The sequence below is a fragment of the Nonomuraea sp. NPDC050310 genome, assembly GCF_040655795.1.
Classification (GTDB): domain Bacteria; phylum Actinomycetota; class Actinomycetes; order Streptosporangiales; family Streptosporangiaceae; genus Nonomuraea.
This window is the reverse complement of sequence record NZ_JBFAKP010000019.1, coordinates 56,562-112,673: the sequence shown is the minus strand read 5'-3', so window position 1 is coordinate 112,673 and position 56,112 is coordinate 56,562. Positions and strand designations below refer to the sequence as shown.

Sequence of the window (56,112 nt, the reverse complement as noted above, 5' to 3'; positions counted from 1 at the left end):
TCGCCACCGTGGTCGTCATCTTCTGGCATCCGCACGTCGCCCGGGTCCTGCCCGCGATCATGGTTTTGGACGCGGCGGGCCTGGGCGTGTTCTGCGCGCTGGGCACCGAGAAGGCCCTCGCGCTCGGGCTGTCGCCGCTGCACGCCGCGCTGCTCGGGGTGACCACCGCGGTCGGCGGGGGCATCCTGCGCGACATCCTGGCCGGGGAGATCCCGACGCTGCTGTACGACCGGCAGCTCTACGCCGTCCCGGCCATGCTCGGCTCGGGGCTGCGCGCGGTGCTGTTCGAGGCGCACCTGCAGGGCTGGGTGGCCACGCTGGCCGCCGCGCTGATCGCCTTCGTGCTCCGGATCAGCGCCATGCGGTACGGCTGGCGCGCCCCGCTGGCCCGGGGCGTCACACCATCGGACTGACCGCCGCCACCTCCCGCCGCCCGGCGCCCTGCCGGGCCGCGGCCAGCCGGGTGACCGCGTCGAGCAGCAGCGGGGGCGCCTGCGTGTACGGCAGGCGCACGTACCCCTCCAGCGTCCCCTCGACCCCGAACCACGGCCCCGGGGCCAGCCGTACGCCATGGGTGGCCGCGGCCTCGGCCAGCTCGGTGGCGCCCTCCCCCGCGGCCAGCCGTACCCACAACGAGCCCCCGCCGGACGGCAGGACGAAGGTCCAGCCGGGCAGGTGCTCGCGCACCGCGGCGGCGAGGGTGTCGCGGGCGGCGCGCAGGGTGCGGCGGCGTTCGGCGCGCGTCTCGGCGAGCCGGTCGAAGAGCTGGGCGACGATGAGCTGCTCCAGCACGGGCGCGCTCAGGTCGGCCGAGGAGCGGTGCAGCGCCAGCCGGCGCACGTGCGCCGCGGTGGTGCGGATCCAGCCGATGCGCAGCCCGCCCCACCACAGCTTGCTGGCCGAGCCGATGGTGACCACCCGGTTGTCGGTGTCGAAAGCGGCCATCGGGGTGGCCCTGGCCTGCTCCGACAGCGCCAGTTCGGCCCAGGTCTCGTCCACCAGGATCGTGGTGCCGGTGCGGCGCGCGGCGGCGACGATCTCGGCGCGCTCGGCGTCGGGCATGAGCGCGCCGGTCGGGTTCTGGAAGTCGGGGATCAGGTAGGCCAGCCGGGCGGCGGACTGCCGCATGGCGCTGGTGACCAGGTCGGGCTGCCAGCCGTCGGAGCCGACGCCGACCGGGGCCAGCCGGGCGCCCCGGCCGCGGGCCGCCTCGACGGCGTGCGGATAGGTGGGCGACTCGAACAGAAAGGTGTCGCCGGGGCCGACCAGCAGGCTGATCACCAGGTGCTGGGCGGACTGGTTGCCGGTGGTGACCAGGATCTGCTCGGGCCGGGTGGCCAGGCCGCGCTCGGTGTAGCGGGCGGCGATGCGTTCGCGCAGCTCGGGCAGGCCGACGGGGTCGTAGCCGGAGCCCATCGCGTGCCGGGGCAGCTCGCGCACGGCCGCCTCGACGGCGGCCTGGAACTGGCCGGGCGCGGCGGGGGCGGCGTTCTGGAGCTGGATGAGGCCGTCGCCGCCGAAGCCGCTCCAGGCGGTCTCGGCGGGGTCGGGCAGCACGGTCCAGCTTCCGGAGCCCTGGCGGCTGTCCACGTAGCCCTGGCCGCGCAGCAGGTCGTAGGCGGCGGTCACGGTGGTGCGGCTGACGCCGAGCGTCTCGGCCAGGTGGCGTTCGGCGGGCAGCCGGACCTGCACCGGGATGCGGCCGTCCATGACCAGGCCGCGCAGGGCGTCAGCGAGTGCCCGGTAGTAGGGCCGCGCGGTGCGGTCGAGGTCGAGCAGCCGGGCCACCTGGGTGGCGGAGAGAAAGCGCACCAGGCCATTTTCGGTGATTGGCCCTGTTATGGGAAGCCGGTTGCCCGCCATTATGGGTCCATCATGCGCGAGAAACTGACACCAACCCGGCTCGCCAAGCTCTACGGCGGGCTGGCCCTCTACGGCCTGGGCATGGCCCTGCAGATCGAGTCGGCGCTCGGCGGCTCCCCCTGGGACGTCTTCCACCAGGGCCTGGCGGTCCACTTCGGGCTGTCGGTCGGCACCTGGGTGATCATCGTGGGCGCGGTGGTGATGCTGGCCTGGATCCCGCTGCGCCAGCGGCCCGGCCTGGGCACCATCAGCAACGTCCTGTTCCTGGGCCTGTTCGCCGACCTGTTCCTGTGGCTGCTGCCGGGCCCCGAGCACGTCGTGCCGCGGTCCGCCTACCTGCTGGCCGGCGTCTTCCTGGTCGCCCTGGCCACGGTGCTCTACATCGGCGCCGGGCTCGGCCCCGGCCCGCGCGACGGCATCATGACCGGGCTGGTCCGGCTCGGGCTGTCGATCCGGCTGGCCCGCACGCTCATCGAGGTCAGCGTGCTGGCGATCGGCTGGATCCTGGGCGGCACCGCGGGCGTCGGCACGTTGTTGTTCGCGCTGGCGATCGGTCCGCTCACCCAGATCCTGTCGCGCTGGTTCCCGCTGGAGGCGGCACCGCCCCGGCCGGTACCCCTGCCTGCGGATTAGCCGTCCTGGAACGCTCCACAATTCTGCACATCCTGCGAGGTCAATGAGCGAAGTTGCTTGATCGAGCCTTGAATCGCTTGACATTGATCACCGTCATCACGAGCATTTATGCAGCTCTCCTGCGAAAGGCCGTGTGATGACTTCTCGGGCTGCTGAGCTCTGGCGGCGGACGGTCCCCTGGCGCTGGCTCGCGCCCAGCACGGTCCTGATCGCCTGCGTGGTCGGCTTCCCCGCCCTGTACATGGTCCTGATGTCCTTCCAGGACATCAGCCGGATCGGGCTGGTCAAGGGTTTCGCGGGACTGGACAACTACGCCCGGTTACTCCAGGAGGACGCGCTCGGCCAGGTCGTCGGCAACACGCTGCTGTGGCTGGTCGTGGTCGTCGGCCTGACGATGCTGCTGTCGCTGGCGCTGGCGCAGTTCCTGTCCAAGGAGTTCTTCGGCCGCCGGTTCGTGCGGCTCTCACTGGTGGTGCCGTGGGCCACCTCGCTGGTGATGACCGCGACCGTGTGGCGCTTCATCTACGAGGGCGGCAACGGGCTGCTCAACCGGCTGCTGATGGACCTGGGGCTCCTGTCGGCCCCGGTCGACTGGTACAAGGACCCGGCCACCGCCCTCTACTCGGTGATGGCGGTCGGCATCGTCACCTCGATGCCCTTCACCACCTACGTGCTGCTGTCCGGGCTGCAGACCGTGCCGCACGACGTGCTGGAGGCGGCCAGGATCGATGGGGCGAGCGCGTGGTCGACCTGGCGGCGGGTGACGCTGCCGATCCTGCGGCCCTCGCTGATGATCGCGCTCGTCCTGAACATGCTGCACGTCTTCAACGCCTTCACCGTGATCTGGGTGATCATGGGGAAGACCGCGGGCAACCACGCCGACACCACGGTGACCTGGCTGTACAAGATCGCCTTCACCGCGCAGCTCGACTCCGGCGAGGCCGCGGCGCTCGGCGTGCTCAACGTCGTCTTCCTGCTGCTGCTCATCACCGCCTTCGTGGTGATCCTGCGGCCCTACCAGAACCCCTCGGCGGCCGAAGAGAGGCCGTCGGCCGCCGAGGCACCCGCCGGCGAGGTCCGGCCCGCGCCGCCGTACCAGCCGGAGCCCGTCCAGCCGGAGCCCGACCAGCCGAAGCCGGTCCAGCCAAAGCCGGTCCGGCAGCGGCCGGTGCTGATGCGGGCGGGCCGGGGCTGGCGGCGGGTCCGGCCGGCGGCGCTACCGGTGATCGGCTTCGCCATCGCGTTGTTCTTCCTGGCTCCCTACGCGGCGATGCTGTTCGGCTCGCTGAAGACCGACGCGGAGCTGTACGCGGTGCCGGCCGACTACTTCCCGCGGACGTGGGCGTGGTCGAACTACGCCGACGTGTGGCAGCGCATCCCGCTGGCCGACTACTTCCGGGTCAGCCTGACCGTCGCCCTGGTCTCGACCGCGCTCGTCCTGGTCGTCGGGGCGCCGGCCGCCTACGTCCTGGCGCGCTCCAGGTTCCGGGGGCGCGGGGCCTTCCTCGGCGTGATCCTGGTGACGCAGATGTTCCCGGCGGTCGCGCTGCTGATCGGGCTCTACCGGCAGGCGCTGTACGTGGACGGGATCAACAGCTACGCGGTGATCATCGCCATCAACGCCGCCTTCAACCTCGCCTTCGGCGTCTGGATCATGCACGCGCACTTCAGCGCCATCCCGGTGGAGATCGACGAGGCGGCGATGATGGACGGCCTGGGCCGCTTCCGCATCATGCTGCGGATGATCCTCCCGCTGGCCGCGCCGGGCCTCGTCACCGTGATGATCTTCACCTTCATCCAGGTGTGGAACGAGTTCGTGATCGCGCTGACCCTCTTCAACGACCCGGCCTCCGGGCGCGTGCCGCTCACCGTCGGGGTGCAGCAGTTCGTCGGCCTCTACGAGACCAACTACCAGTACCTGTTCGCGGCGGCGCTGATGGCGATCGTGCCGGCCGTGATCCTGTTCGCGCTTATCGAGAAGCATCTGGTGAGCGGCCTCACCGCAGGCAGCACCAAGTGACCAAGGACAAGGACCGGTGTGAGATGACCTCTCGGACAAGACCTCGGCTGGCCGCGATCGCCGCCCTCGCGCTGGCGCTGACCGCCTGCGGCGGCGGGGGTGGGGGCGGCGACGGGGAGCAGTCCATCAAGCTCGTCGTGGCCCAGTACACCGAGGGCACCCGCCCCTACTGGGAAGAGCTGATCAAGTCCTTCGAGACCGCCAACCCGGGCAAGAACGTCGACCTGCAGGTCATCGACTGGGGCAACATCTCCGCCCAGGTCGCCACCATGATCCAGACCAAGCAGTTCCCCGACGTGCTCAACCTCAACGTCTTCGCCGACTACGCCGAGGCCGGGCTGCTCTACCGCGCCGAGGAGGTGGTCTCCAAGGAGGTGCTCGGCGACTTCCTGCCCTCCTTCGCCGCCAACGCCGCCTACGAGCAGACCCAGTACGGCCTGCCGTTCGTGGCGACGGTCAACGGCCTGTACTACAACAAGAAGATCCTGAAGGAGGCCGGCCTCGACAAGCCCCCGGCCACCTGGGACGAGTTCAAGGCCGCGGCCAAGGCGATCAAGGCCCTGCCCGGCGGCTACGTCCCCTACGCGCTGGCCATGGGTGCCGAGGGCGGCGACTACGAGTTCGGCACCTGGCTGCGCGCCAACAACGGCGACTGGCGCGTCAACGGCAAGTGGGCCGTCAACGGCGAGCGCAGCCTGGAGACGCTGCAGTTCCTCAAGACGCTCACCCAGGAGGGCCACACCCAGCCCAACCCGGGCCAGACCAACCGCGCCGACGGCACCTGGCCGCTGTTCGCCCAGGGCAAGGCGGCCATGGTCTACGCCTCCTTCGGCACCCGAGCCTTCCTCGACCCGGTGGAGAAGGCCGGCATCGAGTACGGCACCGCCCCGCACCCGGTCAACAACGGCGCGACCCCGGCCACGCACGGCATCCAGGACTACCTGATGGCCTTCAAGAAGGACGGCAACCAGGAGCTGGTCCGCCAGTTCCTGACCTACTTCTACCAGGCCGGCAACTACGCGAAGTACCTGAAGGTGGAGGGCCTGCTGCCGACCACGCAGTCGGCCTCCGACGTGCTGCGCCAGGACGCCAAGGTGGCCCCGATCGTCGACATGGTGGCCCGGGCCCGCTTCGACCCGACCTCAGAGCCGGTCTGGTCGGAGCTGCGCGGCACCATCGCCGCCGAGCTGGGCACCGGCCTGGCCGCCGACAGCGACCCGGCCGCGCTGCTGGGCAAGTTCCAGCAGATCGCCGAGCGTCCGTAGCCAACACACTGGCCGGGTCTCCCCAAATCGGGCGACCCGGCTAGTAGCGTCACAGGTATGCGGATCGAGGACTACGCACTCATCGGGGACATGCAGTCGGCCGCGCTCGTCGGCCGCGACGGCTCCATCGACTGGCTCTGCCTGCCCCGGTTCGACTCCCCCTCCTGCTTCGGCGCGTTGCTCGGCGACGGCCGGCACGGCCACTGGTCGCTCGGCCCCACCGGGCGCAGGCCCGCCGACCGGCGCCGCTACCGGCCGGACACGCTGATCTTGGAGAGCGAGTGGGACACCCCCACCGGCACCGTCCGGGTGATCGACTTCATGCCGCCGCGCGACCGCAACCCCGACGTGGTGCGCATCGTCGAGGGCGTCTCCGGCTCGGTGGAACTCACCACCGAGCTGCGCATCCGCTTCGACTACGGGCGGATCGTGCCGTGGGTGCGCCGCGACGGCGAGCACCTGCAGGCGGTCGGCGGGCCCGACTCGGTCTGGCTGCACTCGCCGGTGCCGCTGATCGGCGGCGACTACGCCCACCGCGCCACCTTCACCGTCGAGGCCGGGCAGCGCCTGCCGTTCCTGTTCACCTGGCACCCCTCGCACGAGCCGATGCCCAAGCTGATCGACCCCGAGACGCATCTGGCCGAGACCGAGGCGATGTGGACCGAGTGGGTGGCCCAGTGCACCTACAAGGGGCCGTGGCGCGAGGCGGTGGTGCGCTCGCTGATCACCCTCAAGGCGCTCACCTACGAGCCGACCGGCGGCATCGTCGCCGCGCCGACCACCTCCATCCCCGAGGACCTCGGCGGCGTGCGCAACTGGGACTACCGCTTCTGCTGGCTGCGCGACGCCACCATGACGCTGGAGGCGCTGATCGACTCCGGCTACTCCGACGAGGCCCTGGCCTGGCGCTCCTGGCTGCTGCGCGCCATCGCCGGCCGCCCCCAGGACCTCCAGATCATGTACGGCGTCGCCGGCGAGCGCCGCCTGCCGGAGAGCCAGCTCGACTGGCTGCCCGGCTACGAGAACTCCCGCCCGGTCCGCATCGGCAACGCCGCGGTCAACCAGCTCCAGCTCGACGTCTACGGCGAGGTGATGAGCTGCCTCTACCTCTCGCGCACCTCGGGCCTGGCCGCCGACGACCGCGCGTGGGCGATCCAGCGCCAGCTCATCGCCTACGTCGAGGAGCACTGGGACGAGCCCGACGAGGGCCTGTGGGAGGTGCGCGGGCCGCGCCGGCACTTCACCCACTCCAAGGTGATGTGCTGGGTGGCGCTCGACCGGGCCATCCGCCAGGTGGAGAACTTCGGCCGCACCGGCCCGGTGGAACGCTGGCGCCGGGTGCGCGACGAGATCCACGCCGAGATCTGCGACAAGGGCTTCGACGCCACCCGCAACACCTTCACCCAGTCGTACGGCTCGCCCGAGGTGGACGCGGCGTTGCTGCTGATCCCGCTGACCGGGTTCCTGCCGATCGACGACCCCCGGGTGGCCGGCACGGTGGAGGCGATCGAGCGCGAGCTGATGAGCGACGGCTTCGTGCTGCGTTACCCGATCGCCGAGGACAACGACGTGGACGGCCTGCCCGGCGCCGAGGGCGCGTTCCTGGCGTGCAGCTTCTGGCTGGTGGAGGTGCGGGCGCTGCAGGGCCGGCACGCGCAGGCCTGCGAGCTGTTCGAGCGGCTGCTCGCGCTCCGCAACGACCTGGGGCTGCTGGCCGAGGAGTACGACCCGCGGTACGCCCGGATGGTCGGCAACTTCCCGCAGGCCTTCAGCCACGTGCCCCTCGTGCACGCGGCCAAGGCGCTGTCCTAAAACCGAGCCTCAGGAGGAGCTGAGGCGCTTCAGCACCCGGGCGAAGTCCTTCGGCGGCACGACGACCAGGCGGGTCTGGCCGTCCTGGACCACCAGGTCGGCCTTGATCCGGGTCAGGGTGGCGGCGTGCCACCAGTAGACCTGCTCGCTGGGGCCGCCCGCGCGCAGGGCGTGCACGCGCAGCCGTTCGATGGCCCGCACGACGCCGATGCCCTCCACCGGGTGCACCAGCACGGTCCGCGGGTCGGGCAGGACGGCCAGCACGCCGTCGCCGGGCACCTGGAGGTAGTCCTCCAGCCAGTGCAGGTGCGAGCCGGCCGAGGCGGTCGCGCCGCCCAGCCGCCAGACCGGGGTGCCGGACAGGTCCTCGCGGCCGGCGTGCAGGCGCTCGTTGCGCCGCACGTTGGCCAGGGCCACGCCGAGCGCCTGGGCGGGCGGGATCGGCCAGCAGCCGGCCTCCTCGGGCCGCACCGGCCGGCCGTGCACGGTCATCAGCTCGACCAGGTCGGCGCCCAGGTGCCGGCCGACCACGCGGGTCAGGTCGGGCACCTCGTCGACGGCTTCCACCCGGGTGCCGAGCAGGTGCCTGACCTGGTCGAAGTCGCACGGGTCGGGCAGGGAGGCGTCGGCCAGGGCGCGGCCGAGGTGCTCGGAGACCAGCATCGGCCAGTCCTCGCGGGGGCGCCGCCCGGCCTCGCGGCGCAGGCCGGCCAGCCGTACCGGGATCTCCTTGCCGCCCCCGAGGGTCAGCAGGGTCCCGTCGGCGGCGAACGCGCAGGTGTAGCCGAGCGAGTCGGCCACAAGGGAGAGCAACGAGTCGAGGTCCACGTCCTCGACCGATCGCGACGGCCGGGAGGGCCGGAACAGGTTCACGCCGCATGCCCCTTCTGTCGGATTCGTCCCCCTGCGTGTTTCTACGATGCCTGGTCCCAGCCCCCGAACTGACCAGCCAGGGAGCACGATTCAGTATCGATAGCCCCAAGAGCCCCAAGCCAGATGCTCAGCTGCGGGCTGCCGTGCCCGACCGGCAGCCCCGCCAGGATCGGCACTCCGAGCGGGACGAGCCGGTCCCGCAACACCGGCATCGGATCGCCACAGCCGACCCACGAGCCGAGCACGAACCCACGTGCCCCGTCGAAGGCGCCGGCCTGCAGGAGCTGGGTCAGCATCCGGTCGATCCGGTAGGGCTCCTCCCCCACGTCCTCCAGGAAGACCAGCCGGTCGGCGAAGGCCGGCTGGTACCGGGTGCCGCACAGCGAGGCGAGCAATGACAGGTTGCCGCCGGCCAGCACGCCCTCCGCCCGGCCCGGCACCAGCATCTCCTCGCCCGGCACCGGCAGCGGGCGGCCTTCGAGCGCCGCCAGAAGGTGCTCCCAGGTGCGCGGCTCGGGCTCGGCCCCGTCGGTGATCACCGCGCAGGCGGGCATCGGGCCGTGCAGCGTGGGCAGGCCGAGTTCGAGGCCGAACACGTGGTGCAGCGCGGTGATGTCGCTGGAGCCCAGCAGCACCTTCGGCCCGGCCGCGCGCATCGCCGCCCAGTCCAGCAGGCCGAGCAGGCGGCCCGCGCCGTACCCGCCCCTGGCGCAGAAGACCGCCGCCACCGCCGGGTCGCACCAGGCGGCCTGCAGGTCGGCGGCGCGCTCCTCGTCGGAGCCGGCCAGGTAGTCCAGCCCGCCGCGGGCGAGCACGTTGCGGCCGGTCACCACCTTCAGCCCGAGCGCCTCCAGCCGCCGCACCCCCTGGCGCAGCCGGACGGGGTCGGGCGGGCCCGACGGGGCGACGATCGCCACCGTGTCCCCACCGACCAGGTCTAGACCCCTCATTGCACACCTCCCAGGGCAAACGGTGTCACACTTGACCCGGGTATGCGACACATCCTGGTGGTCAACGGGATCAAGGTCCGCAGGCCGGTCTTCCTCCTGGGAGCCCCGCACTCCGGCGCGGACCTGCTGGCGCGTGCCCTGAAACGGTCCACCGGCTTCCACGTGACCATGGGCCGCGCCTCGGTCGCGCACGTCGTCTACGCCTTCGCCCGGCGGCCCTCCATCGGCCGCAGCTCGGGCGCGGCCCGCGTGCTGCGTGACGCGCTCGCCGAGGCCTGGCAGGTCGTGCCCGGCGCCTGCGGGCAGTGCCCGGCGCCGTGCCGCGAGGCCGGCGGCGTCACCGGGCCCGGCCCGTGCGTGTCCACCTCGGCGCTCAGCCGCTTCGGCGACGCCAGCCCCGACCTGCTCTACAGCGCCGGCCCGCTGCTCGGCGCCTTCCCCGACGCCCGCTTCGTCCAGGTCATCCGCGACGGCCGTGACGTCGTCGCCGACATGATCGCCGACCCCGCCTGCCTGGCGTGGTTCAAGCCGGTCATGCTCACCGAGGAGACCGAGTTTCCCAACGCTTTCCTCGGCGTGAACCGCGGCGAGCACCGCGACCGCTGGAAGACCATGCCGGTGGCCGGCAAGGCGGCCCTGCGCTGGCGCAGCGCCGTGCGGATCAGCGCCGAGCTGCGCCAGGAGCTGCCCGCCGACCAGCTCATGACCGTCCGCTACGAGGAACTGCTGCGCACCCCCGGCCCGGTGATCGACGCGCTGTCGGCCTTCCTGGAGGTCCCGGTCTCCAAGGTCGCCCTGTACGGCAGGCGCCCCCGCCCCTCGGCCGCCCGCCTCCGACAGGCCGACCTCGACCTGGTGGAGAAGGTCGCCCGCGAGGAGCTCACGCGTCTGGGCTACCTGGCGAAGAGCTGAACTGGGTGCGGTAGAGCTCGGCGTACAGGCCGCCGCGCGCCAGCAGGTCGTCGTGCCGCCCGCGCTCGGCCACCCGCCCGTCCTGGACGACCAGGATCTCGTCCGCCTCGCGGATGGTGGACAGCCGGTGCGCGATGACCAGCGAGGTCCGCCCGGCCAGCGCGGTCTTGAGCGCCTGCTGCACGGCCGCCTCCGACTCGGAGTCGAGGTGCGCGGTGGCCTCGTCGAGCACGACCACGCGCGGCGCCTTGAGGAGGAGCCGGGCCAGCGCCAGGCGCTGCTTCTCGCCGCCGGACAGCCGGTAGCCGCGGTCGCCGACCACGGTGTCGAGCTGGTCGGGCAGCGCCTCGACCAGGTCGCCGATCTGGGCCGCGCGCAGCGCCTCCCAGATCTCCTCGTCGCTCGCCTCCGGCCGGGCGTAACGCAGGTTGGCGCCGATGGAGTCGTGGAAGAGGTGGGCGTCCTGCATCACGACGCCGACCGTGTCGCTGATCGAGCCCAGCGTCGCCTCGCGCACGTCGAGGCCGTTGAGCCGCACAGAGCCCTCGTCGACGTCGTAGAGCCGCGAGACCAGCGAGGTGATGGTGGTCTTGCCCGCGCCGGACGGGCCGACCAGGGCGATGAGCTGGCCGGGCCGGGCGGTGAACGACACGCCCTTCAGCACCGGGTGACTGGGGCCGGTGTCCTGGCGGGCGACCGACTCCAGGGAGGCCAGCGAGACCTCCTCGGCGCTCGGGTAGCGGAAGTGCACGTCCTCGAAGTCGATGGTGACCGGGCCGGAGGGCACCGGCCGGGCGTCGGGCTGCTCGGCGACCATGGGCTTGAGGTCGAGCACCTCGAAGACGCGGTCGAAGCTGACCAGCGCGGTCATCACGTCCACGTGCACGTTGGACAGACTGGTCAGCGGGCCGTACAGACGCATGAGCAGCGCGGCCAGGGCGACCAGGGTGCCGAGCTCGAAGACGTCGTTCACGGCGAGCACGCCGCCGACGCCGTAGACCAGCGCGGTGGCCAGGGCGGCGACCAGGCCGAGGGCGACGCGGAAGATCGCGCCGTACATGCCGACGGTCACGCCGATGTCGCGCACCCGGGCGGCGCGCTCGCCGAACATCTCGGCCTCCTCGGCGGGCCTGCCGTACAGCTTGGCGACCATGGCGCCGGCGACGTTGAACCGCTCGGTCATCACCGAGCTCATCTCCGCGTCGAGCTTCATCTGCTCGCGGGTGAAGGCGGACATGCGGCGGCCGACGTACTTGGCCGGGATGATGAAGATCGGCAGCAGGACCAGGGCGACCAGCGTGACCTGCCAGGACAGCACCAGCATCGCGCCCAGCACCAGGACCAGGCTGACGATGTTGGACACCACGCTGGACAGGGTGCTGGTCAGCGCGCGCTGGGCGCCGATGACGTCGGTGTTGAGCCGGGAGACCAGCGCGCCGGTCTGGGCGCGCATGAAGAAGGCCACCGGCATGCGCTGGACGTGGTCGAAGACCTCGGTGCGCAGGTTGAAGATCAGGCCCTCGCCGATGCGCGAGGAGAACCAGCGCTGGGCGAGGGTGAGCCCCGCGTCCAGCAGGGCCAGGACGGCGATGGCGACGGCCAGGCCGATCACCACGCCGGTGTTCTTCAGCAGGATGCCGTCGTCGATGACCGCCTTCATCAGCAGCGGGTTGGCCACGACGATCACCGAGCCGAGCACGACCAGCGCCAGGAAGACGGTGATCAGCCTGGTGAAGGGCTTGGCGTAGCGGGCGATGCGCCGGACGGTGCCACGCTTGAGCCGCTGCTGCATGACGGACTCGTCACGCCGCAGCGACCGCATGGATCCAGGTCCGAAACTCATCGCCATGGTCATTTCAGCGTCCGCCGGGCTCGCGCGATTCCCCGCTCAGCTCCGGGCGAACAGCGCGAGAGCCGGGTCAGCCGCCGTTGAGCGCGCGGATGCGGAGCACCTGTTCGGCCCGCTCGGCCGCGCACTGCTCCTCCAGGGAGCGCCCCGTCGCGCCCTGGAGCAGCCGCTTGGTGGCGGTGGCCGCGGCGCGGTCCACCGACAGCAGTTGCGCCGTCTTCTCCTTGACCGCCGTCGCGAGTTCGTCGCGCGGCACGACCCGTTCGGCCAGCCCGAGGCGCAGCGCCTCCTCCGCCTCGACGACACGGGCGGTGAGACAGATGTCGACCGCCTTGGCGAGGCCGACGAGGTCCACCAGCGGCTTGGTGCCGGTCAGATCGGGCACCAGCCCCAGTGCGGGCTCTTTCATGCAGAACTTGACGTCATCCGCGACGATGCGCAGGTCGCAGGAGAGCGCCAGTTGGAAACCGGCGCCGATGGCGTGTCCCTGAACCGCCGCGATGCTGACGATGTCGGGACGGCGAAGCCAGAGGAATCCTCGCTGGAATTCCGCGATCGAACTGTCGAGATCGCTTCCGGGCTGAAGGCTGCCGAACATGGAAAGATCGATTCCCGCCGAGAAGGACGGTCCCTCACCTCGCACCACGACGACACGGACCTGCTCCGGCAGGTTGTTCCCGATGCGGGTCAGTTCCGACCAGAGCGCGAACGTCTGAGCGTTGCGCTTCTCCGGCCGGTCCAGTGTGATCGTCGCGATCTCACCGTCCACCTCGAAGCGGAGGCCGGTCGCCTCCGGATTCCCCCCAAGCACGCGCTCAGCCTCCCTGGTAACGCCGGTCTGTCACACCCGAGCCTACTAGAACATTGCTCGGGCGTGACAGACTCCGCGGACTGGGACGAGCGGCTGCGGACGCGCGTTCCATACTGTGCCGACTGGCAGCCCATCTACCTCTTGGACTTGCCACGGGTCGCGCCGCCGCGCCCCCGCAGAGTCACACCGGACTCGCTGAGGATGCGGTGGATGAACCCGTACGACCGGCCGGTCGAAGCCGCCAGCGCGCGGATGCTCTCGCCCGCCGCATACCGCTTCTTGAGATCACCGGCCAGCTTTTCGCGGTCGGCCCCGGTCACCCGGGTGCCTTTCTTGAGAGTCTCGGCCACGAGTACCTCCTGTAGTGCCAGACTTCCGCAGCGTTACTCCGCCATGATCAGTCATTTCCGCGGGATCGGCTACCTACTCCACGGGAAAAGATCCGTACCCACTCAAATTAAGATCAGGCAAGAGCCACAAGATCGGAAAATTCCTCGCTCCAGGCGTCTTCTGTTCCGTCTGGTAGCAAGATCACCCTATCCGGTGCAAGAGCGTCAACGGCCCCCTCATCATGAGTGACCAGGACGATTGCTCCTGAATATGATCGCAAAGCGGTGAGGACTTGCTCCCTGCTGACGGGGTCGAGGTTGTTAGTGGGCTCGTCCAGGAGAAGCACGTTCGCGCTCGACAACACCAGTAGCGCAAGGGCCAGCCGAGTTTTCTCGCCTCCTGACAGAACGCCCGCGGGCTTGTCGACATCGTCGCCGGTGAAGAGGAAAGATCCGAGGACTTTTCTCAGCTCCGTGTCGGTGAACTCGCCCCCGGCCGAGCGCATGTTCTCCAGGAGGGTGCGGTCGGCGTCGAGCGTCTCGTGCTCCTGCGCGTAGTAGCCGACCTTGAGGCCGTGACCGGCCCGCACCTCGCCGGTGTCGGGCGCCTCGATGCCGCCCAGGATGCGCAGCAGCGTGGTCTTGCCGGCGCCGTTGAGGCCGAGGATGACCACCCGGTGGCCGCGGTCGATGGCCACGTTGACGTCGGTGAAGACCTCCAGCGAGCCGTAGGACTTCGACAGCTCCACCGCGGTCAGCGGGGTGCGCCCGCACGGGGCCGGCTCGGGGAAGCGCAGCTTGGCGACCTTGTCGCTGACCCGCTCGGCCTCGGTGCCGGCCAGCAGCCGGTTGGCCCGGCGCATCATGTCCTGGGCCGCCTTGGCCTTGGTGGCCTTGGCCCGCATCTTGTCGGCCTGCGCCAGCAGCGCCCCGGCCTGCTTCTCGGCGTTGGCGCGCTCGCGCTTGCGGCGCTTCTCGTCGGTCTCGCGCTGGGCCAGGTAGGCCTTCCAGCCGACGTTGTAGTGGTCGATGACCTGCCGGTTGGCGTCGAGATGAAGGACTTTGTTGACCGTGGCTTCGAGAAGGCCCACATCGTGGCTGATGATGATCAAGCCACCTTGATGAGAGCGCAAAAAATCACGAAGCCAGGCGATGGAGTCCGCATCCAGGTGGTTTGTGGGCTCGTCCAGCAGGAGAGTCTCGGCCCCGCTGAACAGGATCCTGGCCAGCTCGACCCGGCGGCGCTGGCCGCCGGAGAGGGTCTCCAGGGGCTGCTTGAGCACCCGGTCGGGCAGGCCCAGGCTGGAGGCGATGGAGGCCGCCTCGGCCTCGGCCGCGTAGCCGCCCAGCACGTGCATCTGATCCTCGAGGCGGCCGTAGCGGCGCACCGCCTTCTCGCGGGTCTTGTCGTCGGCGCTGGACATGCCGAGCTCGGCCTCGTGCAGCTTGCGCAGGACCTCGTCCAGCCCGCGCGCCGACAGGATCCGGTCGCGCGCCAGCACCTGCAGGTCGCCGGTGCGGGGGTCCTGGGGCAGGTAGCCGATGCTGCCGCTGGAGGTCACGCTCCCCGCCGCGGGCAGCCCCTCGCCGGCCAGCACCTTGGTCAGGGTGGTCTTGCCCGCGCCGTTGCGGCCGACCAATCCGATCTTGTCGCCCGGATTGACGCGGAAATTGGCCTTCTCGATCAGCAGCCGCGAGCCCGCGCGCAGTTCGATGTCATTAGCAATGATCATGGTGAGAATGGCTCCCGAAGGTTGGAAGTGGGATGGCAGGCGCGCCAGGTCAATCGGGAGCGTGCATGGGGATCAGTCTACGGGCCCTCGCCCACCGCCTCTCCTGCATTAATCACCCGCACCCGGACAGCGCGGAACAGGGCGGGCGTCTCCCGCAGGACGGCGAGCCGGGGATCGGGGACCGTCAGGAAAGGCTCGGCCGCTTTCGCCAGGAGCCCGGCCAGCCGCGGATCGGCGCTCAGCGCCTCCACCGCCCGGCGCTCGCCGCCCAGGATCACCGCCTCGATCTCGCCCTCGTGCGGCAGCAGCACCCGGGCCGCCGTCCCCGCCGCGCTCTCGGCCGCCTTGCCGGCCTGGTTGCCGCGCCGCCGCGCGAAGCGCTGCTGTGACCAGCCGCCCGCCGCGGTCCGGCCCTGGACGTAGGTGGAGCCCACCTTCGAGGCGATCAGCTCCGTGCCGCGGAACACCCCGGCCGCGTGCCCGCCCAGCCGCGCCAGGATCACCCCGACCGTCCGCGCCCGCTGCGCGTGCGCCACGAACCTCGACAGGTACGGCGGGGCCGCGTCGAAGGGCGGGAAGGGCACGGTCAGCTCGGCCAGCGACCCGTCGGCGGCCACCAGCCGCAGCAGCCCGGGCGCCGGGTCCGGCTCGTAGGCGGTGTCGATCGGGCCGTGGCGGCCGGCGAAGCCGTCGATCCACTTGTTGAGGCGCTCGGGGGCGACGTCTACCCAGCGCCCGCCGCCTTTCGCGGGCCGGGCAGTCATGCCAGAAGGCTAACCCACTGCGCGGGTGGGGAACTCGGGGGGAAATGTCGGTGAACTTCGCCATCCACCCCTTCTGTAACTGCGGCGACACGGAGCAGCATCAGACCGTGCTTGCCCAGATGACCGACCTCTCCCCCGTCGTCGACCTCGACACCGGGGGTGTCGTGGCCTTGCGGACCACGCCCGAGTCACTGGAGGCGGCCGGGCAGGAGAGCACGCTGCCGCTCCTGCTCGACCTGCCCGCCGGGCTGGTCATGAACGGCACCGGCGCGCTCGCGCCGCTGCACGAGACGCTGCGCCGTGCCGGGCGGCGGCCCCGCGAGGTGATCCTCGTCGTCAGCGGCTCGTGCTCCGAGCCGGAGCGGCGGCTGCTCACCGTCGGCCTCGACGGGCTGCGCGCCATCGGCTACCTGCTGGCCTTCGGCGGGGCGGGGACCGAGAGCATCCCGTTCGACGTGCTCGCGGACGCTTCGCCGTACCTGCTGGTGCTGTCGCCGGAGACGGTGGCGCGCGCGCCGCGCGACCCGCGCCGGGCGGCGGTGGCCGAGTCGGTCGCCCGCCTGGCGCGCGGCATCGGCGCGCACGTGCTGGCGCCCGGCGTCACCGACGAGCAGCAGCTCGCGATGGTGCGCTCCTGGCACGTACGGCTGGCGCAGGGCCCGCTGCTGCGGCCGGGCCGCGACGGCCGGGTGCACGTGCCGCTGCCGGTCGTCGTCCAGGAGCCGGCCACGGCGCTGCTCGGGCCCAGGGTGCTGGAGCTGCTCATGCCGGCCGTGACGCTGCCCGCGCAGGCGACGGCGGAGGAGGCCATAGAGGCCTTCGGCACCGAGCCGTCGATCACCAGCCTGATCCTGGTCGACGAGTACCAGCGGCCCAAGGGCAGCCTCGACCGCAGCCGCTTCCTGCTGTCGTTCGCCGCCCGCTACGGGCACGCGCTGCACGGCCGCAAGCCCGCGCTGCGCCTGGCCGACCCGCCCCGCACCGTGCCGAAGACCACGCCGGCCATCGCCGCGATGCAGGTCGCCGGCCAGGACAGCGCCCGCGCCTACGACGACCTGGTGGTGACCGACGAGCTCAACCGCTGCCTGGGCGTGGTGCGCGTCTCGGAGCTGATGCGCCAGGTGAGCGGGCTGCGCGCCTGATCGGGCGTGGCCGTCGTTGCCCGGCGGCCGGGCGGCGGGGTAGGAAGGTCCCGTGACCCAGTCGCTGAACCGGCGGGCCGTGCTCGGCGCGGGCCTGCTGGCCCCGCTGTCGGCCTGCACGTCCACCTCCGCCGCTCCCGCCGCCTCCGCACCGGCCGCCCCGGCCCCCGGCGACTGGGAGTCGGTGGCCGCCCAGTTCGCCCTCAAGCCCGGCGTCGCCAACTTCGCCGCCTACGTCCTGGCCCCGCACCCGGCCCCGGTACGGCGAGCCATCCAGCAGCACCGCGACGCGCTCGACGCCGACCCGCACTACACCCCGGCCGGCGGCATGGTGCCCGACGACGCCTCGCGCAAGGCCGCCGCCGACTACCTGGGCGCGCGCTTCCCCGACATCGCCCTGACCGACAGCACCACGATGGGCCTGGGCCTGCTCTACTCGGGCCTGCGGCTGCGCCCCGGCCACGAGGTGCTCACCACCGAGCACGACTTCATGGCCACCCACGAGAACCTGCGGCTGCTGGCCGCCCGCACCGGGGCCAAGGTGCGCCGCGTGCGGCTCTACGACGACCCCTTCACCGCCTCCGCCGACCGCGTGCTCGCGGCGATCAAGGCCGGGCTCTCCCCCGCCACCCGCGTCGTGGCGGTGACCTGGGTGCACTCCAGCACCGGCGTGCGCCTGCCGATCCGCGCCATCGCCGACCTGCTGGCCGCCGAGAACCAGAGCCGCAACGCCAACGACCGCATGCTGCTGTGCGTGGACGGCGTGCACGGCTTCGGCGCCATGGCCGACGGCGTCGAGGAGCTCGGCTGCGACTTCCTGGCCAGCGGCACGCACAAGTGGCTGGCCGGGCCGCGCGGCACCGGCATCCTGTGGGGCCGCGACTGGAGCCGGCTCGACCCGGTCATCACCAGCTTCGGGCCCAACGCCTTCGAGTCGTGGCAGACCGGCCGCCCGCCGGCCGCGCCCACCGCCGACTACTACACGCCCGGCGGCTACAAGGCCTTCGAGCACCGGTGGGCGATGCCGGCCGCCTTCGAGTTCCACCAGGCGCTGGGCAAGCAGCGCGTGCAGGCGCGCATCCAGGAACTGGCCACCCGGCTCAAGGCCGGCCTGAAGGACCTGCGGCACGTCAAGCTGGCCACCCCCCTCGCACCGGAGCTGTCGGCGGGCCTGGTCTGCTGCTCGGTCGAGGGACTCTCGCCCGGCGCGGCGGTCACGCGGCTGCGGGAGCGGCACCGCATCGAGACCAGCGTGACGCCCTACCGCGAGCAGTTGCTGCGCTTCGGCACCACGATCATGAACTCGCCCGAGCAGGTCGACCAGGCGATCAAGGCCATGGCGAGCCTGGCCTGAGACGCACAGCCGGGTGAGGGCGACGGCGTAGGGCGCCTGGACGCGGGCCACCTCGCTGCGCCTGGCGACGTCCTGGTGGGGACGGCCGGCCCGGCCGGTGGGCCGGGCGCCGTTGCCGCGTGCGGGAGCCGCCCAGGCCTGCTCAGGGCCGTGCGGGACGTATTCGGACAGAACCGCCTCGGCCGGACGGGGCGACCGATGGCGACACCGCCCCGCGAATCCGCCCCGGCCAGGACCCGGCGGCGATCTGGGCGTCACAGCGGGCCTCACCCGCCGTGCCGTGCCGGATCTGCGGGCGGTCGCTAGATCCGGCAGGCGTAGATGTCGGTCACCAGGATCGCCCGGGCGCCGATGTCCCAGAGCTGGTCCATCACCTGCTGGTGACCCTTGCGCCGGACCATCGCGCGCACCGCGACCCAGCCCTCCCGGTGCAGGGGCGAGACCGTCGGCCCCTCCATGCCCGGCGTGAGCGCGATGGCCTCCTCGATCCGCTCGGCGCGGATGTCGTAGTCCATCATCACGAAGTCGCGGGCGTGGATCACGCCCTGCAGCCGGCGGACGAGCTGCGTCAGGCCGCTGTGCTCGGCGGCGGCGCCGCGCTGGCGGATCAGCACGGCCTCCGAGCGCATGATCGGCTCGCCGAAGACCTCCAGCCCGACGTTGCGCAGCGTGGTGCCGGTCTCCACGACGTCGGCCACCGCGTCGGCGACGCCCAGCCGGATCGCGGTCTCGACCGCGCCGTCCAGCTTGATCACCCGCGCGTCCACCCCGCTCTCCTCCAGGTAGTGGCGGAGCAGGCCGGTGTAGGAGGTGGCCACGCGCAGGCCCGCGAGGTCCTTCACGCTGGACAGCGAGCCGGACTTGGCGGCCAGCCGGAAGGTGGAACCGCCGAAGCCGAGCGGCAGGATCTCCTCGGCCTCGGCGCCGGAGTCGAGCAGCATGTCGCGGCCGGTGATGCCGGCGTCGAGGGTGCCCTCGCCGACGTAGACCGCGATGTCGCGGGGCCGCAGGAAGAACAGCTCGCAGGAGTTGTCCTGGTCGATCAGGACCAGCTCCTTGCTGTCACGGCGGGTGCGGTAGCCCGCCTCCTTGAGCATGAGCTGGGCCGCCTCGGTGAGCGCGCCCTTGTTGGGGACAGCCAGTCGCAACATCACAGCCACCTGTACACGTCGTCGAGCTTGAGACCGCGGGCGATCATGAGGACCTGGACGTGGTAGAGGAGCTGGGAGATCTCCTCGGCGGCCCGCTCGGCGCCTTCGTGCTCGGCGGCCATCCAGGACTCGGCCGCCTCCTCCACCACTTTCTTGCCGATGGCATGGACGCCGCTGTCGAGCGCGGCCACGGTGCCCGAGCCCTCGGGCCGGGTGCGCGCCTTCTCGGACAGCTCGGCGAACAGCTCATCGAAGGTCTTCATGGTCTCTCTTCCGTGTGCGGACGTGACCACCAAGCCTAGTGCCCGCCGGGCCCGCGTTCCGGCCATGTCCACGACCCGAGACCGCCGCGAGCCGCCCAGGTCAGCCGAGGTTGGGCTGGGCCCAGAAGACGGTGCCCCGGCCGTGCAGCTCCACGTCGCCCACCCCGGCCGCGACGAAGGCCGACTCCCCCGCCGCCAGCCGGCGCCGGCCGGCCAGCACCTCGCCCTCGGTGCACAGCAGGATGCGCGGCAGCCCGCCGGTCAGCCGCAGCCGCGGGTTGACCGCCCGGCCCAGCGCGAACTCCGGCGCGGGCGGGCTGAACAGGTGCGCCCGCGCCTCGACGGCCAGCGGCTGGGCCTCCGGCACCATGACGCTCAGCAACTCGTCCACGTCGATCGGCTTGGGCGTCAGGCCCGCGCGCAGCACGTTGTCGGAGCCGGCCATGATCTCCACCCCGAACCCGTCGAGGTAGGCGTGCAGCACGCCCGCGCCGAGGTAGAGCGCCTCGCCGGGGCGCAGGTCGTGCCGGTTCATCAGCAGCGGCGCCAGCACCGCCGGGTCCTGCGGGTAGCGCTCGGCCAGCTTGGCGACCTCCTCGCCGCCGCGCTCGGCCACCTGGGCCACCAGCTCCGCGCGCTCCTCGCGCGGCCACTCCAGCAGGACGCGCAGCGCGCTCAGCGTCTCGCCCAGCCGCAGCCGGTCGATCACCGGGCGCAGGCTCGCCACCTCCAGCTCCGCCAGCAGCCCGGCGGCCTCGGCCGGGGCCTTGAACCCGGCCAGCGCCACGAACGGCGTCAGCGCGCAGACCAGCTCCGGCTTGGCGTACGGGTCGCCGTACGCGCCCCGCTCGTAGCCCGCCCGCGCCTGCTCCGGCGAGGGGTGCACCTGCAACGACAGCGGGGCGCCGACCGCGATCAGCTTCATCAGGTACGGCAGGCGCGCCCCGAACCGCTCGACGCACGCGCGGCCCAGCTCCCCCTCGGGGTCGGCCGCGATCACCTCGTCGAGCGAGCGGGTCTCGCCGCCGCGCTCCAGCAGCGACGGGCCCGCCGGATGGGCGCCCAGCCACATCTCGGCCTCGGGCCCCGGCGAGGGCACCGGCCGGCCGGCCAGCGTGGCGATCGCGGTGCGCGAGCCCCAGGCGTAGTCCTTGATCGGATTGGTCAGGCGGTCAATCACACGGCAGACCCTATCGCGCGTCTCGACCCGCCTCCCTCCAGGCGTAATCGGACGTCCCGCCACCGAACCGCCCTCCGGGCGTAATCGGACGTCCCGCCAGCGAACCGCCTCCTTCAGGACCCCCGCCCACCCGTCTGCCTGCTCCACGAACCACCGGGCGGCGAGGAGCCGATCGGCCGGTGCACGCGAAACAGCCCCCGGCCGGCAGGCCAGGGGCTGTTTCAGAAAGGCTCGGGGAGCCCTACCGCGATGGGTCAGCGCTCGTCGCGACGCGCGTCGGCCGAGAACGGCCGGCCACGGTCGGCGCGGAAGCCACCGCTCCGGGCGCCGTTGTCACGGGCGCGGAAGGCCGGACGGTCCTCACGGGTCCGGTCGCCCGCGGGGCGGAAGCCGCCACGGTCGTCCCGGCCGCGCTCGCCGCCGGCGCGGAAGCCGCCCTCGCGGGAGAAGGGCCGCTGGCCGTCACGGGAGAACGAGCCGCCCTCGCGGCCGAAGGACCGGCCACGGTCGTCGGCACGGTAGCCGCCCTCGCGCGACGCCGGCCGGGAGCCGCCGTCACGGTTGAACGAACCGCCGTCACGGTTGTAGGAGCCGCCCTCACGGGGAGCGCTGTCGCGGCCGAAGGAGCCACCCTCGCGGGGAGCGCCGTCACGGCCGAACGAACGGCCGCGGTCGTCGCCACGGTAGCCCGGGCGCTGCTGGCCGTAGCCGCCGCGGCCACGGCGGTCGTCGCCGAAGGTGCGGGGCTTGTAGCCGTCGCGGCCCTCGCCACCGGCCGGGCGGCCCTCGGAGCCGGCCGGACGGTCGTAACCGCCCTGACGGCCCTCGAAGCCACCCGAGCGCTCGCGCGGCTCGTACCCGCCGGAGCGGGGGTGGCCACCCTCGTGGCGGCGCTGGCGGTCGCCCTCGTGGGCGCGGCCGACGTGGTCGCCGTTCTCGCGCGGACGGCGGTCGCCGTACGCGCGGGGGGCGCGGTCGTCGTAGGAGCGGGCCGGACGGTCGCCGTGCGAGCGACGCTCCTCGAAGGTGCCGTCCTCGTGGCGGCGCGGGCGGCGCTCGCCGTCGAACTCGCGCCGGCGGCGCGGGCCACGGTCGAAGGAGCCCTCACGGCGGGGCCGCAGCGGCTTGCGCACGTCGGGCTCCCACACGGGGATGGACTCGCCGCTCGGGGTGCGGGCGCCGGTGACCTCGGCCACCCGGGGGTGCCCGATCTCGGCCTTGAGCTTGAACGGCTTGATGCCCGCGCGCCGGGTCAGCGCGTCGGTGGAGCGCCGCTCGTTGGGCAGGACGAGGGTGACGACCGTGCCCTTCTCGCCGGCGCGGGCGGTACGGCCGCCGCGGTGCAGGTAGCTCTTGTGGTCCTGCGGCGGGTCGAGGTGCAGGACCAGCGAGATGTTGTCGACGTGGATGCCGCGGGCGGCGACGTCGGTGCAGACCAGCACGTCGATGGCGCCCTCGCGGAACTCCGCCAGGATGCGGGTGCGCTGGTTCTGGCGCTTGCCGCCGTGCAGGCCGCCGGCCTTCACGCCGACGCGGGCGAACTGCTTGCAGAGCCGGTCGACGCCGTGCTGGGTGCGGACGAAGATGATCGTCTTGCCCTCGCGGTTGGCGATCTCCGCGGCGATGTCGAACTTGTCGTCGCGGGTGACCTGCATGAGGTGGTGCTCCATCGTGTCGACCGGGGAGGTCGCCGGGGCGATGGAGTGGGTGATCGGGTTGCGCAGGAAGCGCTTCACCAGCTTGTCGACGTCACCGTCGAGGGTGGCGGAGAACAGCAGGCGCTGGCTGTCGGTCGGCGTCTGCGCGAGCAGCTCCGTCACGACCGGGAAGAAGCCCAGGTCACACATGTGGTCGGCCTCGTCCAGGATGCTGACCTCGATCTCGTCGAGGGTCACCTCGCCCTGGCGGATGAGGTCGCCGAGGCGGCCCGGGGTGGCGACGACGATGTCGACGCCGCGGCGCAGCGCCTCGATCTGCTTGCCCATGGACATGCCGCCCACGATGACCTTCATGCGCAGGCCCAGGCCACGGCCCAGGGGCTCGATGGCGTCGTGGACCTGCAGGGCCAGCTCGCGGGTCGGAACCAGGATCATGGCGCGCGGGGCGCCGGGGGTGGGACGGCGACCGGCGATGCGGGCCATCGTGGGCAGGCCGAAGGCCAGCGTCTTACCGGAGCCCGTCTGTCCGCGGCCCAGCACGTCGTTGCCGGCGAGCACGTCGGGGATGGTGGCGCTCTGGATGGGGAACGGGGCTTCGATGCCCTGCTTGGCCAGTCCGGTCACGAGCGGCTTCGGCAGGCCGAGCAGCTCGAACTCCGAAACGGTCGCTTCGGAGATCTCGGGCATGGCAGCGTCAAGCATGGTCACGAAATCGTGCCTTTCAGTAGAAGTGGCACGTCACTTCTGCGAAAGGACGAGCCGGGGCATAACTCACCGGAGGGATTCTTCGGACCCTCGATCATGCAGACGTATCGGACGCCTGCCGGGTGGGGACTGGGCCATGTTGTTCAGCCCGTCTACGCGCACCCGATAGCCGGCGCAGGCGGCGTCACGCACCCCATAGGTGCGTCAGGTACACGTGTGTGCCAACACGCTCAGGGGAGCTGGATATTCCCGGACCTTCCGAAATCATCCGTCGGCACGCTGAAACGGCTGACGTTTTGGTGAACGCCAGCCGTACCAGATCAGATCAGACGTTGAAGCCTAGCATACGCAACTGGTCGCGGCCCTCATCGGTGATCTTGTCCGGCCCCCACGGGGGCAGCCAGACCCAGTTGATCTTCACATCGGAGACCATGCCCTCCAGGGCGGAGTGCGCCTGGTCCTCGATGACGTCGGTCAGCGGGCAGGCCGCGCTGGTCAGCGTCATGTCGATGGTGGCCACGGGCCGATCGGCGCCTTCGACGGCGTCGAGGTTGAGCCCGTAGATCAGGCCGAGGTCGACCACGTTGATGCCGAGCTCGGGGTCGACGACGTCCTTGAGCGCCTCCATGACCTCGTCGTGAGTGGTCTCACCATCGAAGCCGGTCGGGGTCTCTACTGGCTTGCTCATCCGGCAGCACTCCTCACAACTGCGTCCTTGTACGCCATCCAGGAAAGCAGGGCGCACTTCACCCGGGCGGGGAACTTGGCCACGCCCGAGAAGGCGACCGCGTCGCCCAGCACGTCCTCGTCGGGCTCCACCTGGCCCCTGCCCTGCAGGAGCCGGGTGAACTCGTCCACGACCTCCAGAGAGCCCTCCACGGTGGTGCCCACGGCGAGCTCGTGCAGCACCGAGGCGGCGGCCTGGCTGATGGAGCAGCCCTGTCCCTCGTAGGAGACGTCGGCCACCTTGCCGTCCTCCAGGTGCACCCGGAGCGTGATCTCGTCGCCGCAGGTGGGGTTCACGTGGTGAACCTCCGCCTCGTACGGCTCGCGCAGCCCCCGCCCCTGCGGGTGCTTGTAGTGCTCCAGGATCAGCTCCTGGTACATGGAGTCGGTGATCATGTCAGGCGAACACCTTCTGAACGTGGTGGAGGCCGCGCACCAGGGCGTCGATCTCGCCCGTGGTGTTGTACAGGTAGAACGACGCCCGCGTGGTCGCCGGTATTCCGAACCGCAGGTGCAGCGGCCGGGCGCAGTGGTGGCCGACCCGTACGGCGATCCCGAACCGGTCGTCCAGGATCTGCCCGACGTCGTGCGGGTGAATCCCTTCCAGAGTGAAAGAGACGGTGCCGCCCCGGTCGTGCAGATCGGTCGGGCCGATCACCTTGAGCCCGGGGATCTCCTGGAGCGCCCCGAGCGCGTGCGCGGTCAGCTCCCGCTCGTGCGCCTCGATCGCGGCCAGGCCGATCCCGTCGAGGTAGTCCACCGCCGCGCCCAGGCCGATGGCCTCGACGATGGGCGGCGTGCCGGCCTCGAACTTGTGCGGGAGCGGCGCGTAGGTCGAGCGGTCCATCCAGACCGCCTCGATCATCTCGCCGCCGCCCAGGAACGGGGGCATGGCGTCGAGCAGCTCGGCCCGGCCCCACAGGACGCCGATGCCCGACGGGCCGACCATCTTGTGACCGGTGAAGGCCACGAAGTCGGCGCCGAGCGCGGCGAGGTTCACCGGGTGGTGGGGAACCGACTGGGAGGCGTCGAGCGCCACCAGGGCGCCCACCGCATGGGCCCGCTCGATCACGGCCGCGACCGGGTTGACCGTGCCCAGCACGTTCGACTGGTGCGCGATCGAGACGATCTTCGTCCGCTCGGTGATCACGTCACCGGACAGGTCGAGCCGGCCCTCGTCGGTCACGCCGAACCACTTCAGCGTGGCCCCGGTCCGCTGCGCGAGCATCTGCCAGGGCACGATGTTGGAGTGGTGCTCCATCTCGGAGATGACGATCTCGTCGCCCTCCCCCAGGGTGAACCGGGGGTCGGTGTTGGAGCGGTTCCCGAAGGAGTAGGCCAGCAGGTTGAGCGCCTCGGAGGCGTTCTTGGTGAAGATCACCTCGTCCCGGGACGGGGCGCCGACGAACGCGGCGACCTTGTCCCGGGCGTTCTCGTAGGCCTCGGTGGACTCGCTGCCCAGCGTGTGGTGCGCGCGCCCGACGTTGCTGTAGTGCATCGCCAGGTGCTCGCGCATGGTCTCGATGACCTGCGCCGGCTTCTGGGAGGAGTTGCCGGAGTCCAGGTAGACGAGGCTCCGCCCACCCGGTAGCTCGCGTGAGAGGACCGGAAAATCCTTCCGGATCCGCTCGACGTCGAAACCGGTCACTGCCCGACCGCTTCCTTGGTGTAGGCGGCGTACCCCTCGGCCTCCAGCTTCTCGGCGAGCTCGGGGCCACCTTCCTCGACGATCCGGCCGCCGGCGAAGACGTGCACGTGGTCGGGCTTCACGTAGCGCAGGATCCGGGTGTAGTGCGTGATCAGCAGCACGCCGGTCTCGCCGGTGGAGCGGAAGCGGTTGATGCCTTCGGAGACGATGCGCAGCGCGTCGACGTCGAGGCCGGAGTCGGTCTCGTCGAGCACGGCGATCTTCGGCTTGAGCAGTTCGAGCTGGAGGATCTCGTGGCGCTTCTTCTCGCCGCCGGAGAAGCCCTCGTTCAGGTTGCGCTGGGCGAAGGCGGGGTCGATGGACAGGGAGTCCATGCCGGCCTTGAGGTCCTTGGCGAACTCGCGCAGCTTCGGCGCCTCGCCGCGCATGGAGGTGACCGCCGAGCGCAGGAAGTTGGAGACGCTGACGCCCGGCACCTCGACGGGGTACTGCATCGCCAGGAACAGCCCGGCGCGCGCCCGCTCGTCGACGGACATCTCCAGCAGGTCCTCGCCGTCGAGCAGCACCTGGCCGCCGGTGATGGTGTACTTCGGGTGGCCGGCGACGGCGTAGGCCAGGGTGGACTTGCCCGAGCCGTTGGGGCCCATGATGGCGTGGGTCTCGCCGGCGCGCACGGTCAGGTCGACGCCGCGCAGGATCTGCTTGTCCTCGACGGCGACGTGCAGGTCACGGATTTCCAGGGTGCTCACTATGACTCCTTCGAGAGTGAGACGAGCACGTCGTCGCCCTCGATCTTGACTCGGTAGACGGGAACGGGCTTGGTGGCGGGCGGGCCGGTGGGCTTGCCGGTGCGGACGTCGAAGCACGAACCGTGCAGCCAGCACTCGAGCGTGCCGTCGTAGACCTCGCCCTCGCTCAGCTTGACCTCGGCGTGGGAGCAGACGTCGTGCAGGGCGAAGACCTCCTCGCCCTTGCGGACCAGCGCCACCGGGGTCTCGCCGACCTCCAGGCCGAGGACGCCACCGTCCTCGATGTCGCTGATCGTGCAGACCTTCTCGAAGCTCACTTCTCGAGCTCCGCTTCGACCTTGGCGAGCACCCGCTCACGCAGCTCGTCGAGCTCGATCTTCTCGATGAGCTGGCCGAGGAAGCCCCGGATGACCAGGCGGCGCGCCTCGTCGTAGGGGATGCCGCGGGCCTGCAGGTAGAAGATGTGCTCGTCGTCCAGGCGCCCGCTCGCCGACGCGTGGCCGGCTCCGGCCACCTCGCCGGTGAGGATCTCCAGGTTGGGCACCGAGTCGGCGCGGGCGCCGTCGGTGAGGATGAGGTTGCGGTTGAGCTCGTAGGTGTCGGTGCCCTCGGCCGCGACCCGGATGATCACGTCGCCGATCCAGACGGCGTGGGCGTCCTGGCCCTGCAGCGCGCCGCGGTAGTCCACGTTGGACTTGCAGGTGGGCTGCGAGTGGTCGACCAGGAGGCGGTGCTCCAGGTGCTGGCCGGCGTCGACGAAGTAGACGCCCGACAGGTCGGCGTCGCCGCCCGGCGCGGTGTAGGACACGCTCGGCGAGAGCCGTACGAGGTCGCCGCCGAGGGTGACCACGAAGCTCTTGAAGGTGGCGTCCTTGCCGAGCTGGGCGTGGTGCTGGGAGACGTGCACGGCGTCGTCGGCCCAGTCCTGGAGGCTGACGACCTTGAGGGTCGCGCCGTCGCCCACGACGAACTCGACGTTGTCGGCGTAGACGGCGCTGCCCTGGTGGTCGAGGACGACGACGGCCTCGGCCATCGGCTCCAGCTTGACCAGCAGGTGGCCGTAGGCCGCGCCGTCGCCGGCGCCGGTCAGCGTGACCACCGTCGGCTTGGAGGCCACGGCCTCGCGGGCGACCGTCAGGACGGTCGCCTTCTCGAAGCTGGTCCAGGCCTGGGCGCTGATCCGGTCGGTCGGCGCGAAGGACTTGCCCAGGCGGGCGTCCTCGCGGCCGACCGTCTCGACGGTGACCTCGGGGGCCGCGTCGACGCTCACGGTGACGTGACCGGCCGCGGCGGTGCCCTTGTGCAGGCCCTTGAGCCGGGAGAGCGGCGTGAAGCGCCACTTCTCCTCGCGGCCGGTGGGGACCTCGAAGTCGGCGAGGTCGTATGACGCGTGCTCGTGCAGCGTCGACAGGGGCTTCTCGTTCAGGCCCATCAGCCGACGGCTCCTTCCATCTGCAGCTCGATCAGGCGGTTCAGCTCGAGCGCGTACTCCATGGGCAGTTCGCGGGCGATCGGCTCGACGAAGCCGCGCACGATCATCGCCATGGCCTCGTCCTCGCCCAGACCGCGGCTCATCAGGTAGAACAGCTGGTCATCGCTGACCTTGGAGACCGTGGCCTCGTGCCCCATGGAGACGTCGTCCTCGCGGACGTCGACGTAGGGGTAGGTGTCGGAGCGGCTGATCTGGTCGACGAGCAGCGCGTCGCACTTGACCGTCGAGGCGGAGCCGTGGGCGCCCTCCTCGATCTGGACCAGGCCGCGGTAGCTCGTCCGGCCGCCGCCGCGGGCGACGGACTTGGAGATCACGGTCGAGCTGGTGTTGGGCGCCAGGTGCACCATCTTGGAGCCGGCGTCCTGGTGCTGGCCCTCGCCGGCGAAGGCGACGCTCAGCGTCTCGCCCTTGGCGTGCTCGCCCATCAGGTAGACGGCCGGGTACTTCATGGTGACCTTGGAGCCGATGTTGCCGTCGATCCACTCCATGGTCGCGCCCTCGTAGGCGACGGCGCGCTTGGTGACCAGGTTGTAGACGTTGTTCGACCAGTTCTGGATGGTCGTGTACCGGCAGCGGGCGCCCTTCTTCACCACGATCTCCACGACCGCGCTGTGCAGCGAGTCGCTGGAGTAGATCGGGGCGGTGCAGCCCTCGACGTAGTGGACGTAGGAGTTCTCGTCCACGATGATCAGGGTCCGCTCGAACTGGCCCATGTTCTCGGTGTTGATCCGGAAGTAGGCCTGGAGCGGGATGTCGATGTGCGTGTTCGGGGGCACGTAGATGAACGAGCCGCCGGACCAGGTCGCGGTGTTGAGCGCGGCGAACTTGTTGTCGCCGACCGGGATCACCGAGCCGAAGTACTCCTTGAAGAGCTCCTCGTGCTCGCGCAGGCCGGTGTCGGTGTCGACGAAGATGACACCCTTCTCCTCCAGGTCCTCGCGGATCTGGTGGTAGACGACCTCCGACTCGTACTGCGCGGCCACACCGGCGATCAGCCGCTGCTTCTCGGCCTCGGGGATGCCGAGCTTGTCGTAGGTGTTCTTGATGTCCTCGGGCAGCTCGTCCCAGGAAGCGGCCTGCTTCTCGGTGGAGCGCACGAAGTACTTGATGTTGTCGAAGTCGATGCCGGTCAGGTCCGAGCCCCAGGTGGGCAGCGGCTTCTTCGCGAACAGGCGCAGACCCTTCAGGCGCAGGTCCAGCATCCACTCCGGCTCGTTCTTGAGCGCGGAGATGTTCCGGACGACCTCCTCCGACAGGCCACGCTTGGCCGCGGCCCCGGCTTCGTCGGAGTCGGCCCAGCCGAACTTGTAGTTCCCGAGGCCCTCAAGCTCCGGGCGGTCGGTGACAGTCACCTTCCGGTCTCCTTGCTCTTATCTCTCAACATTTGCGGACTCACATGCGTGGTGCAGACCCCGTCGCCGTGGGCGATGGTGGCCAGCCGTTGCACCGGCGTGCCGAGGAGTTGCGCGAACGCCTCCGTCTCGGCCTCGCACAGCTGCGGGAACTCGGCCGCCGCGTGCGCCACCGGGCAGTGGTGCTGGCAGAGCTGGTCACCGCCGGACTTGGCCTTGGAGGCACTCGCCGCGTAACCCTCTGCCGACAGCGCCTCGGCCAGCATCTGCACTCGCCGGTCTGCGGGCACTGCGCTCATCACCGGCTCCAGCCGCGCCACCAGGCTCTGCACCTGGGAGCGGGCGAAGTCGGACACCGCCTGGTCGCCCAGACGCTCGGCCAGGAAGCGCAGGGCGCTGCCGGCCAGGTCGTCGTAGGCGTGCTCGAAAGCACTGCGCCCCGTCTCGGTGATGGCGAACATCTTCGCCGGTCGCCCGCGCCCGCGCTGTCCGCGCGGGCGCACTGTCCGGGGCTCGATCATCCCGTCCGCCACCAGCGCGTCGAGGTGGCGTCGCACGGCCGCGGGGGTGAGCCCGAGCCGCTCGCCGAGCGCTGCCGCCGTGACGGGACCATGCTCGAGGATGAGGCGGGCCACACGCGCGCGTGTCGTCCTCTCGATCCCCTGCATGTTTTTCACAACATCAGTGTGCCGTAATTACTTCCCGGCCACCAAACGAAGCGGGAATGCAATTTCTCACGCAGGGTAGCCTTACCTAACTCGGCGGAGCACGGTGAAGGCGGTGAACGCCGCGCCCATGAGGATGAGGATCACCACCGCCATCGCCACCGCGCCGCCGCCGAGCAGGCCGACCAGCGGGGCCGACAGCGCGCCGAGCGCGAACTGCAGCACGCCGAGCAGGGCGCTGGCGCTGCCGGCGATCTGGGAGGGCTGGCTGCCGAGGGCCAGGGCGCCCGCGCCGGGCATGACCAGGCCGGCGCCGGCCATCAGGACGAACAGGCCGGCCAGCACGCCGTACAGTCCGAGACCGGTCAGCCCGGCGGCCAGCACGAGCAGGCCGCCGGCCAGCGAGGCGAACAGCCCGCCCAGGACCAGCTTGCCGGGGTTGACGCGGCCGGCCAGCCGGCCGCCGACCTGGGCGCTGATGGTCAGGGCGAGGGCGTTGGCGCCGAAGACGAGCGAGTACTGGCCGGTGGAGAGGCCGTAGACCTCCTGCAGCACGAACGGCGAGCCGGAGATGTAGCCGAACATGGCGGCGAAGCCGAGGCCGGAGGCCAGGGCGGGGGCCATGAAGGTGCGCTCGCGCAGCAGCCGCCAGAAGGTGCGCGCGGTCGGGGCCAGGCCGCCGCGGACGCGCTCCTCCCTGGGCAGGGTCTCGCGCACGCCCGGGATGGTGACGGCCAGCAGGACCAGGCCGGCGATGCTCAGCGCGACGAAGACGCCGCGCCAGGAGGTGAACTCCAGGAGCTGGGCGCCGGCGATCGGGGCGAGGATCGGGGCCAGGCCGCTGACCAGCATGAGGTTGGCGAAGATGCGGGCGATGGCCGCGCCGTCATACAGGTCGCGCACCACCGCGCGAACGATGACCAGGGCCGCGCCGCCCAGCACGCCCTGCAGCAGGCGCAGCACGATCAGCGCGCCGACGTTGGGCGCGAAGGCGCACAGCAGCGAGGCGACGGCGTAGCCGCCCACGCCGATCAGGAGCGGCAGACGGCGGCCGCGGCTGTCGCTGAGCGGGCCGGCGAGGATCTGGCCCATCGAGACGCCGATGAGACAGGCGGTCAGGGTGAGCTGGACCTGCGCGGGCACGGTGGCCAGCTCGTGGGTGATGGTCGGCAGCGCCGGGAGGTACATGTCGATGGAGAGCGGGCCGATGGCCGAGAGCGCTCCCAGGATCAGCAGGAGCAGTCCCCTGCGTTCCTTGGCCGTGCGCTTCGCGGACGCGGCCTCTACTGCCACTGACATGCGGAATACCTCTCCCTCGCTGGAGCCGTCACTGGCCCCGGCGAGGGCCGAGGAATCTCAACACCATCCGGTCATCCCATATTCCGGATTTTTTACCCTATTTCGGGTTATTCGGTGCGTTGGAGGTCCATGACGTAGGCCAGCGCGCCCTGCGGGTCCTGCAGCAGCGCGAAGGGGCCCGCCGGGGAGTCCATGCGGTCGATGAACACGTTCGCGCCGAGCTCCCGCGACTTGGCCACGGTGCCGTCGAGGTCGGCGACGGCGAAGTACGGCACCCAGAACGAGGGCACCTGGTCGGGGTAGTTCGGCGACATCTCCACCATGCCCGCCACCAGGTGGCCCTCGCTGAGGAAGGAGCGGTAGGTGTAGGGCCCGAGGCCCGGCACCTCCATCGTGGAGGCGTCGACGGTCCAGCCGAAGACGTCCCGGTAGAAGCGCTCGGCCGCCTCGACGTCGCGGGAGTTGAGCTCGTTCCAGCACCAGGCGCCGGGCTCGTTGACGAGCTGGGCGCCGTGGTGGGCCGCGGCCTGCCAGACGGAGACGAACCCGCCGTCGGCGGCCTGCAGGACGGCCATCGTGCCCTGGTCCAGGACCTCCATGGGCTCGATGACCACCTGGCCGCCGGCGTTCTTGGCCCGGTCGGCCACCGCGGCGGCGTCGTCGGTGGCCACGTAGGTGTTCCAGACCGAGGGCATGCCCTCGGTGAAGGTCGGGCCGATCCCCGCGACGACCTTGCCGCCGGCGAAGAACTGCCCGTAGCCGCCCGCGGCCGGATCGGGACTGAACTCCACCCGCCAGCCGAGGAGCTCGGTGTAGAACCGGGCCGAGGCCTCGGTGTCCGTGCTCGACAGATCCACCCAGCAGGGAACGCCGGGGGCGTAGCCATTGCGTTCTGACATTCCACCCTCCTTCGTGACGTGACCACCCTTTCACGCTTCGCGGTCAACGGCCCGCCAAACGGACGCCCGGCTTGGGTATCCCGCCGGGTCCCCCGAGCGGTACGGCAGGCGCGTTCGAGGCTGCCTGACGCGGTGACCACGACCGGGTGTCCTTACACTCGTGGGCATGGACTCCCCGGCCGTCGAGGTCATCGATCTGGTCAAACGTTACGGCGATCGCGTCGCCGTCGACGGGCTCACCCTGTCGGCCGCGCGCGGCGCCGTCACGGCGATCCTCGGGCCCAACGGCGCCGGCAAGACCTCCACGATCGAGATCTGCGAAGGCTTCCGCAAGGCCGACGCCGGGAAGGTCCGCATCCTCGGCCTCGACCCGGCCGCCCGCGAGCTGCGCGCCCGGGTGGGCGTCATGCTCCAGGCCGGCGGCGTGCCGCCCGCGATGCGCTGCGGCGAATGGCTGCGGCTGGTCTCCCGCTTCTACGCCCGCCCCCTCGACCCGCAGGCCCTGCTGGTACGGCTGGGCCTCGACGAGCACGCCCGCACGCCCTACCGGAGGCTGTCGGGCGGCCAGCAGCAGCGGCTCTCGCTGGCCGCGGCGGTCATCGGCCGGCCCGAGCTGGTCTTCCTCGACGAGCCCACCGCCGGGCTCGACCCGCAGGCCCGCCGCGCGTGCTGGGACCTGGTGACCGACCTGCGCGCGGCCGGCGTCTCGCTGGTGCTGACGACGCACCACATGGACGAGGCCGAGCGGCTGGCCGACCAGGTGATCATCATCGACCGCGGGCGGGTCGTCGCCGAGGGCACGCCCGCCGCGCTCACCGGCGCCGAGCGCCAGCTCCGCTTCCGCGCCCGGCCCGGCCTGGCGCTGGAGGAGCTGCTCACCGCCCTGCCCGACGGCAGCGCCGCCAAAGAGTCGCCGAGCGGGCACTACATCATCGAGGGGCAGGTCGGGCCCGAGCTGCTGGCCACCGTGACGGCCTGGTGCGCGGCCGAGGGCGTCACCGCCGACGACCTCAGCATCGAGCGCCGCACCCTGGAAGACGTCTTCCTCGAACTGACCGGCCGGGAGCTGCGATGACCACGCTTGACCTGTCCCCCGCGCCCGGCGCGGCGCCGCTGGGCCGCATGGTGCTCGCACAGGCGGGCGCCGAGGTCCGGGCCATCCTGCGCAACGGCGAGCAGCTGCTGCTCACGCTGATCATCCCGATCCTGCTGCTGGTCGGCTTCTCCCTCGCGCCGCTGGTGGACGTGGGCACGGACCGCCGGGTGGACTTCCTGGCCCCGGGCGTGCTCGCGCTGGCGGTGATGTCGACCGCCTTCACCGGGCAGGCCATCGCCACCGGGTTCGAGCGCCGCTACGGCGTGCTCAAGCGGCTGGGTGCCACGCCGCTGTCGCGGGGCGGGCTGCTGCTGGCCAAGACGCTGGCGGTGCTGGCGGTCGAGCTGCTCCAGGTGCTGGTGATCGTCGGGGTCGCCTACGCGCTCGGGTGGCAGCCGGCCGGGGCGGTCGTGGCGGCTCTGCCGTACCTGCTGCTGGGGACGGCGGCCTTCAGCGGCCTGGGCCTGCTGATGGCCGGCACGCTGCGCGCGGAGGCGACGCTGGCCGGGGCGAACCTGGTCTACCTGGTGCTGCTGGGCTGCGGCGGGGTGGTCTTCCCGGTCGCCGCCTTCCCCGACGCGGCCGAGCCGGTGCTGTCGCTGCTGCCGATCACCGCGCTGACCTCCGGCGTGCGGGCCGTGCTCGGGGCCGGGGAGTTCCCGGTGGGGCCGCTGGCCGTCCTGGCGGTCTGGACGGTCGTCACCCTCGGGCTCGCGGCCCGCACCTTCCGCTGGGAGTGAAGCGGGGGTCAAGCGGGCCCCAGGGTGCGGGTTGTGTCGGAGCGGGTGAGTAGGCTCAGACATTCCCGACATTCGTGAGGAGCCTGCCCGGTGACCGTCAACGCCCTCGACCGCCCCTTCGACGGCGGCAAGTCCGGCCTCCCGCGGGCCGGCGCGCTGCTGCGCAACGCGGCCGACTCGATCCCGCCGTCGGGGCTCGTGGTGCTGGCCATCTTCTCGGTGCAGCTCGGCGCGGGCTTCGCCAAGGAGCTGTTCAGCGTGCTGCCGCCGAGCGCGGTGGTGTTCCTGCGTATCGCGGCCGGGGCGCTGATCATGGGCATCGTGGCCAGGCCGCGGCTCAAGGGGCTGGCCTGGCGCGACTGGGCGGTCGGGCTGGGCTTCGGCGCCACGCTCGCGCTGATGAACCTGTCGTTCTACGAGTCGCTGCAGCGGCTGCCGATGGGCATCGCGGTGGCGATCGAGTTCCTCGGGCCGCTGGGCGTCGCCGTGGCCGCCTCCCGGCGGCGGCTCGACCTGCTGTGGATCGGGCTGGCGGCGGCCGGGGTGCTGCTGATGGCGCCCTGGGGCGACTCGTCGTCGGTGAGCTGGCTCGGCATCGGCTTCGCGCTGGTCGCGGGGGCCTGCTGGGCGGGCTACATCCTGCTGTCGGCCGCCGCGGGCAGCCGCTTCCCCGGCACGACCGGGCTGGCCTTCGCGATGATCGCCTCGGCGGTGTTCATCGCGCCCGTCGGCATCACCACCGGCGGCAGCGACCTGCTCACCCCCGAACTGCTGCTCATCGGGCTCGGGGTGGGGCTGCTGTCCTCGGTCATCCCCTACTCGCTCGAACTGCAGGCGCTCCGGCGGATGCCGAAGCAGGTCTTCGGGGTGCTCATGAGCCTGGAACCGGCGGCCGCGGCGATGATCGGGCTGCTGCTGCTCGGCGAGATCCTGCAGGTGCAGCAGTGGGTGGCCATCACGTGCATCATCGCGGCCAGCCTGGGCGCCACCCGCAGCCGCTGACCGCGCCCCGCTCAGGCGTCGGGGCTCGCCCAGATGCCGCGGACCTTGCCGATGTGCTGGCCCATGAGCTGCCGCGCGCCCTCGGCGTCGCCGGCGGTCAGCCGGTCGAGCAGCTCCAGGTGCTCGCGCGCGGAGTCGACGAGGGTGCCCTGCTGGGCGAGCTGCGACAGGCCGTACAGCCGCGCGCGGCTGCGCAGGTCGCGCACCACCTCGACCAGGTGCGCGTTCCCGGCCAGCGACAGCAGCTCCACGTGGAAGCGCAGGTCGGCGTCGATGTACTCCAGCAGGTCGCCCCGCTCGGCGGCGGCGACGATCTCCTCGGCGATCGGCCGGATGCGCTCGAAGGCGGCGTGGTGGACCGGATCGGCCAGCCGGGCGACGGTCGGGACCTCGATGAGCTCGCGGATCTGGGTCAGCTCGTCGAGGTCGCGCTCCGACAGCTCGGTCACCCGGAAGCCCTTGTTGCGCACCGCCTCGACCAGACCCTCCTTGGCCAGGTCGAGCATCGCCTCACGGACCGGCGTGGCGGAGACGCCGAACTGGGCGGCGAGCACGGGTGCGGAGTAGACCACCCCGGGACGCATCTCGCCCGTGATGAGCGCCGCGCGCAGCGCGTCGGCCACCTGCTCGCGCAGGCTCTGCCGCTCCCCGACCATCGGCAGATCGAGCCGACCCTGCATCCCGCACATCCTTCCGTCAGCGCCACGCTTCGTAGGCGGCCGCGGCGACCACCAGATCTTCCCAGGCCATGCCCACGCTCTTGAACAGTCTCGGCCCCGGCCCGGCGACCACCCGTCCGGCCACCAGATCGGCGAGGTTCCCGGCGAGATGACCAGTCGTGATCGTACCGTTCCGGACAGGGACGATCACATCCCCGGCCTCGGCCAGCGCGGCCACGAGAGCCTCGACGACCACGGTGGAACGAGCCACGAGATCGTCGTCGACCTCGCGGGCGTCGGGCTCGTGGGAACCGACGGCGACCACGGTGACGCCGTCGCGGGCGAGCTTACCGGGGAAGAGCGGGTTTCTGGAGGTGGTGCAGCAGGCCACGATGTCGGCCTCGGCCACCGCACGGGCCGGGGTGACCTCGCGTCCGGTGGGCCTGGTGGGGCGGCGGATCGGGGTGGTCGGGCGCGGCTCGTCCAGGGGCCACACGCGGTTGCCCGGGGAGCCCACCTTCGGCCTCTCCCGGTCGCCCGGCGGGCCGTCCACCGGGCCGGCCGCGGGGCCTTCCGGCGAAGGAGCCGGGAGGAGGGGTTCGGTGGGCCAGGTGGTGAGGTTGGACGAGACGGCGCCGCCGTACCCGGCCTCGACGGTGAGGCCGAGGGCGCGGCAGTGGTGGGCGAGGGCCTCGGCCCGGGCGACGTCGCGCCCGATGAGGGTGACGTGCTCGATGGGCCGGACGGCGCGGATGGCGGTGATGTGCGCCCAGGCCTGCGGCCCGGTCCCGAAGACGGTCAGCCGGCGGGCGTCGGGCGAGGCGAGGTGCCGCACGGCGACCGCGGAGACCGCCGGGGTGCGCAGCGAGGTGAGCGCGACCCCGTCGAGCACGGCGAGCGGCGCGAGGGTGTCCCGGTCGAACAGCAGGTACGTGCCCTGGATCCGGGGCAGCCCCCGCCGCGGGTTGTCCGGCGCGACGCTGACGATCTTGACCCCGGCGTAGGCCGGTCCCCCGGCGGGCATCATGAGCAACTGGCCGCCGGCCAGGTCGACGTGCGAGCGCGGCGGGGTGGTCTCGGGGTCGAGCCCGGCGCGCAGGGCGTTCTCGAGGACCTGGATCGCGTGGGACACCGGCACGAGGCGCGTGACGGTGTCGGCGTCCAGGTACGGCAGGGCGGCGGTCATGTGCCAAGTATGGAGTGATCGGGCGAACCGGAGCGAAGGGCGCGGTGCTTCACCCCGGTCCGCATAGAACTCATTCCCCCGAAACCACTCATCGAAGGCTGAAACCGGTGCCGATCGGGTCATCAGGATCCAGCTCGAACGTGTGCCGCCCGGTCCGGTAGGCGATGCCCTCGATCTCCGGCACGATCCCGCCGTCCACGACCTCGGCCACCCGCCCGGTGAAGACGCTGCCGACGATGCTCTCGTGCGTGAGCGGCCCCTCGAAGCCGTCCTCGTGCAGCAGCGCGAGCCGGGCGGCGGTGCCGGAGCCGCACGGCGAGCGGTCGACCTCGCCGTCGGCGAAGACGGTGACGTTGCGCTGGTGCCCGGGGCCGAGCTCCTCGTGGAAGATCACGCCGTAGACGCCGGACAGCCGGGGCTCCTCCGGGTGCGCGGTGGCCGGGTGCCCGGCCAGCTCCGCCTTGATCCGGCGGCCCAGCGCGATCAGCTCGGGCAGGTCGCCGGGTGTCACCGAGAGCCCGAAGGCGGCCGCGGGCACCGAGGCGTAGACGGCTCCGCCGTACGCCAGGTCGGCCTCGGCCCCGGCGGCGGGCACGCCGCGGGCCAGCACGGAGGAGACGACGTTGCGGAAGACGACGCCGGTGACGCGCCCGCCGGAGCACCGCACCCGGGCCGTGACACGGCCGGATGGCACGTCGACGACGACGTCGGTCTCGCCGTCGGCGGCCGCCTCGACCAGGCCCTCCTGCACGGCGTGCACGCCCAGCGCGATGGTGCCGTGCCCGCAGGCGGTGGAGTAGCCGTCCTTGTGCCAGAACAGCACGCCCAGGTGCGCGCCGGGCGAGTCCGGCGGGACGAGGAAGCAGCCGTACATGTCGTCGTGCCCGCGCGGCTCGTGGCACAGCAGCCGCCGGACCGCGTCGAACTCCGGCCGGGCCGCGTTGGCCCGCCGGTCGAGCACGGAAGCGCCGGGGATGTCCGGCCCGCCACCGGTGACGATCCGGAACGGCTCGCCACCGGTGTGGTAGTCGACAGTCTCGATGATCACAGGATGAAGCCCTCGGGGAACGGGTCGCGCGGGTCGAGGAAGTACTGGGCGGTCCCGGTGACCCAGGCCCGCCCGGTGATCGTCGGCAGCACGGCCGGCCGCCCGCCGACGGTGGTCTCGCCGATCAGCCGGCCGATGAAGCGGGTGCCGATGAACGACTCGTTGACGAAGTCGCGCTCCAGGGGCAGCTCGCCGCGCGCGTGCAACTGGGCCAGCCGGGCGCTGGTGCCGGTGCCGCACGGCGAGCGGTCGAACCAGCCGGGGTGGATGGCCATGGCGTGCCGGGAGTGCTCGGCGGTGGAGCCGGGCGCGGCGAAGTAGACGTGGTGGCAGCCGCGGATGCGCTCGTCCTCGGCGTGCACGGGCTCGCCGGCGGCGTTGATCGCCTCCATCGTGGCCAGGCCGGCCGCGATGATCTCGTTCTTCGCGGCCCGGTCGAAGGGCAGCTTGTAGTCGTCCAGCGAGACGATGGCGTAGAAGTTGCCGCCGTAGGCCAGGTCGTAGCGGATGGCGCCGAAGCCCGGCACCTCGACCGAGGCGTCGAGCCGGTCGGCGTAGGCCGGCACGTTCCGCAGCGTGACCGCCATCGCCCGGCCGTCGTCCACGGCCACGTCCACCTCGACCAGCCCGGCCGGCACCTCCAGGCGCACGGTGGTGACCGGCTCGGTCACCTCGACCATGCCGGTCTCGACCAGCACGGTCGCCACCCCGATGGTGCCGTGCCCGCACATCGGCAGGTAGCCGGACACCTCGATGAACAGCACGCCCCAGTCGGCGTCGGGCCGGGTGGGCGGCTGCAGGATGGCGCCGCTCATCGCCGCGTGCCCGCGCGGCTCGTTCATCAGCAACTGCTTGATGTGGTCGTAGTTGTCGCGGAAGTAGATGCGGCGCTCGGCCATCGAGGCGCCCGGGATCACCCCGACGCCGCCGACGATCACCCGGGTGGGCATGCCCTCGGTGTGGGAGTCGACGGCGTGGAAGACGCGCTTGGTCCTCATCGCAGCCCCTCCGCCAGCGCCTTCTCGGTGGCCGCGCGGATCGAGGTCTCCATGTCGGGCAGCAGCGGCAGCCGCGGCGCGCGGCACGGGCCGCCGTAGCGGCCGGCGAGGTCCATGGAGAGCTTGATCGCCTGGACGAACTCGGTCTTGGCGTCCCAGCGCAGCAGCTCGTGCAGCTTGCGGTAGAGCGGCAGCGCCGTCTCCAGGTCACCGGCGAGGGCGGCGTGGTAGAGCTCGGCGCTGGAGACCGGCAGCGCGTTCGGGTAGCCGGCGATCCAGCCCACCGCGCCGGCCAGGGCCAGCTCCAGCAGCGCGTCGTCGGAGCCGATCAGCAGGTCCAGGCCCGGGGCGAGCTCGGCCAGCTCGTAGGCCCGGCGCGGGTCGCCGGTGAACTCCTTGACCGCGACCGCCAGCCCCTCCTCGTGCAGAGTGGCCAGCAGTCGCGGAGTCAGGTCGATCTTGGTGTCGAAGGGGTTGTTGTAGGCCACGATCGGCACGCCCGCCTCCGCCACCTCGCGGTAGTGGGCGATCACCGTGCGCTCGTCGGCGCGGTAGGCGTTCGGCGGCAGCAGCAGCACAGACCCGCAGCCCAGCGAGGCGGCGTGCTCGGCCCAGCGGCGCGACTCGGCCGAGCCGTAGGCGCCCACGCCCGGCATCACGTTGCGCCCGCCGACGGCCTCCACCGCGACCTCGACCACGCGGGCGCGCTCCTCGGGGGTCAGCGTCTGGTACTCGCCCAGCGAGCCGTTGGGCACCACGCCGTCGCAACCGCTGTCCACCAGCCACCGGCAGTGCTCGGCGTAGGCGTCGTAGTCGACCGACAGGTCGGCGCGCAGGGGCAGCGCCGTGGCGACCATGATGCCCTGCCAGGGCTTAACGCGGTTGGTCATCGGAGATCCTCTCAAGCGAGCCGAGCGTGATCGGCTGGGCGACGGGACGCCGGGGAGCCTGGGGCGCCTCCCCGGCGAGGCAGGAGACGGCGTAGCCGCACATCCGGCCCTGGCACCAGCCCATGCCTGGGCGGGCCAGCAGTTTGATGGAGCGCGCGTCGGTGGCGCCGAGCTCCTGCGCCTCGCGGACGGCGCTGAGCGGCACCTCCTCGCAGCGGCACACGAGGGTGTCGGCGGCCAGCCAGTCCTGCCAGCCGGGCCGCACGGGGTAGGCCTCCTGCAGCGCGCGGGCGAAGGAGCGCAGTCTGGTACGGCGCAGCAGCAGGTGCTCGGGGACGGCGAGTCCGGCGACCGCGTGACCGGCGATGCGGCCCTCGATCTCGGCCAGTGCCGCGCCGCCCACCCCGGCGGGCTCGCCCGCCGCGTAGACGCCCGGGACGCTGGTGCGCTGCTCCTGGTCCACGGTGAGGATCGGGCTGCCGTCGGCGTCGTTGGCACTGGCGCAGCCGAGCTGGGTGGCGAGCTCGATCTGCGGCAGGAAGCCGTAGCCGACCGCCACGGTGTCGCACTCGACGGTCTCGGTGGAGCGCACGCGCCAGTCGCGGTCCAGCCGGGCGACGGTGACGTGGGTGACCTCATCGTCGCCGTGCGCCCGTACCACCGCGCTTCTCGTGCGGTACGGCACGCGGTGCCGTACCAGGGTGGCGGCGTACCCGGCCGCCTCGCCCGCCTTGGCGGCGGCCAGGACCGGGTGCCTGGCCAGGCCGAGCCCGCCGGAGGCCTCCAGCACCGCGGCCACCTTCACCCCGGCGCGGGCCAGCCCGGCGGCCACGGGGAGCAGGAACGGGCCGGTGCCGGCGACGACCACGCGCCGCCCGGCGGCGACGCCGTGTCCCTTGAGCAACGCCTGCGCGCCGCCGGGGGTGAGCACGCCGGGCAGGTCCCAGCCGGGGAAGGGCAGGGGCCGGTCGTGGGCGCCGGTGGCGATCAGCACCGCCGCGCCGCGCAGGGCGACCGGTTCCTCCTCACGCTCGCCGGCCAGCGCCTGCACGGTGAAGCCGGCCGGGTCGCGGGTGATCGTCCAGACCCGGTGTCCGAGGAGCACGTCGGCCGAGGCGTGCAGGGCGTCGCTCTGCCGGAGGAACCGGTCGAGGCCGTGGTGGAGCTTGCCGTCGGTGGCGCCGGGCAGGTGGCGGAAGTACTGGCCGCCCAGGCGCGGGCCGGCGTCGAGCAGGGCGACGCGCAGGCCCGCCCGGGCCGCGGTCAGCGCGCCGGCGACGCCCGCCGGGCCGCCTCCGACGACGAGCAGGTCGTAGCCGGTCATGTTGCCGGTCATGGTGCCGGTCATGAGGTGCTCACCGAGTCTCCGGGCCGGGCCTCCACCAGGCAGGCGCGTTGTTCGGGTGCGCCGTTGACGCTGAGGAGGCAGTCGAAGCAGACGCCGATGCCGCAGAACAGGCCGCGGGGCCGCGCGCCGAAGCGGGTGCGCCGCCACGAGCGGATGCCGGCGGCGTGCAGGGCGGCGCCGATGCTCTGCCCGGGGCGCACCGGCACGGGACGGCCGTCCACCGTGATCTCGAATCCGTCCTGGTTCATGCGTCCTCGAAACGGTCGGGGCGAAACGGGTGCAGGTCGAGCGCGGGCGACTGGCCGCTGAGGAGCTGGGCCAGCAGGGCGCCGGTGGCCGGCGCCAGGCCGATGCCCGCGCCCTCGTGCCCGCAGGCGTGGTAGAGCCCGCGCACGCGCGGATCGGCGCCGATGACCGGCAGGTGATCGGGGCAGTAGGGGCGGAAGCCGCAGTAGGTGCGGATCACGCGCCGCTCCCGCAGGACCGGGAAGAGCGCCACGGCCTGGGCGGCCAGCCGCTTGAGCACGGTGAGCGAGAGCGTGCGGTCGAAGCCGACCCGCTCGCGGCTGGCCCCGATGAGGACCGTCCCGGCGGGCGTGCCCTCGACCACGGCGGAGGTCTCCAGCCCGGCGTTGTCGCTGGCCACGTTGGTCACGTAGGCCGCGGTGTAGACCTTGTGCCGCACCAGGGGCTCGGCCAGCGGCTCGGTGACCAGGATGAAGCCGCGCCTGGGCATGATCGGCAGGCTGACCCCGGCCAGGGCGGCGACCTCGCCGCCCCAGGTGCCGGCGGCGTTGATCACGGCTCCGGCCAGGATGTCGCCGGCGGAGGTGCGCACGCCGGTGACGCGCCCGCGCTCGACGCGCACACCACGCACCTCGACGCCGGTGCGCAGTTGGAGCGCGCCGTGGCCGTAGTTGTCCTGCGCGGCGCGGATCAGCCGGGCGGCGGCGAGCATGGGCTGCACCTGGGCGTCCTGCGGGTAGAACACCCCGCCGGCCAGCCCGCCGGCCAGGTGCGGCTCGTAGGCGTGCAAGCCGGCGGCGACGGTGTGCTCGACGTCCTGCTTGGCGGCCAGCGCGGTGAGCTGGGCGAGCACCTCGGGCGTCTCGGCGACGACCAGGCCGCCCTTGGCCTCGAACTCGAAGTCGGCGACCTCGGCCAGCTCGCGCCAGAGGCGGTTGGAGTGCACGGCCAGGTCGAGCTCGGGCCCGGGCTCCTTGTCGGAGACCAGGATGTTGCCCTCGCCGGCGCCGGTGGTCCCGCCGGACACCGGCCCGCGGTCCAGCACGGCCACGTCGAGGCCCGCGCGCGCCGCGTAGTACGCGCAGGCGGCCCCGACGACGCCGGCGCCGACGACGATCACGTCCGGCATCCCTCACCTCCTCAGTAATATGTCACATACCTTAACCCATCGGCGTGTGCTACTGGGAGGGTCAATACCCGTTTATCCGGTCTGGCGGAGCAACTCGGTCGCCAGCGACGTCCGCTGGTACAACACCGCCCTGCCGTCCCGCCGCGAAGTCACCAGGCTGGTACGGCGCAGCACCGACAGATGCTGGCTGACCGCGGCCGGCGTGAGCCCCACCTCGGCGGCGAGCTGCGTGGTCGACAACGGCAGGTCCAGATGGGCCAGCAGCCGCGCCCGGCTGTGCCCGATCAGCTCGCCCAGCGGCTCCCCCCTGGTCCGCGGCGCGCGGTCCCAGACCGTGGCGAACCCGCGCGGCGGATAGGCGAACATCGACGGCCTCGGCTCGTCGAAGCGCATCACCAGTCGCGGCCAGGCGAACACACACGGCACCAGCACCAGCCCGCACCCGCGCAGCAGATGCTCCCCGTCCCACGCGGGCGTCAGGATCCGCATGCCGGGCCCGCCGCGCTCGATGCCCGGGTGCAGGTCGGCCAGCAGCTTGGCCAGCCCGCCCGTGGTCACCGCCTGCGCCCGGTAGCCCAGGTCGGCGTCGGCCAGCGCGCGCAGCCGCGGCCACACCGGCCGCACCGCGACCCGCCAGTAGGCGGCCAGCTCCTCGGCCAGTCGGCCGAGCTCGCGCTCCGGGCCGTCGTACAGGCCCGCCAGCCGCTCCGGCACCGGGCCGTCGCCGCGCAGCTCGTCGATCGAGGCGCGCACCTCGGCCGCGGGGGTGGCGCGGACCCGCTCCAGCTCGGCCTCGAACTCCGCGCCCGCCACCTCCGGGGCCGGCGTCAGGAAGTCGGCCGAGAAGTGCGGGCCGCCCACCAGGGCGCCCAGCAGCTCCAGCCGCAGCCCGCCGAGCAGCGGCGTGACCGAGGCCAGCCAGGGGCGGAAGGCCTCCTGCCGGCTCGGGTCGCCCAGCACCTGCACGCTGGCCACGGTCTCGGCCAGCGGGGAGCGCGCGAACCGGATGCGGGCCAGGTCGTCGGGACCGAGATGCACGTCGATCACGCTTGCGACGGTACCGGCGTCACATCCAGACCCGGTCACGAGCCGGCGACTTTTGGGCCGGGGCTAGAAGCGCCAGGTGTAGACGTACCAGTCGCCCGACAAGTGCTCGTAGGCCGTCGGGTCCGGCTTTGCCGGCACCCCCTCGGGGAACCAGGCGAAGCCGTACCGGTCGATGAACCCGGAGTCCCGCACCACGAGCAGCGCCCCCTCGGGGAGGTTCTCGGCGAACTCGATGTCGTAGAGCCCGACCGACGCCCCCTGGACCCCGGCGGTGAAGCCGGAGGAGGCGAAGGCCGTCAGCGCCGGCTCCGACAGGTGGAAGCGGACGAGCAGCGGCACGTCGGCCTTGACCAGCCCGTAAGTCGCCACGAGCAGCACGGGGGCCACCGCCCAGCTCCAGAGCCTGGCCGGCCGCAGGCGCAGGGCCAGCACGGTGACCAGCCCGGCGAGCCACGCGAGGCCCACCACCAGCCACGCCGTCCCGGCCGCCAGCAGTCCGCCGAACCACCCGCCGGGGATGCTCGTGGCCCACCAGGTCACCAGTGCCGCCGCCGTCGCGGCGCCGGCCGTCAGCAGGCCGACGCGGCCCGTCCATAAGGATCCTCGCTGCATGCCGTCACCCTAAGGGCGGGACCGGTCACCCCGCCGCCTACCATCGAGGACGTGAAACTGCTCCAGCCTCGGACGATGACCGCGTGGGCGTTGGCCGCCGTGGTGGTCAACTCGCTCATCACCGTGACCGGCGCCGCCGTGCGGGTGACCGGCTCGGGACTGGGCTGCCCGACCTGGCCCAAGTGCACCCCGGACAGCTACGTCCCGGCCGCGCACGAGGACATCCCGCTGATCAACACGCTGATCGAGTTCGGGAACCGGCTGCTGACCTTCCTGGTGCTCGCGGTGGGCGTGGCCGTGCTGGTGGTGGCGATGCGGCAGTTCCCGCGCCGCCCGGTGCTGGTCAGGCTGGCCTGGCTGCAGCCGATCGGCTGCGCGGTGCAGGGCCTGTGGGGCGGCCTGGTGGTGAAGACGGCGCTCAACCCGGTGACGGTGAGCGTGCACTTCCTGCTGTCGATCCTGATGACGGCGGCGGCCTGGATGCTCTACGCCCGTGCCAAGGAGGGCGACGGTCCGGTGCGGCGGCTGGTGCACCGCGACATCGTGCGCCTGGGGTACGTCCTGGTCGGGGCGGTGGCGGTGCTGCTGGTGGCGGGCGTGGTGGTCACCGGGACCGGACCGCACTCGGGCGACGCGATCGCCTCGCGCTTCGACTTCGACATCGAGACCGTCGCGCGGCTGCACGCCGACGTGGTCTACCTGGTCGTGGGCCTGACCTTCGCGTTGCTGTTCGCGCTGCACGTGACCGACGCGCCCAAGCCGGCCCGGCGGGCCGCGCTGGCGCTGCTCGGCATCGAGCTGGCCCAGGGCTTCATCGGCTACCTGCAGTACTTCCTCGCGGTGCCGGCCGCGCTGGTGGGCCTGCACGTGCTGGGCGCCTCGCTGGTGTGGATCTTCACCTGCCGGCTGGTCACCTCGCTGCGCACCCGCGGGCCCCTCCCCTCCCCCGCGGTTTCCGGCGCGGAGCAGGGGGAGTATGTCAAGGTTGGTAGCGAAAGGTCGGCCACTCCCCCACCTGCCTGAGGTGCCGTTTGTCACGAAAAGTGCTTCGTCGTAGCTTTCAAGGCGTCGCCGTCCTGAGCCTGCTCGCACTCGCCCCGCTCACCTGGGCGTGGCTGACCAGCGACCGGCACCGGGTGATCGCCCAGGCGCCGGACTGGCCGGGGAGCGTGCCGTACGCGCCGACCGCGCTGGTGCTCGGCGCCGGGCTGTACGGCGGCCGGCCCTCCCCCATGCTGGCGGCCCGCCTCGACCTGGCCGCCGAGCTGTACCGCACCGGCAAGGTGAAGGCCCTGCTGCTGTCGGGCGACAACAGCCGGGTCGGCTACGACGAGCCGAGCGCGATGCGCGACTACCTGACCGCGCGCGGCGTGCCCGCCGGGCGCATGGTGCTCGACTACGCCGGCTTCGACACCTGGGACTCCTGCGTGCGGGCCAGGCACGTCTTCGGCGCCGCCAAGGTGACCGTGATCACCCAGGCCTTCCACCTGCCCCGCGCGGTCGCGCTGTGCCGTACGGCCGGCCTGGACGCCTTCGGCGTGGGCGACGACTCGGCCGCCAAGTGGCCGGAGAGCACCTACCTGTACGCCGCCCGCGAGCTGCTGGCCACCGCCAAGGGCCTGAGCGACGCCCTGCTGAGCTCCGAGCCGGTCTTCCCCGGCCCGCCCGAGCGCTCCCTGGACGCCATCCTTCAGGCGGGCGGCGCGCCCGGCGCGTAGCCGGGCGGCGGGGTGCCCATCGCCATCGAGGCGGCGTGCTGGTCGGGCACCGGGAAGCGCGAGCGCGCGGCGGCCATGCACTCCAGCAGCGCCCGCTGCTCCTCGTGGAAGGTGTGGTCGTCCACGATGTGCCGCTCGGCGCGCTCGTGCAGCAGGCCGAGCTCGGTGGCGGCGAGCTGGTAGTCGCTCATCGCGCGCAGCCCCTCCTTGCCCCCGTGCGCCTGCGCCCACTGCCGGGCCTGCCGCCGCCGGGAGATCGCCGACAGCATGTAGATGTCGGCCTGGTCCACCAGCTTGGTCGGCTCGTACGGCGGCAGGTAGCGCTGCAGCAGCCGGACGATGCGCCGCCGGTCGCGCCAGATGACCACCATCAGGGCCAGCAGCACCACCAGCAGCGTGCCGTAGGCGATCGCCAGGCCGGCCGCCCCGCCGTAGGAGGCCAGGCCGTTCCAGAGCCCGTGCAGCAGCATGGCGCCGACCCAGCCGGCCAGGATGATCAGCGCCCGGTCGGGCCCGCGGCGCTGGGCGGCGTAGGCGACGGCGATGCCGATCATCGAGGTGAACAGCGGGTGCGCGAAGGGCGACAGGATGCCGCGCAGCACGACGGTGACGGCCAGCCCCTGCACGCCCTGCTCGGAGTTGAGTGCGGCGATGTAGTAGCTGACGTTCTCGCTCATCGCGAAGCCGAGGCCGACCATGGAGGCGTAGATGATGCCGTCGGTGGGGCCGTCGAGCTCGGCGCGGCGGAAGCGCAGCAGGCCGAGCAGGACCAGGCCCTTCATCGTCTCCTCGACGACCGGGGCGCCGAAGGTGGCGGCGATGCTGCGCGCGTCGGCGGGGCCGAGCGCGGCGGCGCTCATCAGGTAGCGCAGGTTGAGCGAGTTGATGACGCCCGCCACGAGCACCGCCACGCCCGCGCCCCAGGCGAAGGCGAAGACCAGGTTGCTGCGCGGCTCCGGCTCCATGCGGTCGAGCGCCAGGACCGCCGCCAGCAGCAGCGGCACCGGCGCCAGAGCGAGGCCGAGAGAGACGATGAAGGCCACCGGCGCGCCGTTGATCACATCGAAGGAGAAGGAGACGATCGCGCACAGACCGGCCAGGACCAGCCCGATGATCAGAGAGACCGACGGGCGGTCCTTGAACACCCAGCGTGGATCACGGGACGCCATAGTGTGACTGTAACGGACTAGGTCAGAGGTGTCCCGCCCAGGTGACGCGGTCCGTGGGGATCGGCGCAGTGGGCCTCGGCGCCATGATCTACCTGAAGCGTGGTGTGCTCGATCCCGAACCGGTCGTGGAGCAGGCCGGCGAGCCGCTCGCGCACCTCGTGGCAGGTGTCGCAGCTCTCCTTGACGATGACGTGCGCCGACAGCGTCGGGTAGCCGCTGGTCACCGTCCAGACGTGCAGGTCGTGCACCTCCAGCACCTCGGGCTCGGCGGCGAGGACCGCGCCGATCTCGTCGGGGTCGAGGTCGCTGGGCGCGGCCTGGAGCAGCACGCGGCCCGAGTCGCGGATCAGGCCCCAGCCGGCGTAGGCCATCAGCGCGGCCACCACGAGCGCGGCGATGGCGTCGGCCTGCGCGAAGCCGGTCAGCCAGACGATCAGGCCGGAGGCGGCGGTGGCGATGAAGGCGTACATGTCGTTGAGCACGTGCTGGAAGGCGCCCTCGACGTTGAGGCTGCGCCGGTTGGCCTTGGACAGCAGCCACGCGGCCAGGGCGTTGATCGCCACCCCGGTGAGCGCGGTGACCAGCACCAGCGGGCCCTTGACCTCGGGGGGATCGATGATCCGGTTGATGCCCTCGTAGACGAAGTAGACCGTCAGCAGGAGCAGCGTCGCGCCGTTGATCTGCGCGGACAGGATCTCGGCGCGCTTGTAGCCGAAGGTGTAGGCGCCGCGCGCGGGCCGGGCGGCGATGCGCATGGCGATCAGGGCCAGCACGATCGCGCTGGCGTCGGTCAGCATGTGGGCGGCGTCGGCGATAAGCGCCATCGAGTTGGCGATGAAGCCGATGACGACCTCGACCGCCATGTAGCCGACCAGCAGGAGCAGCGCGCCCCACAGGTAGCGCTTGTCCGCGTTCGCCTCCACGGCGTGGCCGTGGCCGTGCCCGTGCTCACCGGCCATCGGAGACCTCCCTCAGGTGCTCACGGCTCAGGTCGAGCAGCATGCGGACGTGCGCGTCGGCCAGCCGGTAGTAGATCATCCGGCCGGCGCGGCGGGTGGAGACGATCTCCGCCGTGCGCAGCAGCCGCAACGCGTGCGACACCGCGGTGTCGGTCACCTCGACCTCGGCCGCCAGGTCGTGCACGCACATCTCCCCCGCCTCCAGCAGGGCGTAGAGCAGCCTCGCCCGGGTGGGGTCGCCCAGCAGGCGGAACAGGTCGGCCAGCCGGGTGGCCTCCTCCATCGTCACCATGTGCGGTCTCGCCGCCTCGGCCCGCGCCGCGCAAGAATCCAAAACATCTGAATAGGTATTCACATGTTCAGCATAGAGGATCCTCCGGCGTACGGCCAAGCCGTACCGTCCGGAGGATCGTCAGGCCAGCAGCGGGTCGATCGCGACGGCGAGGAAGAGCAACGCCAGATAGGCGTTGGACCAGTGGAAGAAGCGCATGGGCCGCAGCGCCACGCCGCTCTTGCCGGAGTTGAGGCGGCGCAGCAGCGCGTACACCTCCCACAGGCACACCACGCCGAGCACGGCGGCGACGGCGGGATAGAAGAGCGTGGTCTGCGCGACCGGCCACAGCAGCAGCGAGCAGGCCACCGTCGCCCAGGTGTAGGCGATCGACTCCAGCACCACGCGGCGCTCGGTGGCGACCACCGGCAGCATCGGCACCTCGGCCGCCGCGTAGTCCTCCTTGTACCGCATCGCCAGCGTCCAGGTGTGCGGCGGCGTCCAGAAGAACACCACGCCGAACAGCACGAACGGCGCCCAGGCCAGTTCGCCGGTGATGCCGGCCCAGCCGATCATGACCGGCATGCAGCCGGCGATGCCGCCCCACACGATGTTCTGCTTGGTGCGGCGCTTGAGCCACATCGAGTAGACGAAGACGTAGAACAGGATGGCGCCGGTGGACATGGCCGCGGCCAGCCAGTTGGTGGTCACCCAGAGCCCGACCAGCGACAGGAGGCCCAGCACGATGCCGAAGATCAGCGCGTTGCGCGGCTCGACGGTGTGCCTGGCCAGCGGCCGCTTGCGGGTGCGGCGCATCTTGACGTCGATGTCACGGTCGACGTAGCAGTTGAGCACGTTGGCGCTGCCGGCCGACAAGGTGCCGAAGACCATCACGGACAGGGACGTCCACAGGTCGGGCAGCCCCTTGGCGGCGAGGAACATCACCGGTAGCGTCGTGATCAGCAACAGCTCGATGATCCGGGGTTTGGTCAGGGCGACATAGGCCCCGAGGACCGCGCCGAACGATCGGGAAGCCTGGCGTGGGGCGCCGGTCCCCGGGGGGACGGTCGCCTGCCTGTTGGTCAGCACCGCCAAGGCGCTTCCGGCTGTTGCGGAGTCAACGCGTAACCTCTGATGTAGCGGATCCCTTACGAACACAGCAACTGTAGTCGCCGGGAGCCGCGGTCCGGTCAACGGGGTGTTGGGAACAGCCTGCAAGGTCGACTCGGTTATGGTCCCGTGTGGGCGGGAAAAGCCGAACACCTAAGACAACGAGATTGCGGAGATAGGCACGTGAGCATCCTGGAGTGGACGGATCTCGACCGTAAGGCGGTCGACGTCGTCCGTGCCCTGGCAATGGACGCAGTGGAGAAGGCGGGCTCGGGTCACCCCGGCACCGCCATGAGCCTGGCCCCTGCCGCATATCTGCTTTTCCAGCGCACCATGCGCCACGACCCGGCCGACCCCACGTGGGCGGGCCGAGACCGGTTCGTCCTGTCCGCGGGGCATTCCAGCCTGACCCTTTACATCCAGCTCTACCTGTCCGGTTACGGGCTGGGCCTGGAGGACCTCAAGCGGCTGCGCCAGTGGGACAGCCTCACCCCCGGCCACCCCGAGCACGGGCACACCGCGGGCGTCGAGACCACCACCGGCCCGCTCGGGCAGGGCATCGGCAACGCGGTCGGCATGGCGATGGCCGCCCGCCGCGAGCGCGGCCTGTTCGACCCGGACGCCGAGGCCGGCGCCAGCCCCTTCGACCACCACATCTGGTGCATCGCCTCCGAGGGCGACATCGAGGAGGGCATCAGCCACGAGGTCAGCGCCCTGGCCGGCCACCAGAAGCTGGGCAACCTGACGGTCGTCTTCGACAGCAACCACATCTCCATCGAGGACGACACCCAGATCGCCCTGTCGGAGGACATCACCAAGCGCTACGAGGCCTACGGCTGGCACGTCCAGACCGTCGACTGGACCGAGGGCGGCTCCTACGTGGAGAACGTCCAGGCCCTGCACGAGGCGCTGGAGGCCAGCCGCGAGGAGACCGACCGGCCCTCCTTCATCCGGCTGCGCACCATCATCGGCTGGCCCTCGCCCGGCAAGCAGAACACCGGCAAGATCCACGGCTCGGCGCTCGGCGCCGCCGAGGTCGCCGCCACCAAGCAGGTCATGGGCATGGACCCGGAGAAGTCCTTCGACGTCCCGGCCGAGGTGCTGGAGCACGCCCGCGCCGTCGCCGACCGCGCGCAGGCCGTGCGCGCCGACTGGGACAAGGCCTACGCCGACTGGCGGGTCAACAACCCCGAGCGCGCCGAGCTCTTCGACCGCCTGGGCCGCCACGAGCTGCCCCAGGGCTGGAGCGAGGCCCTGCCGACCTTCGAGCCCGGCGCCTCGATCGCCACCCGCAAGGCCTCCGGCGAGGTGCTCAACGCGCTCGCGCCGGTGCTGCCCGAGCTGTGGGGCGGCAGCGCCGACCTGGCCGAGTCGAACAACACCACGATGAAGGGCGAGCCGAGCTTCATCCCGGACGAGCACCAGACCAAGGAGTTCCCGGGCAACCGCTACGGCCGCACGCTGCACTTCGGCATCCGCGAGCACGGCATGGGCGCGATCCTCAACGGCATCGCGCTGCACGGCAAGACCCGCCCCTACGGCGGCACCTTCCTGGTCTTCTCCGACTACATGCGGCCTGCCGTACGGCTCGCGGCCCTGATGAAGCTGCCGGTCACCTACGTGTGGACGCACGACTCCATCGGCCTCGGCGAGGACGGCCCGACGCACCAGCCGGTCGAGCACCTGTGGGCGCTGCGCGCGATCCCCGGTCTCGACGTGGTACGGCCGGCCGACGCCACCGAGACGGCGGCCGCCTGGAAGACCATCCTGGAGCACACCGACCGCCCGGCGGCGCTGGCGCTGACCCGCCAGAACCTCCCGGTCTACGAGGGCTCCGCCGCCGATGGCGTGGCCCGCGGCGGTTACGTGCTCAGCGAGTCCTCCGCCCCGCAGCCGAAGGTGATCCTGATCGCCACCGGCAGCGAGGTCGAGATCGCCATGGACGCGCAGAAACTCCTGGAGGCCCAGGACATCCCGGCACGAGTGGTCTCGATGCCGTGTGTCGAGTGGTTCCAGGGGCAGGACTCCGCATACCGGCAGACGGTGCTGCCGCCCTCGGTGAAGGCGCGCGTCGCCGTCGAGGCGGGCATTGCGCTGGGCTGGCGCGAGTTCGTCGGGGAGCACGGCGAGGTGGTCTCGCTGGAGCACTTCGGCGCCTCCGCGCCGTACAAGACGCTGTACGAGCAGTTCGGCCTCACGGCCGAGCGCGTGGCCGCGGCCGCCAAGGCCTCGCTGGCCAAGCTCGGTCACGACAAGGGCGAGACGACGGGAAACTGACAATGAGCGAGAACCTTCGCAAGCTGGCCGCCAGCGGTGTGGCCATCTGGCTGGACGACATCAGCCGCGAGCGCCTGCGCAGCGGCAACCTGGAGCAGCTGATCCGCGAGAAGAACGTGGTCGGCGTCACCTCCAACCCGACGATCTTCGCCTCGGCGCTGGCCAAGGGCGATGCCTACGACACCCAGTTGCACGACCTGCACGTGCGCGGTGTCGACGTCGGCGAGGCCGTGCGGGCGATCACCGCCTACGACATCCGCTGGGCCGCCGACGTGCTGCGCCCGGTCTACGACGCCACCGGCGGCGTGGACGGCCGCGTGTCGCTGGAGGTGGACCCGCGCCTGGCGCGCGACACCGACAAGACCATCGCCGAGGCGCGCGCGCTGTGGTGGCTGGTCGACCGCCCCAACCTGCACATCAAGATCCCGGCCACCGTCGAGGGCCTGCCGGCCATCACGCAGGCGCTCTCGGAGGGCATCAGCGTCAACGTCACGCTGATCTTCTCCCTGGAGCGCTACCGCCAGGTCATGGACGCCTGGCTGGCCGGCCTGGAGGCCGCGCAGGCCAAGGGGCTCAACCTGGCCGCGATCGAGTCGGTCGCCTCCTTCTTCGTCAGCCGCGTCGACACCGAGATCGACAAGCGGCTCGACGGCCTGGGCAAGCCGGAGCTCAAGGGCAAGGCCGGCATCGCCAACGCCCGCCTGGCCTTCGCCGCCTTCGAGGAGGTCATGGGCTCCGAGCGCTGGCAACGCCTGGCCGCCGCCGGCGCCCGGCCGCAGCGCCCGCTGTGGGCCTCGACCGGCGTGAAGAACCCGGAGTACTCCGACACCATGTACGTCGACCAGCTCGTCGCCGCGGGCACGGTCAACACCATGCCGGAGAAGACGCTCGACTCCGTGGCCGACCACGCCAACGTCACCGGTGACACGATCCGCCCCTTCTACCAGGACGCCTGGAACACCATGGCGGCCCTGCGCGAGGCCGGGATCGACTACGACGACGTGGTGCGCGTCCTGGAGGACGAGGGCGTCGACAAGTTCGAGGTCTCCTGGAACGAGCTGCTGGAGAGCCTCGCCAAGAAGCTGGCCGGGGCCTGACATGAGCGAACCGGTCGCACCGATGCCGGAGGCCGTCACGGCCGCGGTGGCGGTCGCCGAGACCTCCACGACGCTGGAGGTCGCGGCGGCCAACCCGCTGCGCGACCCGCGTGACAAGCGCCTGCCCCGCGTGGCGGGGCCGTGCGTGCTGGTCCTGTTCGGCGTCACCGGTGACCTGGCCAAGCGCAAGCTGCTGCCGGCGATCTACGACCTGGGCAACCGGGGGCTGCTGCCCCCGGGCTTCTCCCTGGTCGGCTTCGCCCGCCGCGACTGGGCCAACGAGGACTTCGCCCAGGTCACCCACGACGCGGTGAAGGCCAACGCCCGGACGCCCTTCCGCGAGGAGGTCTGGAAGCAGCTCTCAGAGGGCATCCACTTCGTGCCGGGCGAGTTCACCGACGACGGCGCCTTCGACGCGCTGCAGATGGTGCTCAAGGAGGTCGACCAGACCCGGGGCACCGGCGGCAACTACGCGTTCTACCTGTCGGTGCCGCCGAAGTTCTTCCCGACCGTCATCAAGCAGCTCAAGCGGACCGGGCTGGCCGACGCCCCGCCCGGCTCGTGGCGGCGCGTGGTGATCGAGAAGCCCTTCGGCCACGACCTGAAGAGCGCGCACGAGCTCAACGAGATCACCACGGAAGCCTTCCCGGAGTCGTCGATCTTCCGGATCGACCACTACCTGGGCAAGGAGACCGTCCAGAACATCATGGCCCTGAGGTTCGCCAACAACCTCTACGAGCCGATCTGGAACCGCTCCTACGTCGACCACGTGCAGATCACCATGGCCGAGGACATCGGCCTGGCCGGGCGCGCGGGCTACTACGACGGCATCGGCGCGGCCCGTGACGTGATCCAGAACCACCTGCTCCAGTTGCTGGCCCTGGTGGCGATGGAGGATCCGACCTCCTTCGACGCCAAGGCGCTGCGGCGGGAGAAGGAGAAGGTGCTGCAGGCCGTACGGCTACCGGCCGACCTGGCCGCCGAGACCGCCCGCGGGCAGTACGCGGCCGGCTGGCAGGGCGGCGAGAAGGTCGTCGGCTACCTGCAGGAGGACGGCATCCCCGCCGACTCCACCACCGAGACCTACGCCGCCATCAAGCTGGAGATCGCCAACCGGCGCTGGGCGGGCGTGCCGTTCTACCTGCGCACCGGCAAGCGGCTCGGCCGCCGCGTCACCGAGGTGGCCGTGGTCTTCCAGCGCGCGCCGCACCTGCCCTTCAGCAAGGACGACACCGAGATCCTCGGCCAGAACGCCCTGGTCATCCGGGTGCAGCCGGACGAGGGCATCACGGTGCGCTTCGGCTCGAAGGTGCCGGGCACCGCGATGGAGGTGCGCGACGTCTCGATGGACTTCGCCTACGGCGAGTCGTTCATGGAGTCCTCCCCCGAGGCCTACGAGCGGCTCCTGCTGGACGTGATGATCGGCGACCCGCCGCTCTTCCCGCACCAGCGCGAGGTGGAGCTGTCGTGGGAGATCCTCGACCCGATCGAGGAGTTCTGGGCCACGCAGGGCCAGCCGGAGCCCTACCCCTCCGGCACCTGGGGCCCGCCCTCGGCCGACGCCATGATGGCCCGTGACGGGCGGACCTGGAGGAGGTTGTAATGACCGCCTTCGCACTGTCCGGCACGACCGCCGGCAAGATCTCCGGGCAGCTCACCCACCTGCGGCACCAGATGGGCGCCCCGGCCATCGGCATGGTGCTCACCCTGGTCGTGGTCACCGACGAGCGCGACCAGTACGACGCGCTCAGGGCGGCGACCGAGGCGGCGCGCGAGCATCCCTCGCGCATCCTCGCGGTGATCAACCGGGAGGCCGACGAGGCGTCCCGGCTCGACGCCGAGATCCGCATCGGCGAGTCCACCCCGGGCGAGGTCGTGATACTGCGGTTGTACGGCGAGCTGACCGCGCACGCCGACTCCGTGGTCAGCCCGCTGCTGCTGCCCGACACGCCGGTCGTCGTCTGGTGGCCGGGGGCGGCGCCTGCCGTACCGGCCCAGGACCCGATCGGCGAGCTGGCCCAGCGGCGGATCACCAACGCCAAGGCCGCCGCGCCCGACGGGATCAAGGCGCTGGCGCACTTCGGCAAGGTCTACGCGCCCGGCGACACCGACCTGGCCTGGACCCGGCTGACGCCGTGGCGCAGCCTGCTGGCCGCCGCCTTCGACCAGCACGTGGGCAAGGTCAAGAAGGGCTTCGTCGAGGCGGCCTCGGGCAACGCCAGCGCGCCGCTGCTGGCGGCGTGGCTGTCGGAGCGGCTGGGCGCGCCGATCAAGGTCGCCGAGTCCTCCGGTCCCGGTCTCACCGCGGTACGGCTGGCGCTGGCCGACGGGGAGCTGTCGGTGGTGCGCAACGACGCCCGCCTGGCCACCCTCGCCCGGCCCGGCCAGCCCGACCGGCACGTCGCGCTGGCCCGCCGGCAGACCTCGGAGCTGCTGGCCGAGGAGCTGCGGCGGCTCGACTACGACGAGATCTACGAGTCGGCGGTCAAGCGGCTGGCCCGCTCGCACAAGGTCTGACCCCTTCACCGGCTGTGGCCCCGGACGCGTGCGTCCGGGGCCACACCCGTGTCCTGGGCGTACTGCCGGGACGTGAGAGGGTAGCCGGGTGACCGAAGTTCCCAACGTCGTCGTCCACCGTGACGCCGAGGTGCTGGCCAACGCCGTCGCGGCGCGGATCATCACCCGGCTGGTGGACGCCCAGTCCGCCAAGGGCTCAGCCTCGCTCGTCCTCACCGGCGGCAGCGTCGGCATCGCCACGCTGGCCGCCATCGCCGCCACCCCCGCCCGCGACGCCGTCGACTGGCGGCGCCTGGACATCTGGTGGGGCGACGAGCGCTTCCTGCCGGCCGGCGACCCCGAGCGCAACGAGACCGGCGCCCGCGAGGCGCTGCTCGACCACGTCGACCTCGATCCGGCGCGCGTGCACGTGATGCGCGGGCCCGACTCCGGCCTCAGCGCCGAGGAGTCGGCCGACGCCTACGCCGCCGAGCTGCGCCAGGCGGCCCGGCCCGAGGACCACGGCCCGGTGCCCGGCTTCGACGTGCTGCTGCTCGGCATGGGCCCCGACAGCCACGTCGCCTCGCTCTTCCCCGGCATGCCCGCGCTCTACGACACCCGGCCCGCGGTCGCGGTGCACGGCGCGCCCAAGCCGCCGCCCACCCGCATCTCGCTCACCCTCCCGTCCATCCAGGCCGTGCGGGAGGTCTGGGTGGTGGCCGCCGGTGCGGAGAAGGCCGGCGCGGTACGGCTGGCGCTGGCCGGGTCGGGTCCCGTCCAGGTGCCCGCGGCCGGGGCTCGTGGGCGGCAGCGCACGCTCTTCCTGCTCGACCGGGCCGCCGCGGGCAAGATCCCGCCGGGGCTGGGACGGATCGCCTCGCCCTAGCCCGTACCGGACATGTCCTGGCAGAGTGTCC

At 71.9% G+C, this 56,112-nt stretch carries 54 protein-coding genes (1 of these 54 cut by a window edge); 18 read left to right on the top strand and 36 right to left on the bottom strand.

What is annotated here, in order from left to right; all coding sequences use genetic code 11:
- A protein-coding gene (locus tag AB0I67_RS32875) for a trimeric intracellular cation channel family protein (protein WP_357931537.1) crosses the window boundary here: on the top strand, positions 1–413 show its 3' portion. 202 nt of this gene lie to the left of the window's left edge; 413 of the gene's 615 nt are visible here — the last part of the coding sequence; its start codon lies off the left edge, out of view; its stop codon occupies positions 411–413.
- On the opposite strand, the gene AB0I67_RS32870 is transcribed toward AB0I67_RS32875, so the two are convergent.
- Positions 397–1,812 carry a PLP-dependent aminotransferase family protein gene (locus AB0I67_RS32870; protein WP_357931534.1) on the bottom strand — a complete coding sequence of 472 codons (1,416 nt, stop codon included), beginning with the start codon at positions 1,810–1,812 and terminating at the stop codon, positions 397–399. The two genes, AB0I67_RS32875 and AB0I67_RS32870, sit on opposite strands and share 17 nt — an antisense overlap.
- Positions 1,813–1,875: 63 nt before the next feature.
- On the opposite strand from AB0I67_RS32870, the gene AB0I67_RS32865 reads away from it, so the two are divergent.
- The 4 genes from AB0I67_RS32865 to AB0I67_RS32850 all read left to right on the top strand — a co-directional run bounded on the left by AB0I67_RS32865 (position 1,876) and on the right by AB0I67_RS32850 (position 7,593).
- The gene (locus tag AB0I67_RS32865) at positions 1,876–2,496 is read left to right on the top strand and encodes a hypothetical protein (RefSeq protein ID WP_357931531.1); all 621 of its coding nucleotides are present in this window, start codon (positions 1,876–1,878) and stop codon (positions 2,494–2,496) included.
- Between the two features lie 136 nt (positions 2,497–2,632).
- Positions 2,633–4,516, top strand: coding sequence for an ABC transporter permease subunit (locus AB0I67_RS32860; RefSeq protein WP_357931528.1), 1,884 nt, complete (start codon positions 2,633–2,635; stop codon positions 4,514–4,516).
- A 23-nt stretch (positions 4,517–4,539) separates the two neighbouring features.
- Positions 4,540–5,781, top strand: a complete 1,242-nt coding sequence (locus AB0I67_RS32855) for an extracellular solute-binding protein (protein WP_357931525.1) — start codon at positions 4,540–4,542, stop codon at positions 5,779–5,781.
- A 57-nt stretch (positions 5,782–5,838) separates the two neighbouring features.
- Entirely contained in the window at positions 5,839–7,593 is a 1,755-nt protein-coding gene (locus tag AB0I67_RS32850; RefSeq protein ID WP_357931522.1) for a glycoside hydrolase family 15 protein, read from the top strand.
- A gap of 9 nt (positions 7,594–7,602) precedes the next feature.
- Here AB0I67_RS32850 and AB0I67_RS32845 read toward each other — a convergent pair whose 3' ends face one another.
- Together AB0I67_RS32845 and AB0I67_RS32840 are read right to left on the bottom strand one after the other, a co-directional pair.
- Positions 7,603–8,466: a hypothetical protein gene (locus AB0I67_RS32845; protein ID WP_357931519.1), complete on the bottom strand. Its 864-nt coding sequence runs from the start codon at positions 8,464–8,466 to the stop codon at positions 7,603–7,605.
- Positions 8,467–8,507: 41 nt separating this feature from the next.
- On the bottom strand, positions 8,508–9,416 hold the full coding sequence (locus AB0I67_RS32840; protein WP_357931516.1) for an LD-carboxypeptidase: 909 nt from the start codon (positions 9,414–9,416) through the stop codon (positions 8,508–8,510).
- A 42-nt stretch (positions 9,417–9,458) separates the two neighbouring features.
- On the opposite strand from AB0I67_RS32840, the gene AB0I67_RS32835 reads away from it, so the two are divergent.
- Complete coding sequence (locus AB0I67_RS32835) at positions 9,459–10,328, top strand: sulfotransferase (protein WP_357931513.1); 870 nt, start codon at positions 9,459–9,461, stop codon at positions 10,326–10,328.
- Here the strand turns inward: AB0I67_RS32835 and AB0I67_RS32830 are convergent.
- From AB0I67_RS32830 to AB0I67_RS32810, 5 genes are all read right to left on the bottom strand, one after another.
- The gene (locus AB0I67_RS32830; protein WP_357931510.1) at positions 10,297–12,150 is read right to left on the bottom strand and encodes an ABC transporter ATP-binding protein; all 1,854 of its coding nucleotides are present in this window, start codon (positions 12,148–12,150) and stop codon (positions 10,297–10,299) included. The genes AB0I67_RS32835 and AB0I67_RS32830 overlap by 32 nt on opposite strands.
- Positions 12,151–12,247: 97 nt before the next feature.
- Positions 12,248–12,988, bottom strand: coding sequence for an enoyl-CoA hydratase/isomerase family protein (locus tag AB0I67_RS32825; RefSeq protein ID WP_357931507.1), 741 nt, complete (start codon positions 12,986–12,988; stop codon positions 12,248–12,250).
- Between the two features lie 134 nt (positions 12,989–13,122).
- Positions 13,123–13,338, bottom strand: a complete 216-nt coding sequence (locus AB0I67_RS32820) for a helix-turn-helix domain-containing protein (protein WP_020547488.1) — start codon at positions 13,336–13,338, stop codon at positions 13,123–13,125.
- Positions 13,339–13,451: 113 nt separating this feature from the next.
- Positions 13,452–15,050: an ABC-F family ATP-binding cassette domain-containing protein gene (locus AB0I67_RS32815; protein ID WP_357931504.1), complete on the bottom strand. Its 1,599-nt coding sequence runs from the start codon at positions 15,048–15,050 to the stop codon at positions 13,452–13,454.
- Positions 15,051–15,127: 77 nt separating this feature from the next.
- Complete coding sequence (locus tag AB0I67_RS32810) at positions 15,128–15,814, bottom strand: acVLRF1 family peptidyl-tRNA hydrolase (RefSeq protein WP_357931501.1); 687 nt, start codon at positions 15,812–15,814, stop codon at positions 15,128–15,130.
- A gap of 107 nt (positions 15,815–15,921) precedes the next feature.
- Between AB0I67_RS32810 and AB0I67_RS32805 the strand changes: the two genes are divergently transcribed.
- Together AB0I67_RS32805 and AB0I67_RS32800 are read left to right on the top strand one after the other, a co-directional pair.
- Complete coding sequence (locus AB0I67_RS32805; protein ID WP_357931498.1) at positions 15,922–16,956, top strand: EAL domain-containing protein; 1,035 nt, start codon at positions 15,922–15,924, stop codon at positions 16,954–16,956.
- A 52-nt stretch (positions 16,957–17,008) separates the two neighbouring features.
- Positions 17,009–18,310 (top strand): aminotransferase class V-fold PLP-dependent enzyme, encoded by a 1,302-nt coding sequence (locus AB0I67_RS32800; protein ID WP_357931495.1) that lies wholly within the window; start codon positions 17,009–17,011, stop codon positions 18,308–18,310.
- Positions 18,311–18,612: 302 nt separating this feature from the next.
- On the opposite strand, the gene hisG is transcribed toward AB0I67_RS32800, so the two are convergent.
- From hisG to AB0I67_RS32730, 14 genes are all read right to left on the bottom strand, one after another.
- Positions 18,613–19,470: an ATP phosphoribosyltransferase gene (gene hisG / locus AB0I67_RS32795; RefSeq protein ID WP_357931493.1), complete on the bottom strand. Its 858-nt coding sequence runs from the start codon at positions 19,468–19,470 to the stop codon at positions 18,613–18,615.
- The gene (locus AB0I67_RS32790) at positions 19,461–19,724 is read right to left on the bottom strand and encodes a phosphoribosyl-ATP diphosphatase (RefSeq protein WP_357931490.1); all 264 of its coding nucleotides are present in this window, start codon (positions 19,722–19,724) and stop codon (positions 19,461–19,463) included. The genes hisG and AB0I67_RS32790 overlap by 10 nt, the downstream gene beginning before the upstream one ends.
- A gap of 100 nt (positions 19,725–19,824) precedes the next feature.
- Positions 19,825–20,904, bottom strand: a complete 1,080-nt coding sequence (manA, locus tag AB0I67_RS32785; protein WP_357931487.1) for a mannose-6-phosphate isomerase, class I — start codon at positions 20,902–20,904, stop codon at positions 19,825–19,827.
- A 254-nt stretch (positions 20,905–21,158) separates the two neighbouring features.
- Positions 21,159–23,264: a DEAD/DEAH box helicase gene (locus AB0I67_RS32780; RefSeq protein WP_357931484.1), complete on the bottom strand. Its 2,106-nt coding sequence runs from the start codon at positions 23,262–23,264 to the stop codon at positions 21,159–21,161.
- Positions 23,265–23,592: 328 nt separating this feature from the next.
- Positions 23,593–23,955 carry a metal-sulfur cluster assembly factor gene (locus tag AB0I67_RS32775; protein WP_357931481.1) on the bottom strand — a complete coding sequence of 121 codons (363 nt, stop codon included), beginning with the start codon at positions 23,953–23,955 and terminating at the stop codon, positions 23,593–23,595.
- Positions 23,952–24,389, bottom strand: coding sequence for a Fe-S cluster assembly sulfur transfer protein SufU (gene sufU / locus AB0I67_RS32770; RefSeq protein ID WP_357931478.1), 438 nt, complete (start codon positions 24,387–24,389; stop codon positions 23,952–23,954). The genes AB0I67_RS32775 and sufU overlap by 4 nt, the downstream gene beginning before the upstream one ends.
- Before the next feature lies 1 nt (position 24,390).
- The gene (locus AB0I67_RS32765; RefSeq protein WP_357931476.1) at positions 24,391–25,641 is read right to left on the bottom strand and encodes a cysteine desulfurase; all 1,251 of its coding nucleotides are present in this window, start codon (positions 25,639–25,641) and stop codon (positions 24,391–24,393) included.
- A complete protein-coding gene (gene sufC, locus AB0I67_RS32760) occupies positions 25,638–26,390 on the bottom strand; it encodes a Fe-S cluster assembly ATPase SufC (protein ID WP_357931473.1) in 753 nt (250 codons plus the stop codon). The genes AB0I67_RS32765 and sufC overlap by 4 nt, the downstream gene beginning before the upstream one ends.
- Positions 26,390–26,707 (bottom strand): non-heme iron oxygenase ferredoxin subunit, encoded by a 318-nt coding sequence (locus tag AB0I67_RS32755; protein WP_357931471.1) that lies wholly within the window; start codon positions 26,705–26,707, stop codon positions 26,390–26,392. The genes sufC and AB0I67_RS32755 overlap by 1 nt, the downstream gene beginning before the upstream one ends.
- Positions 26,704–27,822 carry a Fe-S cluster assembly protein SufD gene (sufD, locus tag AB0I67_RS32750; RefSeq protein ID WP_357931468.1) on the bottom strand — a complete coding sequence of 373 codons (1,119 nt, stop codon included), beginning with the start codon at positions 27,820–27,822 and terminating at the stop codon, positions 26,704–26,706. Before sufD ends, AB0I67_RS32755 begins: the two co-directional genes overlap by 4 nt.
- Positions 27,822–29,234: a Fe-S cluster assembly protein SufB gene (gene sufB, locus AB0I67_RS32745; protein ID WP_357931465.1), complete on the bottom strand. Its 1,413-nt coding sequence runs from the start codon at positions 29,232–29,234 to the stop codon at positions 27,822–27,824. Before sufB ends, sufD begins: the two co-directional genes overlap by 1 nt.
- The gene (locus AB0I67_RS32740) at positions 29,231–29,902 is read right to left on the bottom strand and encodes a metalloregulator ArsR/SmtB family transcription factor (protein ID WP_357931719.1); all 672 of its coding nucleotides are present in this window, start codon (positions 29,900–29,902) and stop codon (positions 29,231–29,233) included. The genes sufB and AB0I67_RS32740 overlap by 4 nt, the downstream gene beginning before the upstream one ends.
- An 81-nt stretch (positions 29,903–29,983) precedes the next feature.
- Positions 29,984–31,198, bottom strand: coding sequence for a multidrug effflux MFS transporter (locus AB0I67_RS32735; RefSeq protein WP_357931462.1), 1,215 nt, complete (start codon positions 31,196–31,198; stop codon positions 29,984–29,986).
- A gap of 107 nt (positions 31,199–31,305) precedes the next feature.
- Complete coding sequence (locus AB0I67_RS32730) at positions 31,306–32,097, bottom strand: VOC family protein (protein ID WP_357931459.1); 792 nt, start codon at positions 32,095–32,097, stop codon at positions 31,306–31,308.
- Between the two features lie 166 nt (positions 32,098–32,263).
- Between AB0I67_RS32730 and AB0I67_RS32725 the strand changes: the two genes are divergently transcribed.
- From AB0I67_RS32725 to AB0I67_RS32715, 3 genes are all read left to right on the top strand, one after another.
- The gene (locus AB0I67_RS32725; RefSeq protein ID WP_357931456.1) at positions 32,264–33,172 is read left to right on the top strand and encodes an ABC transporter ATP-binding protein; all 909 of its coding nucleotides are present in this window, start codon (positions 32,264–32,266) and stop codon (positions 33,170–33,172) included.
- Complete coding sequence (locus tag AB0I67_RS32720) at positions 33,169–33,933, top strand: ABC transporter permease (protein WP_357931453.1); 765 nt, start codon at positions 33,169–33,171, stop codon at positions 33,931–33,933. Before AB0I67_RS32725 ends, AB0I67_RS32720 begins: the two co-directional genes overlap by 4 nt.
- Before the next feature lie 90 nt (positions 33,934–34,023).
- A complete protein-coding gene (locus tag AB0I67_RS32715) occupies positions 34,024–34,935 on the top strand; it encodes an EamA family transporter (protein WP_357931450.1) in 912 nt (303 codons plus the stop codon).
- Positions 34,936–34,946: 11 nt separating this feature from the next.
- Here the strand turns inward: AB0I67_RS32715 and AB0I67_RS32710 are convergent, their stop codons facing one another.
- From AB0I67_RS32710 to AB0I67_RS32665, 10 genes are all read right to left on the bottom strand, one after another.
- Positions 34,947–35,615, bottom strand: a complete 669-nt coding sequence (locus tag AB0I67_RS32710; protein WP_357931447.1) for a GntR family transcriptional regulator — start codon at positions 35,613–35,615, stop codon at positions 34,947–34,949.
- A 16-nt stretch (positions 35,616–35,631) separates the two neighbouring features.
- Positions 35,632–36,780: an ornithine cyclodeaminase family protein gene (locus AB0I67_RS32705; protein WP_357931444.1), complete on the bottom strand. Its 1,149-nt coding sequence runs from the start codon at positions 36,778–36,780 to the stop codon at positions 35,632–35,634.
- An 88-nt stretch (positions 36,781–36,868) separates the two neighbouring features.
- Positions 36,869–37,828, bottom strand: coding sequence for a proline racemase family protein (locus AB0I67_RS32700; protein ID WP_357931441.1), 960 nt, complete (start codon positions 37,826–37,828; stop codon positions 36,869–36,871).
- Entirely contained in the window at positions 37,825–38,826 is a 1,002-nt protein-coding gene (locus AB0I67_RS32695; RefSeq protein ID WP_357931438.1) for a proline racemase family protein, read from the bottom strand. The genes AB0I67_RS32700 and AB0I67_RS32695 overlap by 4 nt, the downstream gene beginning before the upstream one ends.
- The gene (locus tag AB0I67_RS32690) at positions 38,823–39,716 is read right to left on the bottom strand and encodes a dihydrodipicolinate synthase family protein (protein ID WP_357931435.1); all 894 of its coding nucleotides are present in this window, start codon (positions 39,714–39,716) and stop codon (positions 38,823–38,825) included. Before AB0I67_RS32690 ends, AB0I67_RS32695 begins: the two co-directional genes overlap by 4 nt.
- Positions 39,700–41,064 carry an FAD/NAD(P)-binding oxidoreductase gene (locus AB0I67_RS32685; protein ID WP_357931432.1) on the bottom strand — a complete coding sequence of 455 codons (1,365 nt, stop codon included), beginning with the start codon at positions 41,062–41,064 and terminating at the stop codon, positions 39,700–39,702. The genes AB0I67_RS32690 and AB0I67_RS32685 overlap by 17 nt, the downstream gene beginning before the upstream one ends.
- Positions 41,061–41,312, bottom strand: a complete 252-nt coding sequence (locus AB0I67_RS32680; protein ID WP_357931429.1) for a (2Fe-2S)-binding protein — start codon at positions 41,310–41,312, stop codon at positions 41,061–41,063. Before AB0I67_RS32680 ends, AB0I67_RS32685 begins: the two co-directional genes overlap by 4 nt.
- Positions 41,309–42,439 (bottom strand): FAD-dependent oxidoreductase, encoded by a 1,131-nt coding sequence (locus AB0I67_RS32675; protein WP_357931426.1) that lies wholly within the window; start codon positions 42,437–42,439, stop codon positions 41,309–41,311. Before AB0I67_RS32675 ends, AB0I67_RS32680 begins: the two co-directional genes overlap by 4 nt.
- A 72-nt stretch (positions 42,440–42,511) precedes the next feature.
- On the bottom strand, positions 42,512–43,486 hold the full coding sequence (locus AB0I67_RS32670; RefSeq protein ID WP_357931423.1) for a helix-turn-helix domain-containing protein: 975 nt from the start codon (positions 43,484–43,486) through the stop codon (positions 42,512–42,514).
- A 63-nt stretch (positions 43,487–43,549) separates the two neighbouring features.
- The gene (locus AB0I67_RS32665) at positions 43,550–44,098 is read right to left on the bottom strand and encodes a hypothetical protein (protein WP_357931420.1); all 549 of its coding nucleotides are present in this window, start codon (positions 44,096–44,098) and stop codon (positions 43,550–43,552) included.
- A 51-nt stretch (positions 44,099–44,149) separates the two neighbouring features.
- On the opposite strand from AB0I67_RS32665, the gene AB0I67_RS32660 reads away from it, so the two are divergent.
- Together AB0I67_RS32660 and AB0I67_RS32655 are read left to right on the top strand one after the other, a co-directional pair.
- Entirely contained in the window at positions 44,150–45,121 is a 972-nt protein-coding gene (locus tag AB0I67_RS32660; protein WP_357931418.1) for a COX15/CtaA family protein, read from the top strand.
- Between the two features lie 8 nt (positions 45,122–45,129).
- Complete coding sequence (locus AB0I67_RS32655; RefSeq protein WP_357931415.1) at positions 45,130–45,816, top strand: ElyC/SanA/YdcF family protein; 687 nt, start codon at positions 45,130–45,132, stop codon at positions 45,814–45,816.
- On the opposite strand, the gene AB0I67_RS32650 is transcribed toward AB0I67_RS32655, so the two are convergent.
- From AB0I67_RS32650 to AB0I67_RS32635, 4 genes are all read right to left on the bottom strand, one after another.
- A complete protein-coding gene (locus AB0I67_RS32650; protein WP_357931412.1) occupies positions 45,789–46,985 on the bottom strand; it encodes a PrsW family intramembrane metalloprotease in 1,197 nt (398 codons plus the stop codon). The genes AB0I67_RS32655 and AB0I67_RS32650 overlap by 28 nt on opposite strands.
- 17 nt (positions 46,986–47,002) lie before the next feature.
- On the bottom strand, positions 47,003–47,944 hold the full coding sequence (locus AB0I67_RS32645; protein ID WP_357931410.1) for a cation diffusion facilitator family transporter: 942 nt from the start codon (positions 47,942–47,944) through the stop codon (positions 47,003–47,005).
- A complete protein-coding gene (locus AB0I67_RS32640) occupies positions 47,934–48,236 on the bottom strand; it encodes a metalloregulator ArsR/SmtB family transcription factor (RefSeq protein WP_357931407.1) in 303 nt (100 codons plus the stop codon). The genes AB0I67_RS32645 and AB0I67_RS32640 overlap by 11 nt, the downstream gene beginning before the upstream one ends.
- 120 nt (positions 48,237–48,356) lie before the next feature.
- A complete protein-coding gene (locus AB0I67_RS32635; protein ID WP_357931716.1) occupies positions 48,357–49,301 on the bottom strand; it encodes a heme o synthase in 945 nt (314 codons plus the stop codon).
- Positions 49,302–49,571: 270 nt separating this feature from the next.
- On the opposite strand from AB0I67_RS32635, the gene tkt reads away from it, so the two are divergent.
- The 5 genes from tkt to pgl all read left to right on the top strand — a co-directional run bounded on the left by tkt (position 49,572) and on the right by pgl (position 56,081).
- Complete coding sequence (gene tkt / locus AB0I67_RS32630) at positions 49,572–51,602, top strand: transketolase (protein WP_357931714.1); 2,031 nt, start codon at positions 49,572–49,574, stop codon at positions 51,600–51,602.
- A gap of 2 nt (positions 51,603–51,604) precedes the next feature.
- Positions 51,605–52,699 (top strand): transaldolase, encoded by a 1,095-nt coding sequence (gene tal / locus AB0I67_RS32625; RefSeq protein ID WP_357931404.1) that lies wholly within the window; start codon positions 51,605–51,607, stop codon positions 52,697–52,699.
- 1 nt (position 52,700) lies between these two features.
- Positions 52,701–54,302: a glucose-6-phosphate dehydrogenase gene (gene zwf / locus AB0I67_RS32620; RefSeq protein ID WP_357931401.1), complete on the top strand. Its 1,602-nt coding sequence runs from the start codon at positions 52,701–52,703 to the stop codon at positions 54,300–54,302.
- Positions 54,302–55,216, top strand: a complete 915-nt coding sequence (locus AB0I67_RS32615; RefSeq protein WP_357931398.1) for a glucose-6-phosphate dehydrogenase assembly protein OpcA — start codon at positions 54,302–54,304, stop codon at positions 55,214–55,216. Before zwf ends, AB0I67_RS32615 begins: the two co-directional genes overlap by 1 nt.
- A gap of 88 nt (positions 55,217–55,304) precedes the next feature.
- Positions 55,305–56,081: a 6-phosphogluconolactonase gene (gene pgl / locus AB0I67_RS32610; RefSeq protein WP_357931395.1), complete on the top strand. Its 777-nt coding sequence runs from the start codon at positions 55,305–55,307 to the stop codon at positions 56,079–56,081.
- Positions 56,082–56,112 lie beyond the last annotated feature (31 nt).

Bases quoted from the DNA above. Each gene is read 5' to 3' on its own strand.
- AB0I67_RS32615 (WP_357931398.1), top strand. From the start codon at position 54,302: ATGACCGCCTTCGCACTGTCCGGCACGACCGCCGGCAAGATCTCCGGG.
- AB0I67_RS32695 (WP_357931438.1), bottom strand. From the start codon at position 38,826: ATGAGGACCAAGCGCGTCTTCCACGCCGTCGACTCCCACACCGAGGGC.
- AB0I67_RS32835 (WP_357931513.1), top strand. From the start codon at position 9,459: ATGCGACACATCCTGGTGGTCAACGGGATCAAGGTCCGCAGGCCGGTC.
- zwf (WP_357931401.1), top strand. From the start codon at position 52,701: ATGAGCGAACCGGTCGCACCGATGCCGGAGGCCGTCACGGCCGCGGTG.
- AB0I67_RS32705 (WP_357931444.1), bottom strand. From the start codon at position 36,780: ATGACCGCCGCCCTGCCGTACCTGGACGCCGACACCGTCACGCGCCTC.
- AB0I67_RS32815 (WP_357931504.1), bottom strand. From the start codon at position 15,050: ATGATCATTGCTAATGACATCGAACTGCGCGCGGGCTCGCGGCTGCTG.
- AB0I67_RS32860 (WP_357931528.1), top strand. From the start codon at position 2,633: ATGACTTCTCGGGCTGCTGAGCTCTGGCGGCGGACGGTCCCCTGGCGC.
- AB0I67_RS32865 (WP_357931531.1), top strand. From the start codon at position 1,876: ATGCGCGAGAAACTGACACCAACCCGGCTCGCCAAGCTCTACGGCGGG.
- AB0I67_RS32720 (WP_357931453.1), top strand. From the start codon at position 33,169: ATGACCACGCTTGACCTGTCCCCCGCGCCCGGCGCGGCGCCGCTGGGC.
- AB0I67_RS32830 (WP_357931510.1), bottom strand. From the start codon at position 12,150: ATGCGGTCGCTGCGGCGTGACGAGTCCGTCATGCAGCAGCGGCTCAAG.
- AB0I67_RS32665 (WP_357931420.1), bottom strand. From the start codon at position 44,098: ATGCAGCGAGGATCCTTATGGACGGGCCGCGTCGGCCTGCTGACGGCC.
- AB0I67_RS32790 (WP_357931490.1), bottom strand. From the start codon at position 19,724: ATGAAGACCTTCGATGAGCTGTTCGCCGAGCTGTCCGAGAAGGCGCGC.
- AB0I67_RS32650 (WP_357931412.1), bottom strand. From the start codon at position 46,985: ATGGCGTCCCGTGATCCACGCTGGGTGTTCAAGGACCGCCCGTCGGTC.
- AB0I67_RS32725 (WP_357931456.1), top strand. From the start codon at position 32,264: ATGGACTCCCCGGCCGTCGAGGTCATCGATCTGGTCAAACGTTACGGC.
- AB0I67_RS32675 (WP_357931426.1), bottom strand. From the start codon at position 42,439: ATGCCGGACGTGATCGTCGTCGGCGCCGGCGTCGTCGGGGCCGCCTGC.
- AB0I67_RS32645 (WP_357931410.1), bottom strand. From the start codon at position 47,944: ATGGCCGGTGAGCACGGGCACGGCCACGGCCACGCCGTGGAGGCGAAC.
- AB0I67_RS32780 (WP_357931484.1), bottom strand. From the start codon at position 23,264: ATGCTTGACGCTGCCATGCCCGAGATCTCCGAAGCGACCGTTTCGGAG.
- AB0I67_RS32735 (WP_357931462.1), bottom strand. From the start codon at position 31,198: ATGTCAGTGGCAGTAGAGGCCGCGTCCGCGAAGCGCACGGCCAAGGAA.
- sufU (WP_357931478.1), bottom strand. From the start codon at position 24,389: ATGATCACCGACTCCATGTACCAGGAGCTGATCCTGGAGCACTACAAG.
- AB0I67_RS32685 (WP_357931432.1), bottom strand. From the start codon at position 41,064: ATGACCGGCACCATGACCGGCAACATGACCGGCTACGACCTGCTCGTC.
- tal (WP_357931404.1), top strand. From the start codon at position 51,605: ATGAGCGAGAACCTTCGCAAGCTGGCCGCCAGCGGTGTGGCCATCTGG.
- AB0I67_RS32640 (WP_357931407.1), bottom strand. From the start codon at position 48,236: ATGGTGACGATGGAGGAGGCCACCCGGCTGGCCGACCTGTTCCGCCTG.
- AB0I67_RS32775 (WP_357931481.1), bottom strand. From the start codon at position 23,955: ATGAGCAAGCCAGTAGAGACCCCGACCGGCTTCGATGGTGAGACCACT.
- AB0I67_RS32810 (WP_357931501.1), bottom strand. From the start codon at position 15,814: ATGACTGCCCGGCCCGCGAAAGGCGGCGGGCGCTGGGTAGACGTCGCC.
- AB0I67_RS32850 (WP_357931522.1), top strand. From the start codon at position 5,839: ATGCGGATCGAGGACTACGCACTCATCGGGGACATGCAGTCGGCCGCG.
- AB0I67_RS32740 (WP_357931719.1), bottom strand. From the start codon at position 29,902: ATGCAGGGGATCGAGAGGACGACACGCGCGCGTGTGGCCCGCCTCATC.
- AB0I67_RS32840 (WP_357931516.1), bottom strand. From the start codon at position 9,416: ATGAGGGGTCTAGACCTGGTCGGTGGGGACACGGTGGCGATCGTCGCC.
- sufD (WP_357931468.1), bottom strand. From the start codon at position 27,822: ATGGGCCTGAACGAGAAGCCCCTGTCGACGCTGCACGAGCACGCGTCA.
- AB0I67_RS32730 (WP_357931459.1), bottom strand. From the start codon at position 32,097: ATGTCAGAACGCAATGGCTACGCCCCCGGCGTTCCCTGCTGGGTGGAT.
- AB0I67_RS32710 (WP_357931447.1), bottom strand. From the start codon at position 35,615: ATGCAGGGTCGGCTCGATCTGCCGATGGTCGGGGAGCGGCAGAGCCTG.
- tkt (WP_357931714.1), top strand. From the start codon at position 49,572: ATGGACGCAGTGGAGAAGGCGGGCTCGGGTCACCCCGGCACCGCCATG.
- AB0I67_RS32855 (WP_357931525.1), top strand. From the start codon at position 4,540: ATGACCTCTCGGACAAGACCTCGGCTGGCCGCGATCGCCGCCCTCGCG.
- AB0I67_RS32690 (WP_357931435.1), bottom strand. From the start codon at position 39,716: ATGACCAACCGCGTTAAGCCCTGGCAGGGCATCATGGTCGCCACGGCG.
- AB0I67_RS32680 (WP_357931429.1), bottom strand. From the start codon at position 41,312: ATGAACCAGGACGGATTCGAGATCACGGTGGACGGCCGTCCCGTGCCG.